This window comes from Candidatus Pelagibacter sp. HIMB1636 (genome assembly GCF_052047675.1).
In the GTDB taxonomy this organism is placed as follows: domain Bacteria; phylum Pseudomonadota; class Alphaproteobacteria; order Pelagibacterales; family Pelagibacteraceae; genus Pelagibacter.
Map to the genome: position 1 here is coordinate 1395001 of NZ_JBNAJP010000001.1, position 41164 is coordinate 1436164.

Here is a 41164-nt window from a genome sequence, read left to right on the forward strand (position 1 = left end):
CTTATCAATAGAAGAAAGATTTGTTAATAGCGAAAATATAAACGTTTTAATAAACAAACATTTTCCTAATAAAAATATTGATATTTTTTCAATAGATATAGATGGAATAGATTATTGGATTCTTAAGCAACTACCCGATAATATATCCAAAATTATAGTTGCAGAATACAATCCATATTTTGGTCCTGAACTAGAAATTACAGTGCCTTACTCAGAAAATTTTAACAGAACTAAGTACCATCCATCCAACTTATGCTGGGGCATGTCCTTAAGGGCTTTGATTAATTTAATGAAAGACAAAGGATTTAATTTTATTGGTTCAAATTCGTTACGTAATAATGCTTTTTTTGTAAAAAATGATTTTATAAATTTACTACCGTTAGATAGTATTAATACAAGTGATTTGGAAAATTTTACAAATGCACGATTTAGAGAAAACAAAAGTAAAACAAATAAATTAGGATTTAATAGTCCTGAAAAAAATCTTACTACAATTCAAGATTGTGAAGTTTTAAATTTAAAGGATGGCAAAATTTACAAGATTAAGGAGTTAATAGAAAAAATTTAATAAAAGTAAAATGAAAATTGCATGTATTCAGGTAAAATCTACTGACAGGTTGGATCAAAATATTAAAAAAATTATAAAATATATTTATATTTGTATAAAAAAAAGAGCTGACTTAATAATCACACCTGAGGCTACCACTTTTCTTTATGATGATAAAAGCACTTTGATAAAGAATAGTTATATTTTTGGAGAGGATGATTTTTTAAAAACTATAAGTAAAATTTCAAAAAAATATAATAAATGGATTTTGATAGGATCAATTTTTATTAAAGAAAAAAAAAAATTTAAGAATAGGTCAATACTATTTAATCCTAACGGAAAAGTAGAAACATATTATGACAAAATAAATTTATTTGATGCTAAATTAAATAAAAATAGTATTTTTAATGAGAGTAAATATTTTAAACCTGGAAAAAAATTAAAAATAGCAAATTTACCATGGGGTAAACTTGGAATGGCAATTTGTTTTGATTTAAGATTTCCTGAAATTTTTAGAGAATATTCAAAAAAAAATTGTTTTTTTATAAGTATACCCTCAGCTTTTACAAAATTAACTGGAAAAAGGCATTGGTTGAATTTGCTAAAAGCTAGAGCGATAGAAAATTTTTGTTATATTTTTGCACCTAATCAAACTGGAAAAAATACAAAAAAATGGGAAACATTTGGTCATTCTGTTATAATTTCTCCAGATGGAAAGATATTAAAGATAAATAAATTTAAAGAGGGGGCTATATTTGCAAAAATTGACCTGAATTTACCAAATAAATTAAGAAAGTCTATACCAAGTCTAAAAAAACGTCTAAATTAATTAAGCATTAATATTACATTGATATGATATATAAATCTGATCTCACTTCTTTTAAAATAAATAATAAAAAAAAAATAACTGAGGCATTAAAAAAACTTAATCTAATTAATCCACCTATATTATTTGTTGTGGATATAAAAGATAATTTTATCGGCACTGTTACGGATGGTGATATTAGAAGGCATTTTTTAAATGAAAATAATTTAAATAACAAAATTGAAAATATTGTTAACAAAAAACCATTTGTATGTAATTTTAAAGATAAAGATAAAAAAAAATACTATAGGAAAATACTATACTCAAAATATCTTAAAGGCATACCAATAATTAAATCAAAAAAATTATTTGCAGCTTTTTTTGCTTTAGAAGAAAAATTTTCATCTCCAATAGTAATAATGGCTGGTGGAAAGGGAAAAAGATTATTACCCCTCACAAAAAATATCCCCAAACCTTTGTTAAAAATAAACGGTAAACCAATCTTAGAATATATTGTTGACAATATTATTAAGGAAAATTTTTATAATATTTATGTTTCAATAAATTATAAAAGCAAAAAGATTAAAAATTTTTTTAAAATCAACAAGAATTTTGGATTAAATGTTAATTTTTTAGAGGAAAAAATCCCCCTAGGAACAGCTGGGTCGCTTTTTTTTCTCAAAAAAACAAAAATAGACGATAAATATATAATTGTAATAAATGGAGACGTAATTACAGACTTAAAATTAAATAAAATTTTATCATTTCATAAAGAAAATAATTTTGATGTCACCATGGGGTGCATGAATTATCAAACTCATATACCTTTTGGAGTAATTAAAAACAATAAAGGAAAATTTGATAGAATTGAGGAAAAACCATACATAAACAAGCTTGTTAATGCTGGTATTTATGTAATAAATAAATCCGTTGTTGAAAAAATAAAATCTTTAAAATTTACTACAATGCTAGATTTGATCGAAAAAATTAATAAAAAAAAAGTAGGTTTATTTCAATTATATGAAAATGAAGATTGGATTGATTTAGGCAATAAAGCAGATTTTTTAAAAATTAGAAAAAAATTAAATAATTAACCTTTTTATATTTTATGTTTAGAAAATATGATAAAATCATAAAAGATCACTACGATAAAGTAGCTTTGTTGCACAAAAAATCTTCTTCATCAACAATGCAAGACATTAAAATAAGAAGTTTAGAAACTGATTTTATTTTAAGTGAATTAAATAAATTAAAAAAAAAAAGAATTAAAATTTTGGATGTAGGTTGTGGTAATGGTTATTCTTTGAGTATTATTAGCAAAAAATTTAAAAAATTTGATTTATATGGATATGAACAAAATTTATCTTTGCTAAAGATTGCCTCTGATAGATTAAAAAATAAAGCTAAAATTTTTCATAAAGATATAAGAAGAATTGATAAAATTTCTGAAAAATTTGATCTAATAATATGTCAAAGGGTGATTATCAATATTTTAAATTCCAAAGACCAGAAAAAAGCTTTAAAAAATTTAATATGTTTAGTAAAAAAAAATGGAGTACTTTTGTTCATTGAAACATTTAAATCCTCTATTAAAAGTTTAAACAAAATAAGAAAGACTTTTAAACTCAAGCCAATAAGGCATGCTTATCACAATAAGCCTTTAAATGATAAATTTTTCAAAAATAAAAAATTAAGAGAATTTTATATTGATAAAAATCAGGAGCTTTCGTCTCATTACTTAATTGCGAGGGTTTTACATCCAATATATATCATTAATAATAAGATAAAGTTTCAACATAATTCTAATTTTGTTAATTTTTTTTCTAATGAATTGACTGGAAAAAGTGATTCTTATTCATATATCAAGTTATTAAAATTCAAAAAAATATTAGATTAAAGTATTAGCTTTGTAATTTTTTTTTGATTTTCTTCCAATTAAACTCAAATACTTAGATGCAGAAATTCCATTAGCAGGTCGTTTGCAGGTAATGTTTTCAAATGAAAATTTTTCATTTATCTTTATATTTTTTTTAGCAACAATTGATCTCCTAATAATTTTTTGATTTTTTAATTCAGATTTTGTAACTTTTTTTACATCACTTCCTAATTTAATTTCACTTTCTCTTATTAATTTAACCATTTTGATTAGCTCTTTAGGGTTCAATGATGCCTTATGGTCAGGTCCTTTCATTTTTTTGCTTAAAGTAAAATGTTTTTCAATAACCTTTGCTCCTAATGCTACTGTTAATGAAGGAGTAAAGTAATCATCACTATGGTCAGAGTATCCTATAGTACAATTAAATTTTCTTAACTTTTTTAATACATTTAAGTTTAGTTGATCAATTTTAGCTGGGTAATCAGAAGTACAGTGTAGTATTGATAAATTAGAGCTATTAAACTTGGTTTTTTTACTTGTTTTCAAAAATGATAAGGTTTTTTTTATTTCAGATAAGTTTGATGCCCCAGTAGATAAAATTAGTTGAATTTTATATTTTATAATTTCATTTAGAAGTTCAAAATTATTTATATCCCCAGAAGCAATTTTAATAATTTTTAATTTCAGTTGTTTAATTAAAAAAATTAAACTCTCTTTATCAAAAGGTGTTACAATAAAATCTAATTTTTTTTTTTCAGCATACTTTTTTAAGCTAAAAAATTTCTTTTTATCTAACGCAATTTTTTTTAGCATTGAAATTTGATCATTGTCTTTAAAATTTTTTTTCTGATATTCAGCCTGCTCCGTTCCTGGTAAGCAAATTCTGTCTGGATCAAAAATCTGAAATTTAACAGCGTTAACTTTTGCTCTTGCAGCAATATCTATTAGTTTAAATGCATTTTTTAAATCACCATTGTGATTAACACCAGCTTCTGCAATAATATATACACTTGTTTTTTTTAAAAAGGGGTTTCTTTTAAATTTAAACATTTAACCGTGAGGCATATAGCATTTTTTACACATTTCCATCTTATAGTAATTTCCAGAACTATGTAATTTTCTAATTTCGGAGTATTTTTCTCCAAGCCATATATCTTTTAAATTTTGCTCTCTCCAGTTTCCGACTATTACTTCATCCTTATCATCTACACAACAAATAGTTACATTACCATTATATTTTAAAAACATTCTTTGAAAAGGCTGTGCACAGTGAAAACCTTTTACTTCAGGAAAATACAAACTATTTTCAATATCCCTATCTACAAAATAACCCCAGCCTAAAGCATCAACATGATCAGACCACATAATTTTAAGAGCTTCAAATTGTTTTTGCCATTTTTCATCTTTATACATGACCATAGATAGTCTAAGTTGGCAACTTGGTCTTATTTCGTTTTTTAATAAAATAAAGTTGAAAACATTATCTATTACTCTTCCAATAGTTGTTCCTTTTCTTTGTATAGAAAATTCCTGAGGATCAACAGCATCAAAAGATACAAAAACATTATCTATACCAGCTTCAAGTAAATCTTTACTTTTTTCTTTTGTTAAAAGAGAGGCATTTGTATTAAACATCACATCAATTATACCTTTCTCCTTTGCATATTTTACTTGCCATATTAGCTCTTTATGCGCAAGAGGCTCTCCAAGATAATTTAATTTAATTGACTTACAATTATTTGCTGTTGCTTGATCTATTATATATTTATAGTCTTCTTTTGAAATGTAACCTAATTCGCTAAAACTTTCGTTTGCCAGATGAATTGTTCTAGGACACATTGGACAAAGTAGATTACATACGTTTGTGGTTTCTATATCTAAATGTAAAGGAAAATTTGTAGTTATTTTTTTTTCAGGTATTTCCTGCCACATTTCTCTATATTTTTTATATTCATCATTTTTTAGATCTTTCCATTTTGTGTTATATACTTCTTCATAGTAAGTAGCGTTACTATTGAACTTACTGTTATGAAGATTTGTATTTCTATTTTCTGGTCTAGAAAATCTACTGTTATTTTTTACTGACTCTTTAGCGTTTTCTGATTGTTTTTTATATGCTTTTGAGAATTCATTTTTCATTAATTAAATTTCCTAAAGACAGGTTTGACTTCTTTTCCCTTTAAATATTTTTTTGTTTTACCAAACAAGGCTTTTTTGTAAACAACTAAAGCTGCTTTACAAGCATTTACAGTATAATCTAATTCTATTTTTTTATGTGAAAAAGAAGGAGAAATATAAGGAATTAATATATTTTTTTTAAGCATTTCTTGTTGAAAGATTGTTCTTAACAATAAGTTGTCTTTAAAATTTTTATCTAAGGTTCTATAATTTAAACATATAGAAGGTCCTTCTACAAAGAAATATTTATCAATATTTAAATCTTTAGAAACTAGGTTAATTTTTTGCTTTAATACTTCTCCAAATTTCCATAAGTGTTTTACTACATTTTTTTTTTGGTAAAATTTTACTGTATTTACAAAAGCACCCAATGATGACATTTCAGCACCATGTGTAGTTGAAAGCAAAAAAGTTCGTTCTTGTTTTTTTGTTATTGAACCTAATTCCATCACTTTTCTTTTGCCAGTGAGTGCAGATAATGAAAATCCATTTGCCATCCCTTTACCAAAAGTAGACAAATCAGGTGTAACGTCAAAATAATCTTGTGCACCTTTGAGGCTCCATCTAAATCCAGTAATCATTTCATCTAAAATTAATAAAGATTTATACTTATCACATAGGGCTCGCACTGATTTTAAAAAGTTTTTTTTATTAAAATTACAAGATTTACAATTATTTTTAAAACTATATGACTGACAATTACTAAAACAAGGTGTTAAAGTCGTTGCTGGTTCAAGAATTACACCTGCAATATTATTTGGATATTTTTTAAATATTTTTATTAAACTAGATATATCGTTATATCGAAAAACCTTTGAAAATTTAGATGTTTTTTTTAAAACACCTCTTTTCACTTTTGTTGATCCTATAAACCAGTCATCAAATGAAAAAAAAGGCTGTTCTTTTGGAAAACAAATTATTTCTTTTTTTGTATAAGATCGTGCTAATTTTACAGCAGCTGTTGTTACACTTGATCCATGTTTAGCAAACTTTACCATTTCTGCACCAGGAATTAAATTCACAAAAGTTTTTGCTGCCTTTAGTTCTATCATTGATGGTTTAGAGAGATTATTTCCGTTTTTTATCTCTCTTATTGCACCATTATTAATATCTTTTGTGTTATATCCAATAGTGACTGATCTCAAGCCCATAGAGTAATCTAAATATTTTTTTCCATTAGCTCCAATTAGATATGCACCATTCCCACTAGTTGCTATTGCTGGTGCATTAGAGGGAAATTGATCTTTACCTCTTGAATAAGTATGAGAACCTCCTGGAATAAATTTTTCTAACTCTTTTTCGTAATTCATAAATTAAGAGTGCTTAGATTTTTTTTCAATTTTCTTTAGTAAGTTTAAAAGTTTTAAATCACTTTTAAAATTTGACGGAAAAGGTTTTTTATTTTTAGTTTTTATAGCTGTGATAAAATCGTTCATTTCATTAATATATGGTTGTTCAGGATAAGTGTAATTTTTCTCAATATTTAGTTTTTTTAATTTAAGTTGAACATTTTTTTTTACATTTTTAACTTTAAGCATGTCCTCTTCTTGATTGAATAAAAGTTTACCCTTTTCTCCAATAATATTTAAATTTCTAGTGGCTTTAGGTCTTGATAAAACTTCAATAGTTATTTGAGAAATAACTTTTTTTTGATGTAGTAGTGAAAAATTATATATATCATCTATATTGGCATCAATTTTGCTAATTTTAGATTTAAATGAACTCAATATTTTTTTTGGAAAACCAAAAATATCTGTTATCCAATTTAATTCAAAAGGCACTATTTCTCGACATCCACCAGTAGATCTTTTTGATACATAAAAGTTTTTTATATTTTCCCATGGATGCCAGTCAGGCAGATATTGGCCTGTATGATAGTTTATATAAAGAATTTTTCCCAGTAAATTGGATTTTATAATTTTTTTTATAGCAACAGGCATTTGATAATATCTCATTGTGCATGATGGGGCATAAACCAAAGATTTAGATTTTATTTTTTTTATTTCTTTATTAATTAGATTTTCGTTTACAATTGACGCTTCAATAAAACAATTTATTTTATTTTTAATTGCAGATTTAATATATTTAAAATGAAATGATGGATGAGTTGACACAATTAGTGCATCAAATTCATTTATTTTTACATTCTTTAAAGAAGCTAAAGTGGGAAGATTATATTTTTTTTCAAATTCAATTCTTCTAATTTTATTAGTGTCATATCCAAAAATATTTGAATATTTTAGAGCTAGTAAATTTCTTGCTCTACGTTTTCCCATAGAGCCTAGCCCTATAATTAAAAATTTCATTTTTTTATGTACTTAATGCTAGATGTTTCTCATATTCACTTACCACACTTGAATTTATATTCAATAGCTTTTTATTAAATTTTAAAAAATTAATCAGTTGGTCATCATTAAAATCTGTTTTATTTTTTAATTTATTAATTATTTTTTTAATTAATTTGTAATCTTCTTCGTAGTCCAAAGTAAGTCTTATTGGTTTATTAATTGATTTAATATTAAATTTAATTTTTTTTTTAATTATTTTTTTATTATTTAAGAAATAATGGCCCCATACTTCAGTGTTTCTTTTTTTTTTATTCCCAATAATATATTTTAGTGCTTTTGTCTTAATAAAATTACAAGAAATGCCAACATGTTTTGTATCAAAATATATAAAATCATATTTTTTTTTTTTAAATAATTTTATTTGTTTAATAATTAAATCTGTAAAAAATAATGGATCATCAGCATCAATAATTATCATTCCATCTAAATTAAACTTTATTGCTGCATTATAATATCTTTTAAGTTTATCATCTTTGTGCCCTTTAAAAAAATCTAAATTATATTTTTTTGCAATATTAATTAATTTTAAATCTCTTTGATCTTTAGAAGTAGCTAAGATTATTTTTGCATATTTGTTTAAGTTTTTTGCTCTAATAAGTAAATATTCAAATATAGAAAAACCTGAGACTTTTAAAAATAATTTTTTTTTAAGTCTTTTTGATTTGTCTCTTGCAGATATTAATATTCCAATTTTCAATACAAATTTCTCTCTAAAATTGGAAGATCCTCATTAATTTCTTTTTTGCATCTTTTCCCAAAGTAATTCTCAATCTTTAATGGGTCTATTCCAGTATCAGATCTTTTAAATGTTATATTTTTAGAGGATATTTTATCTCCTTTATTAATTTTTATTTTTGCAACAGATCTTTTTCTTGATACCTGTCTATACCTTAATTCTGATTTTGATAATCCACTAAAATTTTTTTTTCCAAGTGATTTAAATGATAATTTGATATTTCTTACCATCTTTTCAAAATTTTTAGGATCTAAAGCTGACTCAAAATCTTCAGATTTTTCTTTTCTATTTAGAGTAATATGTTTTTCTATTACATCCACACCTAGAGGAACTGCTAAAGATGGTAAGTAAATTGCAAACTCATTTCCACCATCAATATGGTCAGCTAAACCTATGCTGCATTTAAATTTTTTTTTTAATGTTTTTAGTTGATTTAAGTTTATTTCATCAACTGATGTTGGATAAACTTGAATTCCATGTAGTAAAGTAAATGTATTATTTTTTTTTCTTTTAAAAATATTTATAACATTTTTAATTTCGTTCAATGTTGCTCCACCAGTTCTAATTACTACTTTCTTTTTTGTTTCTGCAATTCCATTTATCATTAATTTTTCATTAAAACTTGCAGCAGATAATGCGTACATTTCTGGCTTTATATATTTTTTGGTAAAAGAAAGACTTTCTAAATCATTGGGCATAACACATAGTTTCATATTTATTTTTTTTGCTGTTTTTTTAAGCATTATCCAGTTTTTATTTGTGAGATTGATTTTGTCTAAGTATTTATAAATATCTAAATTTTCTTTTCCTTGAGAAACTTTTCCAGGACTGTTTTGGTAAAACTTAGACATATAGGTTTTAAGATTTGTAATATGAATTCCAAAATAATTTGCCCCAGAATTTTTTGCAGCCCTTAAAAGCTTTATTGCTTTAATAACCGACCCATCATGTGACCAAGCCATCTCAGCTATAATACTAATTTTTGTCATTTTGGATTTGTTTATCATATAATATTATCTTAACAAGTTATTAGTAGATTTATTCTAAAAGAATTAGTAAATTAAATTTTTCAAAAAACTGTGAAAAAAAAACCTTATAAAAAAAAAATTTGTATCATTTCTACCTCTAGAGCAGATTATGATTTGTTAAAACACTTTGTTAAACAATGTTTAAAATCGCCATATTACAAAACTTATTTCATTGTAACAGGCTCTCATCTAGAAAAAAAATCTTACTCTATAAGTAATATTATTAAAGACAAAATAGATATTTACAAAAAAGTAAAAATAAACCTTAGTTCTGATAACAATATATCTATCTCAAAATCTAATGCAGTATCTCATGTTAAATTTTCAAAAATATTTTCTAAATTGAGACCTGAATTTATTGTTTTGTTAGGGGATAGAATTGAAATTTTACCTATTGCTTATTCAGCATTTCTACAAAATATTAAAATAATACATTTTAATGGTGGAGAGTCTACCTTAGGTATATTAGATGATGGTGTAAGGAATGCTGTAACTTCTCTATCAAATTATCACTTTGTTGCTCATAAAAATTATAAAGATAAGATAATGCATATGGGAAAAGATTTGGCAAAAATTTTTACTGTTGGCAGTTTATCAATCGACAATTGTAAGAATTCAAAAATTTTTTTGAAAAGTAAAATAGAAAATAGATTTGGATTTAAATTTAAAAAAAAAAATTTTTTAGTAACCTATCATCCAAATAATCTTGAAAAAAAATTAAATATAAATGATCTAAATAATATGCTTAAATCCATAAAAAAAAATTTGTCCAAAGATAATTTGTTTATTTTTACAGGTGGTAACATAGATCCATTAGGAATAAAAAATTTAAAAATTATTAAAAAATTTATAAAAGAAAATTATCAAAACTGTATTTTTGTTGAAAATTTTGGAGGGGATTTTTATTTAAGCACACTAAATCATGTAGACTGTTTAATCGGAAATTCTTCTAGTGGTATACTTGAGGCCCCAAGTTATAAAAAACCAGTAGTAAATATAGGATCTAGGCAAGGTGGAAGAGTAAAGGCGAATAATGTTATTGATGTAAATGGGAGAGAGACTGAGATAAGTGCTGCAATTAAGAAGGCAATTTCAAAAAAATTCCAAAAAAAAATAAAAAACCTTAAAAGTCCATTTGACAAGGGTCTTACATCAATTAATGCAATCAAGATAATAAATAAATTTTAAATTTTTCATGAAAATAAAAATAGTTTATATTGGCACAGTAAAGTTCTCTGAAATATTACTAAAAGAAATAATAAAATATAGAAATTATATTGATATTTATATTATTTCGTCAAAAAAGAAAATAAACTCAGACCACGAGAACTTAAACAAAATAGCTAAAAGAAAAAAATTACCGATTCATTTAACAAGTGATATAAATTCTAATCAAACTTTAAAGAAAATAAAAAATTTTAAACCCGATTATATTTTTTGTTTTGGATGGTCAAGATTATTAAAAAAAAAAATTATCAAATGTGCAAATAAATATTGTATAGGTTATCATCCAGCTGAATTACCTAAAAATCGTGGGAGACACCCAATTATTTGGGCAATTTATCTAGGTCTTAAAAATACAGCCTCAACTTTTTTTAAACTTACTGAAAAAGTAGATGATGGAATTATAATTGATCAGAAAATTTTAAAAATTAAAAAAAAATCTAAATCACTAGAAATATACAAATCTTTAGCAAAAATTTCAAAAATACAAATAAAATCAATAATTTTTAAAATTATTAATAATAAAAAAATAAAATTTTATAAAAAAAAAAATCAAAATATATGGAGAAAAAGAGGATTTGTAGATGGGGTAGTCGACTGGAGAATGTCAGGTAGTAGTATTATAAGATTAAGCAATGCTTTGTCTTATCCATACCCAAATGCTTGCTTTAAATATAAGGCAAAATATATAACATTTGATAAAGCAAAAATATTAATGAAAAAGAAGAACAATATTGAACCAGGTAAAATTTTAAAAGTAGAAAAAAATTCTTTTCAAGTAACTTGTGATGATAGTATTGTTAAAATAATTAGAATAAAACCAAAAATAAACTTAAAAAAAAATTCATACCTATGAAATATTGTGTAGTTGCACCCCACCTAGATGATGAAACTTTTGGTTGTGGCGGCTTGTTGTTAGAATTAAAAAAAAGAAAAAAAAATACTTATCTTATTGTAGTTGGAAAGTGTGACGAAAATATATTAAAGAAAATTAAATTTTTCTACAACTTTAGAGAAATTATACTTTTAAATATTGAGCCAACAAAATTTAATAATATTGGGTCAAAAGAAATCTCATTAGTGAAAAAATTTATAAATAAAAACAGAATAACTCATTGTTTTATTCCTAATAAAAATGATATTCATTCAGATCATTATTTTTCCAACAAATTATGTTTAGCTAGTTTAAAATGGTTCAGAGCTCCATCAGTAAAAAATATCAGTGTATATGAAGTTCCTTCTGAAACTGGGGTAATAGATAATCATTTTTCACCTAATTTTTATGTTGATATAAAAAAACATATTAAAAAAAAACTTCAAATTTTAAAAATATTTAAGAGTGAAATTGAAAATTTTCCATTTCCAAGATCTTATGAAAATGTCATGGCGCTTTCTAAGTTTAGAGGCTCACAAAGTGGTTATTTGAATGCTGAAGCATTTAAAATTATATATAAGAGAGATCTTTAGGAATTTATAATTACAAATTCTTTGAGATATTAACACTTTTTTCTTTTAGATTAATTTTATTAAAATGTTTTGATAGTTGTTTTTTTATAGTAATAATTTTTTTATCAAATTTTAATTTTTTAAGTATATCTGCAATGATTTTAGATGTTTTTGGATTTAACAATAAAGTATTTTTATCTAAATTTTTTATATAATTCAATTCAGAATTAATATACAGAGTTTCTTCATTTTTTTGACCTGTGATTTTGCTCTTAAGTAATTTTATTTTAAATTTTTTAGTTAAAATATAATTTTTGTAGGATTTATTCTTTATTTTATAATAATTTAATATTTTTATTAATAACTCTTTTATCGATAATTGTCTGCCAAGTATTTTTCCGTTTGGTATTACTATCATACCATCAGCATCTTTTGTTAGTGATTTTAAACACAAACTAACTGCCTCATTGTGAGTAATAAAAAATCTTTTAATATTCAAAGGAATTCCAAAATTTTTGTTCAATTTTATTTTATCATCAATCATTTTTAAAATACTTCCATTTGAAAAACTTACATTTGCAAATCTTACTGTAGAAAAAAATACATTCCTTATACTTCGTTTTTTAATAAAAAGTTTTTGTTCCATTATTTTTTTGGAAACTCCCATTATGCTAGATGGATCGCAAGCTTTATCTGTAGATATAAAAAAAACCTTTTTTAAAAATTTTGAATAATTGAAGTTAAAACAATTATTACAATTTGTATTAAATAAATATTTTAATGTGTAAATGTTTTCTTCACTCCTAACATGTTTGATTGCTGCAAAATTAAGGAATATGTTAATTTTTTTGTCATTAAGGAATTTATTTAATTTAAATTCGTTAATGTCATTACATATATAATTAATATTTATATTTAGGTTTTCTGAAACAATATTCCTGTTTAATTCAACTAACTCATTTTCATTTTTATCGACTAAGTACAAATTTTTAATTTTATATTTTAAAATATTTAATACAAAGCAGGATCCTATGGACCCCGCCGCTCCAAAAACAAGCACATTTTGATTATTAAATATTTTTTTTAACTCTTTTTTTTGATTTAAGTTAAGAGAAAATCTATTATTTCTGGAGATAATTTTTTCTTCTAAATGAAGGTAATTTAACGTCATAATTTATTTAATTTATAATTTTAATTATCTTCGCAATATTCAAATTTAATGTTTTTTAGTATTAAAAAAGGTTTAAATTTTTTACTGTTATAAGTCGCTTTAATACGTCTAATTATTTCATTTTTTTTCATTCGTAGCTTAATTTCTGATAAATTATCAATCTCTTCTTTTGTATATAATTTTTTAGACCACTTTACTTTTAGTGGAAAAACTGATTTTTTTTTCTTAATATATTGTAGTAACTCTATGAATTGTTTTTGCATTTCCAAATAAGTTTGATTTTTTAAAGATTCAACATTGTATTTTTTGATCTTAAATTTTTTAACATTATATATACTACCATTGTCAATTTTTTCATTTATTTCGTGTGCAGTGCATCCATAATATGTTTCATTATTATAAATGGCAAAATTATAACCTCCTAGACCTCTATATTTTGGTGTACCTGGATGAAAATTAATATTGTGATATTTTGTATAACTTAAAAATTTTTTTTTCAAAATTTTTTTTGATAAAAATGAAAATATATAATCAAAAGAATGTTTTTTATTATAAAATTTATGTTCATAATCATATTTAACTACAGTGTGTTTAAACAGTTTTTTTGTTTCTTTTATTATAAATTTATTTAAATTTTTTTCTTTATTTAAAATTAATAAAATTTTCATAACTTTTTTTAATTGATTTTTCTATATATTCTATTTTTTTATAAGTAAGTTTAGCACTAGATGGAGAGCAAATTGAATAATTAAATAACTTGTAGCTATTAGTTATTTTATACCTCTCATACTTTTTATAAATTAACTGAGTTTCATTTGGTGGCCAAACTTTCCGGAATTGAATTTTTTTTATTTGACTTTTAATCAAATAGTCTAAAAATTTTTTATTAATATTTTTTTTTAATTGTAATATTATCATCCAATTATTGTTATTAGAGATCTTATCGCACTTTAGAACAGAAAAAATTTTAGAATTTTTAAAAATTGACAAATAATTTTCATAAACTCTTTTTTTAAGTTTTTTAATTTTTTTTAACTTTGCTATCTGAGACAAACCTAGCGCTGCGTTTAAATTTGGCATTTTATAATTGTACCCGATTTCATTATGTTTAAAAAAATCGTTATCTTTAGCTTGATTTATTAAATATCTACTTTTTTTGGCTAAAGTTTTGTTATTTGTTAAAATCATACCCCCAGCACCTGTAGTAATAATTTTGTTTCCATTAAAGGACAAAATACCAATACTACCTATAGTTCCAGTATGTTTATTATTTAAATACTTTTTCTTATAGTGAGTTCCAAGGCTTTCAGCTGCGTCTTCAAGAATTTCAATATTTTTTTTTTTGCATACAGAAATTAATTTTTTAATATTAGCTCCATTCCCCCATATATGAGCAACAATCAGAGCTTTAATAATCTTTTTTGTTTTTTTATTAACACATTTTCCATTTTTAATTTCTGTATTTTTTTCTAAAAATTGAATTGTTTTATCTTCATCAATGTTAAAAGAATCATCAACATCCATAAAAATTGGGTCAGCATCATTGTATTTAATAGCATTAATCGTAGCAATAAAAGTTATAGAAGGAGCGATCACTTCATGTTTTTTGTTTATACCTAAAACTTTTAAAGCTATGTGAAGAGCTGAGGTACCTGAGTTACAGGCAATACAAAATTTTGATTTTGTTAATTTTGATACATTTTTTTCGAATGAAGAAATTTGTTTTCCTGCAGTGGAAACCCAGCTAGTTTTAATTGGATTTTTTATACTGCTTAAATCTTTTTTATCAAAATATGGTTCTGATAATAATATTTTATCCATTTTATATTCTTAAATTATAAATATTTAACTCATTTCTTAATGATTAAATATTTACTATTTTTGATATTTAAATTTTTATCCTCAAAAAAATTTAATACAATTGATTTAATTTTACAGAATTTTGTCCACTGCAATACACTAGATCCAAATGAAGTTACAAAAAGATTACAAGTTGGTATAACTTTTATTAATGGCTCTTTTATTATCTTAATATTATATTTTTCTATTAAATTTCTATAATCTCTGATTTTTTGTTTTGGGTGCAAAGATACAAGTATATTATAGTTTTTATTGTTATTTATTGCATATTTAATCATTATCTCATTTCTACGCAAATCCTCTTTTTTAGAGGTCATATTATGTTCATACCAATTAGTCATTCCAATAATTAATAATTTTTTATTAAATTGTAATTTATATTTCGTGTATAGAACTTGTTTTTTTAATGTAATTTTTTTTTTATCAATTTTAAGAAATTTACTGACTAATTTTCTTTCATTAACATATCTTACATCCATTTTTTTATAATCCGAGGAGGCAGGCTTGAAAGGATTTTTTGGTAAAATATTTAACTTATCAAAGATTCTTGTAAGATTTTTTTCAAAAAAAGAAATATATTTTTTTGTTTTAGGAACCTTTCTACAAATATTTTTATATTTTTTTAAAAATTTTTTGTCATTTTTTATGATAAACTTTTTATTTTTTAATCTTTCATAAATAAAATATTTTTCGTTATTAAATTTATTATCTAAGTATAATATAATTTTTTTATTGTCATTTTTAAAGAACTTTAAAAAAATTAAATTTAGTGGACCAGACATATCATCTGTAGTTATATAAGTATCAAACTTAGATGATTTATAATAAATATAAGAAATAAATTTTATAAATTTAAAAAAAAAAATTAAGAATACTTTTTTATAGATTTTATCAGCAATTAAAATTTTTTTATGAAAAAATAAATATTCGTTTTCAAATCCCAAAATTTTGAAGCAATATTTTAAAGATAATTTTTTTGTATTTTTTTTGTATCCTATACAAGTATTTATGTCTTTGGATAACTCACTGCTTATAATGTTATTCCATTTTTGATAATTGAAATTTGTGTGAATTAGATTTTTCATCCAGGATATTTTTAAGATTAAGAAATATATTATTTATATATAAATATAATTATTTATAAATAAATATATTAATTATGAAAAAAATTTTAATTGTTTTAAGTAATGAAAATGTTGCTAACCAAATTATTTTATTTTGTAAATCAATAAAAACAAAATGTGAATTTGATGTGATTATTTATGAAAAGAATCAATCAAAATTAGAACTTTTAAATTTAAATAAATTAGCATGTTTGCTGAACCCAAATAAAATTATTTATATTAAAGCATTTCCAGAGGCATCCTATTTTTCTTTTCGATATAATTTCAGATTATTAGGATATAAAAAAAATAAATTTTATTATCAAAAATTAAAAAATATTTTAATCAAAAAAAAAATGAATGCTAGTAACTATAAAATGATACTTTTCTCAAATGAAACAATAAATTCGTATCTTCTTTTTAAAAATACTTCAAAAAAATATTTTTTTGCTCATGCTCCAAATGATATTTTATTAGTTAATAAAAAAAATCTTTGGAGTGAAATTAAAAATAAAATTGAATGTTTAATTAACAATAATATTATGTATAATTTTCAAAAAATAGAAAAAAATTTTAATTTTGTTTCAATTTTTTCAAATTATAGTAAACAAAAAAATATTAATGAAATATTAATTTCGCCCAGTAAATTTAAAATATTTTTTACTAGAAACTCAAAACTTTCTCACAAAATATCAAATAAAAAAATTATTCTAGTTGATTTCACTTTACCTTACAAACATTGGGATGATAAATATGATAATGAAACAATATCAAGATACTTAATTTACTTTTTTAATAATTGCTTGAATAAAATACTTATTGATAAAAAATATTTATATTTAATTAAGTTTAAAAATAGAATTCCAATTAATATCCAAAAAAAAATTTTAAAAAAAATAATTAAAAAATTTCCAAATTTTCAAATTCAAATATTAGATAATTCTATTAAAAAAAATATTACGATTGAGAAATTGATTATAAATTTAAAAATAATAAAATATTATACTTCATTTTCGACTTCTATGTTTTACTCGAAAATTTTAAATAAAAATCTAGAAATATTTGATTATACAAACGCAGTAATTGAATTTTGGGATAATAATTTGAATTTAATCAAAACTAGAGAAAATTTCGAGAATTTGAAACTTATAAGAAAAGAATATTTTAAATTTGCTAAAAATATTTAGGATCTACACTCTACGAATAAACACTCCCATTCTCTTCCTGGATTATCTTTTAGCAATCTATAATCTTGACCTTCCATTATTTTACATTTTTTGATATCTTTATAACCTATACTTTTTAATTGATGACTTATCATTTGAAAATCCCAAGTCGAAAGATGTCCCCAATTATGAGTTAGATTCCATATTGCATTACACCCATTACCATAATGCTGAAATCCCTTTAAATTTTGATTGTTATAATAAATAATATATCTTTCTAGATCAGGAACAATAATCCTGAAAACTGCTCCGTCTTTTAGTATTCTTTTAACATCTTTTAAAAAGTTAATTGCATCTGATGGATGTAAATGTTCAAGGACATTATCACAAAAAGCACCTTCGAAAGAATTATCTTTGAATGGAAATTTATAACGTAGATCGTGTCCAATATATTTTGCTTTCCAAAATCTTGTTGCATAAAAATCAATATTTTCAAAATTTTCATAAATTTGATTTCCACATCCAATATTAATTAAATTATATTTATTTATTCTTAATTTTGGACTTAATAATCTTCCAAAAAAACTTTTTACTTCAAATTTGATCAAATTTTTAAGGTTATTTTGATATTTTTTGTATCCAAATTTAGTGTTTGTTTCATCCATATTTTATTATACTCACACTTTTAAATCTTTAAATTAAATAAAAAAAATATTTCTTACCTATAAATAGTATTTAAAAAAGGTTCATGAAATTTTTGGTTTATTAAAAAATCATTTATTTCTTTATTTGAACTAATTTTACCCTCAAAAAAATGAATTATTAAATCATGTATAGAAAGCAAATTTATTTTTTGTTGTATATTAAAATTTTCTTGGTCACTCAACACTTTAGATAAAAATATGACAGGGTAAGCTTCTTTATTTTCATCATAACTTCTTTTCCTATCTGGACCAAATCTATACCAATGATCCGAACTTAAAATTATCATTGTTTCGGATTTATTTTTATCCTCAATATTTTGTTCTAAAGTATCGAATATATTTTTTATAACTAGGTCACTTATTTTTAGATTTAAAAAATATTTTTTTAAATGATCTTCCTCTTCTAAATTTAAATCATATTTTGACATTGCATATTGAGCAGGTAAATGAGGCAAGTAAAGATGCATAAATACAAAATTTAAATCTTTTTTGAGAATATCTTTTAAATCGTCATATGTAAAATTTTTATGTCCATCTATAGATTCAGAAAGATTTATATTTTTTTTTAATTTAGCATTAATTACTTTTTCAATATTAATTTTTTTCTTAGAGTCACTGAAAAAGTTTTTTGAATAGTTGGTAAAAGTAAATATTTTATTAATTAAAGAATATTCAAATATAATTCCTCTGTACCATTCGCTTAATTTTTCTTTACAATTTTTTTTTATTATTAAAATTGAGCAATAAGGAATCATAGAAGAAAAGATTTGATATTTAAGTGATAAATCATCTAATTTTTTAAAAATTGTATTTTCATATTTAAACAGATTTTTTTTATTATTACTGTCAACAATAAACATAAATTCATCATTTGAACCAACACCTTTTGGAACTACATTCATGAGAGTTGCTGGCATTGATACAATCGTATTCGGTCCTGGAGGTAAAGCATTAGATGATGATACGGAAGTTTTTGATACACTTTTAAGATTTTCTACTAAATTATTATCAAAAGCATAGTTATAATCATACTCATCAAATACTACCCATAAAATTTTTTTTTTATTTAATTTATTTTCAATAATTTTATTACTAAAATTATTATTAAAGTTTTTATAATTTTCAAAATATCTCGGTGAAAATTCATATACAAAGTAACTGAATACAACAATACCAGTAATTTTAATAAGTCTAAATAATTTTTCATTATGTTTCGAAAAAAAGTACACTAAAAATCCACATACTATGTATGGAAATATTCTTTCTATTATTAAATTTATGTATTCATTATTTATAAATTTTTTAAATGGTAACAAAAACAACTGTCCAAAAGTTGATTTGTTAGAAATTAAAAAATAACTGTTAATTGTTTCTTTTAATAACCAAATAAGAATTATAAATGCTAATAGTTTTTGAATAGTATTATATTTGTATGTAATATTTTTATTAATTAATTTTATAATATAGAAAAAAAAAAGTGAGAAAATTAAAAGGGAAGCTAGCTGAACCACAACAACTTCATAATTAATAAAAATACCTCTAGCTGAGTAAAAATAAAAATTCGATGTTATTAATGCTGATAACGAAAAGATAGATCTGAAGTTTATTTTTGAAAACACTATTTTATCTTATCTTCATCTTTATCTTTATCTTTATCTTTATCTAGTTTCTTTTTTTTAAATTTAGACAAAAAATTTTTTAAAATCCTAATTGGATACCCAAGATAAACAGCCACTACTGCAAAAAAAGCTAATATAGATTGAATTATAAATGCCCCAGTTCCTGGATCAAAGTAAGCAAATGCAGGGTTTGACGAAAAAGTTATAAAACTTAAAATTATAAAAAAAAAGAATTTAATCATATTCCTATAAAGCTTTTTAAGTAGTTAATAATTTATTTTATACACATATCAAGTATAGTATTTAATACCTAATTAAAATACATATAAATGCCTATTAAATTAAAAAATAAAGCTCAAAATTTAGATATATTAAAAAAAATATTTTTTCAAAGTAGGAACATTGTAATTCCTGATTATTTTTATTTTAAAGTTAAAGATTTCACATATAAAAAAGAAAAGTTATTAAATAAAATTTATAAAATTAATAGAGAAAAAGAAATCATTTGTAGATCATCTGCTTTAAATGAGGATCAATCCAATTATTCATTGGCTGGTAAATATGATTCAATAGTTTTAAAAAAAAATATCGAAAAAAATTTAATATTAAAAAAACTTAATTTATTTATAAAGCAATTTGAGAATAAAAAAGATTTAATCATCATACAAGAAAAAATTTCAAATGTAGATTACTCTGGAGTTTTATTTTCTGAGGATATAAATCATAATTCTCCATATTATCTAATTAATTATGATTCTACAGGTAAAACAAACCTCATCACATCAGGTGTTCAAAATCCAGAAGAAAAAAACTTGATTATTTATAAAAATAAAAATTATCCGAAAAATAAATTTTATGATTTAATTAAAGCAACAAAAATTTTAGAGAAAAAAGTTGGAAATAGTAGATTAGACGTAGAATTTGCAATTAAAAAAAATAAAACTTATTTATTTCAGCTGAGACCTTTGCATTCTAAAATAAATAATTCTAAAATAAAATATTCAGTTGAAGATTTTGATAGCTACTTATTAAATATAAAAAAAAAAATAATAAAACTGAAAACAAAAAATCCTATATTACAAGGTAAAACGACTTTCTTTAGTAATATGGCTGATTGGAATCCAGCAGAAATGATAGGTGATAAGCCAAAGCACTTAGCAGTTTCGTTGTATAAAGAATTAATAACTAATGAAGTTTGGGGTGAACAAAGAGAGCTTTACGGTTATCAAAATGTTTACCCAAATATTTTAATGTTTACTTTTGCAGGATCTCCGTACATAGATTTAAGAACAGATTTAAATAGTTTTCTACCCTATGGTTTAGATGAAAAAGAGAAAGAGATTATTATAAATAAATATTTAGACAATATTAAAAAAAAACCCACAATTCATGATAAAATAGAGTTTGAACTAATTGAAACATGTTATTCGTTTAATTCTAGAAAGAGATTATTATCACTATTTAAAAAACAATTAGCAAATAAGTATTTAAAAATAATTAAAAAACAAACAGTAAATATATTAAAAAAAAATTCTATAGAAAAAGAAATAGCAAAATTAAAAATTTTTGAAAATAATTTGAAGAGAATTTCACAAAAAAAAATTAGTGAAATTCAAAAAATTTTTTATTTAACAAAAATATTGAAAAAATTTGGCACCTTACCTTTTTCTGGAATAGCTAGATGTGCGTTTATTTCACAAAGAATTCTATTAGATTTAAAAGAGTTAAATTTAATAAGTGAGAATGAATTTAAAAATTTTTTTTCTTCTATAAAGTCTATCACAACTATATTTAACGACAAACTTAATAGTGTATTTAGAGGTAATATTACTAAGGGCGAGTTTATTAATAGCTATGGTCATTTGAGACCATCAACTTATGACATTAATTCATTAAATTATAATGAAGGATTTTCAAATTATTTCAAAGGTGATTTTAAATACAAGAAAGTAAAAAAATCAAAAATAAAATTTAATAATAACGTAAAATTGAATAAGTTATTTAGTAAAGATCTCAAAGTATCATTTAAGAAATTTAAAAAATTTGCTCAACAATCTATCTTCCAAAGAGAAAATTCTAAATTAATTTTTACAAAGGGTATAAATTTAATTTTTGAATGTTTGATTAGACTTGGAGATGAGGTAAAAATAAATAGAAAAGATTTAGCTTTTCTCGATTTTAACAAAATCTTAAACTACTACTCAAGTCTTGAAATTTTTAAATTACAGAAAACACTTAAAGAAGATATTGAAAAAAATAAATATGAATATGAGATAATGAAAAAAATAAAATTACCTGATATAATTATTGATGAGCAAGATATATATAAATTTCATGAAAATAAAAGTAAACCAAATTTTATTACTTTAAACAAGGTTATTGGTGAAATAATTGTACTTAAGAAAAACAATTTAGACAAAGTTAAAAATAAAATTTTAATTATTAAAAATGCTGACCCAGGTTATGATTTTATTTTTAACCATAATATCAAAGGCCTTATAACTCAATACGGTGGAGCTAATTCACATATGGCAATAAGATGTTTGGAGTATAATATCCCAGCTGCAATCGGGGTGGGAGGCAATATGTATGAAAATATTTTAAAGTCTAAAGAAGTTCTTATTAATTGTGAGAAGAAAGATATAAATGTTTTACGATGAAAAAAATAGTTATAACTCAAAGATTGGATAAAATTGGTCATAATAAAGAACTCAGAGATAATTTAGATGTCAGGTTTTATTCTTTTTTTAAAAAATGTGGTTTAACAATAATTCCCGTATCAAATAATTTAGAAAATTTTAACGTGTTCATGAAACTAATAAAACCCAATGGGATCATTTTATCTCCAGGAGGTGATTCTAAAAAAAAGGATATTAGATTTATTATAGAAAAGAAACTTCTTGAATATTCATTAAAAAAAAATATTCCAATTTTAGGGATTTGTAGAGGAGCTCAATTTATCAATAATTATTTTGGTGGTAAATTGTTAAAAATAAATAATCATGTGAAAAGAAATCACAGAATATATGGGAAAATATCAAATAACCAGATTTTAAAAGTTAACTCCTTTCATGATTTTGCAATTGATAAAAAAAAATTGCACAAAGATCTTGAAGTTTATGCCTACGCAAAAGATAAGTCAGTCGAATGTTTTAAACATAAATCAAAAAAAATTATGGGAATTATGTGGCATCCAGAAAGATATAAATCAATTAAAATGTTTGATAAAAAAATAATTAAAAATTTATTTTAATGGAATTAATTTTGTTAGCTGCAGGTAAGGGCTCAAGAATATTTAATAAAATTAATAAAAATAAATGTTTAATTAAAATTAAAAATCTTACATTAATTGAGAAAATAATCAGAGATTTTCAGTTTCATGAAAATAAAAACAAGAGTTTTGTAGTTGTTGGTTATAGAAAAGAAAATATTAAAAATGCACTAAAAAAATATCAAAATATATCTTTTATTAACAATAATCTCTATGCAACCAGAGAAATGCTTTATTCACTGAAACTTGGACTTATGAAAGCAAATTCAGATGTAATAATTAGTTATACTGATATTTTCTATTCAAAAAATTTATTTTCAAAATTAAGAAAAATAAAAAATAAAAATGAAATCGTTTTACCAATAAATAAAAACTGGAAAAAAACTTGGAGCAAAAGAAAAAAATCTATTTTCGATGATTGTGAAAGTTTAAAGTATGATAAAAATTATTACTTAATAGAAATTGGTAAAAATCTTAAATCATTGAAAGATGCTATGGGACAATTTATGGGAATTATATATATACCAAAGAATAAAATTTCTAAAATGCTAGACCTAATAAATAAATGTAACAAAAATAAGAAAATGCATACAACCAATTTCATAGATTATATAATAAAGAAAAATGAGAAAATTAAATGCTTACCCATTTATTCTAATTGGTATGAATTTGATGATTATGAAGATCTAAAATTTTTTTAAATATGCTGCTTTTAATTAAGAACTTTATTAAATATTTAAATATAAAAAATAAAGATGATCTAATATGTTTTTTTTCAGAGTCACTTTTTTATAAAAATTATTATATTGAGCTAGCAAATAAACTTAAAAATGAAAATAATATTTTAATCCTAACTTCAGATTTAGAAGAATATAAATCATTACAAAGTCAGTTTAGAGTTTTATTTATAGGAAATGGTTTTTTTAGATATCTAATTTTTAATATAATTAAATGTGACTTATTTTTTATGACCTTAACAGATATTGGAAATAATTTATTTAAATCTAAATTTTGTAAAAAATATATCTATTTATTTCATGCAATGGCAAGTACCCATAAAATTTATAAAAATAGTGCATTTGATAATTATGATGTAATTTTTACATTAGGAAATTTTCAAAATGATGAAATAAGGGAAAGGGAAAAGATTTTTAAGTTAAAAAAAAAAGAGCTTTATTGTGTTGGATATTTTTATTTAGATTTTCTTAAACAAAATGTAAATTTTACTTTATCAAACAATAAAACTATTTTATTTGCGCCATCATGGAATTATAATAAAAAAAATCTATTAAATGATCATGGAGCTGAGACTATAAGAGTATTAATAAATCAAGGATTAAAGGTAATCTTCAGACCTCACCCTGAAAGCTATAAATATAATAGAGCAGTTATAAATGAAATAGAAAATGAATTTTCTGGTAAAAATTTTTATCTAGATAGATCGTCTTCAAATATTAAAAGTATGCAGGAATCGGGAAGTCTTCTAACAGATAATTCTGCAATTTCTTTAGAGTTTACATTTACCTTTAATAGACCGAGTTTTTTTTTAGATTATTCTGACAAAATCCATAATAAAGATTTTTCTATGATGAAAAAACCTACAATAGAAAAAATTTTTCAAAAAGAATTGGGAATTACTTTCAAAATAGATGAAGTTGAAAAGATTAAAAAAAACATTGAAAATTTTTACAATCACAAAAATGATAATTCAATGAAAATAAAAAATTTTTTGAATAAATATTATGTGAATGTAGAAAAAACTGTTGATGAAGCTTATAAATTAATCAAAAATTTAAAAAAGAATAACTAATTTACTTACTTAGATTATGGTCAGAACTAAATTACATAATGTATATATAATAATGTATCATTATATAAAAGAAAAAAAAAATAATGATTTTCCAAATTTAAATTATTTGGAATTTAAGGAGTTCAGAAGACAAATAAATTTTTTTAAAAAAAAATTTAATATTTTAGATAACAACCAGTTTTGTGAGATATTATATTCAAAAAAAATACCAAAAAAAAAATCCGTTTTATTAACATTTGATGATGGATATTACGATCATTACAACTACGTATATCCAGAATTAGTTAGAAATAAAATTTCAGGTTTATTTTATCCAACAGTTGAAACTATAGAGAATAATGTTCTATTAGATGTAAATAAAATTCAACTTATTTTAGAAAAAGAAAAAAATAGAGATAAGTTATTGGAAAATATTTTTAAATTGATACATGATTTAAAAAATAAAAAAAAAATTATTTCAAACATTTCAAAAATAAAACTTGAAAGTAGATGGGATGATAAAAAAACAGTTTTGATAAAGAGATTATTGCAATATTATTTGCCAAAAAATATTAGAAATCTAATATTAGAAAAACTTTATAATGAAATCGTAAGTATTGATGAAGAAATATTATCTAAAACTTTTTATATAAATAAAAAACATATACAAGAAATGCATTCAAATGGAATGACTTTTGGTGGTCATGGACATAAGCATTTTTGGCTAGGTAAGCTTAATAGTGTTGATCAAGAAAAAGATATAAAAAAAACTATAAATTTTTTTAAAAAATTAAAAATTTATAATAATAATTTTTCTTTTTGTTATCCTTATGGATCCTTTAATAATCACACTATAAAGATCTTAAAAAAATTTAAAGTTAGTTTTGCATTAACTACGAATAAAAATTCACTTACAAAAAGAAATCTTAAAGAAAGATTTGTAATACCAAGATTTGATACAAATGACTTTAAATAATAAAATTAGATTTATTAAATCTAATGAAGCAAATTTGTTACAAGATTTTATAAAAAAGAATTATACTTCTAATCATATTTTATCATCAAATAAGAAGGTATTAAATTTTTATTATAACTTCCAAAATAAGAAAAAAATCAATTTCTTAGGTTATTTTAATAAAAATAAATTAAGCGCTTTGATGGGTCTAATTTCATCAAAAAATTGGGATCCATCAACTGATAGTATTATTTTTATTGCTTTAATTGTAAAGGCAAAATCCTTTAAAGAAGATATATCCTTTAAATTTATTTCTTATATATTTAACAAATTAAAACCTAAATTTTTAGGTTGCATTGGTTTTAATTCTAAAGTTTTTAAAATATTTAGCCAGATTGGTTTATGTGAAAGAATGGAGCATTATTATATTTTAAATAATAAAATTAAACCTAAAATTTCAAAAAATTTATTGATATCTCAATCAAAACCAATAGATAATGTTAAAATTAAAATAACAAGTTATTTAAAAGAAATTCCACAAAATAAAATTTTTCAATCTAAATCAAAAAATTATTTTAATAATAAATATTTTTTTAATCCATTTTATAGATATTATTTTTTAAATGTTTATAGAAATCAAAAATTAATTTTTTTTTTAGTGGTTAGAAAGATTAAAATTATTAAATATAATACTTTCATATTCAGAATTGTAGATATTTATGGACAAGATTTTGACGTAAATATTTCATACTTAATAGAAAAATTTTTATATAAGAATAAAGCCGAATATATTGATTTTATGAATTATGGAATTAAAAGTAGAACGTTAAAATTAATGGGTTTTCAAAAAAAAAAAAATTCACAACTAATACCAAACTATTTTGAACCATTTATAAGAAAAAATGAAAATCTTGATCTATGTGTTTTATTTAGTGACTCAAAAAATAAGAAAGTTATTATTAATAAAGGAGATGGAGATCAAGATAGACCTAATAAAATATGAAAAAAACTCTAATATCTTCTACCTCGTTTCTTAATGATTCAAATGATTGTTGGAAATATTTAAAAAAAAAATACAAATTAAATTTTTCTCCGTTTGGAAAAGTTTTTTATATAGATAAAAAATATTCTACTCAAATAAATCTTATTTTTTTACCTGATATTTTAGAATATTTTAATAATACAAACACAGTTTCAAAAGAACATAAAATAAAGATAAACTCATTTATAAAATTAATATTAAATTTAATTAAAAATAAAGAAACTAATTATATAGTTGGAATTTCAGATTTCTTGTTCGAAGATACTATACCTAATTTAAGAATTAAAAATACTAATTCAGATTTGAAAATTTATTTTTTAAATGAGTTATATAAACTCTCTAGAAATTTTAAAAATTTATTTATTTTTGATTTAGATAAAATATTTTCATATTCTGGACTAAAAAATTGTTTTAGTCACCGTAATTATTATTTAATGAATAGTAGGTTATCTTCTGATGGCTTAAATATATTATCAAAACATATAGATAAAATTATAATGAATATTAATTCAACTAATAAAAAAGTATTAATTCTTGATTGTGATAATACTATCTGGGGTGGTGTTTTAGGTGAAGATGGTTTTAGCAAAATTCAAATAGGACAAGATGGAGTAGGTAGAGCGTTCAGAGATTTTCAAAAGGTAATTAAATTAATTAAAAATAGGGGAATATTAATAGTTTTAGCAAGTAAAAATGAAAAAAAAGATGTTCTTGAGGTTTTAAAGAAACACAAAGGTATGATTTTAAGAGACGAAGATATTACTAGTTATAAAGTAAACTGGCATGAAAAATCAAAAAATATAAATGATTTATCTCAGGAATTAATGTTAGGTCTTGATAGTTTTGTGTTTTGGGATGATAATCCAATTGAGAGAGAAAAAGTTCGAAAAAAATTACCAAAAATTGACGTAATTGAACCAGAAGAGGATGTATCAGAATGGCCTAAGCAGTTAAGTGAATACATAGGTTTTTTAAAACATTCTAATGTAAAAGAAGATAATAAAAAAACACAACAGTACAAACAAAGAGATAATTTTTTAGAAAAAAAAAAATTATTTGACGATGAGATCAATTACTTAAAGAGTATAAATGTTAAACTAAAAATTGAAAAACTTAATGACTCAAATATTGATAGAGCAGTTCAGTTAACAAATAAAACAAATCAATTTAATTTAACTACCAAAAGATATAATCATTCTGATATTATTAATATTAGTAAGAATAGTGATGTTTTTTTAGCGAAATTAAAAGATATATATGGTGACCATGGAATTATATCTCTTATCATAGTTAAAAAGTTTAATAATTATGCTTATATTGATACTTTCTTGCTAAGTTGTAGGATATTGGGCAGGTATGTAGAGAACCATTTATTAAATTTTTTAAAAAAGTATTCAATTAAAAAAAAATTAAATGGATTACTTATTCAATTTATTAAAACTAAAAAAAATACTCCTGGTTTAAATTTTCTAAATTCAATAAAAACATTAAAAAAACTAAATAAAAAGGAAAAAGAAATGCTCGATAACAAAAAAAGTATTCTAAGTCTTAATAAATCTTCTTTTTATATTTTAAAAAACAAAAGTAAAATAATTAATTCTGAAATATATGATTAAAAAAAAATTAGAAAAAATCTTTAAAAAAAATTTTAAAAAAGCTAAGTTAAAAAAAAATTTTGATAAAATGACAATGCTAAATACCCCTGGTTGGGACTCAATTGGCCATGTAAATTTTTTATTGAACATTGAAAAAGAATTTAAAGTTAAATTTACTACTAATGATTTTTTCAAATTGAACGAAATTTCAAAAATAATAAAAAAATTAAAGAAATAAAATTTTTCTTTGAAAATTTTTATTTTTGTTTAAAAGTTTAGTAAAACTAGGTAATTTATTATTTATAATTGATAAATTATGTTTTGTATTAACTTCAGGTATTTTTAAAATATTAATTTTAATATTATCTTTTTTTAATTTTTTTAAATTTTTTTCTGCAATAAGCTTTGACTTAGAATAATGAGATTTAATCTTTTCAGAATATATTGAAGCTGGATAAAAAAATTTAATTATTTTCTTTGGATAAAATTTTAAAATTTTTAATGGTAAATCGTTATAAAAAAATTTAAATTTTTTAAAATTTTCTTGTGTATTATTTTTAATATTAATTCTTGGTGTAGCCATATAAAAAATTCTTATTATTGGAAATTTATTTAAAATTTTCTTTAGTTTCATTTCATCTTTTTCTACATTTATTTTAAATAATTTCGTATTTTTATTTTTAATTTTTATTTTATTCCTATAAAAAGTTGCTAAGATCTTTATTTTTTTGTTCAACTCAAAAATTTTTAAAAGTTCGTTGCCAATTCCGCTACTAGCACCAATGATCAATATCGGTTCGTTAATTTTTTTTATTTTATTTTTAAAAACTTTACTAATTTCTTCATTTTTTACTACGAGTCTTGGTCTTTCCAAGCTTAAAAAATTAATTTCGTAATTTTTATAAGTTAATTTATTTTCTATTATAGGAAATCTCTTATTTTTTTTCGATAGTATAAAAATCTCTCTATTAATATTTTTACTTTCGTAATTAAAATTTATATTAATACTATTTAATAAAGAATACTTACCAGGATAAATCATTCCTACATATCTTGATACAATATTAAGAATATCACATAAATTATCAAAATGGTTATTTTTACTGTTTGATGAATGTTTAATAATTTTTTTCTTAGAATAATTTAAAAATTTTCCTGCTGAGATATTTTTAGATTTTAGACTAAATTCAATAAGACCTGCGTTTTTTTGAAAAATAACATTTTTTCGTATATTTATATAAGTATTTTCATTATAGACGAAAAAATTTTTAAAATTAAAGTTTAAATTAAAATTTTTCTTATTTTTTAAAATTTTATTGATTTTTAAAAGTTTTAAAGACTTTATTATAATTAATGTTCCATGACAAATTTCTGATCCAAAAGATGAATTATATCCCACTAAACTATTTAGGTGAATACTGTTAAAATCACCACTTTTTTTAGCGTAATCTAAACCATCTTTTTTTGTTAATCTAAATTTCATGGTATTATTAATAAGTTAATTTTTTTAATTATTATAAAGTTTATTAAATTTAAATACTAAAAAAATTTTAAAAAAGTTAACTTATTTTATATGAATGTTTATAGTTTTTCTTGAAATCATTATTTTGCTATAAATATTATAGAAGTTTTTTTTATAATTTATAAACGTAATAATTAAATAATTTATGCATATAATTTAAGGATGAAATTTTTACAAAAACATTATAATTGTTATCGTTCTTATTATGATAATAAATTTAGTAGAAAAAAAAATTACTACACCTATTTTAGTTTTATGCTTCGATAGACCAGAATTTTTAAGCAAGTTATTTAAAATATTTAAAAAATGCGAGATTAGTAAAATTTATATTTCTCAAGATGGATATAAAGGAGATGACAAATTGTTAATTAAAAGGCATAAAAAAGTCAGAGAAATCATAAAGAAATTTAATTATGCTAACAAAATCAAAACCAATTTCTTTAATCAAAATCTTGGTAAACAAATTGCTCCACCAAAAGGCATAGACTGGTTCTTTAATCATGTTGATAAAGGCATTATTCTTGAAGATGACACCATACCAAGTAAAACATTCTTCAATTTTTGCGAAACATTACTTAAAATTCATAAAAAAGATAAAAATATTTTTCAGATTTGTGGTACTGGAACTTTATCTAATGAGTTTGGTAAAATTACTTATCAATCATCTTTACCTTGGATTCATGGATGGGCCACATGGAAGGATCGATGGAAAAATTATAATTATAAATTAAATAATGTTAAGAAATTAAAAAAAAATAAAAACTTTTCAAAAAATGTACCCACGTTCTTAGCTAAGCTTTATTGGCTAAGTTTATTTAAAGAATTTAATGAAGGTAAACACAAAACCTGGGATTATACAATCGCTTATGATTGCTTAACTAAAAATTTAAAATGTATTAAACCAAGTATAAATATGATTACAAATATTGGTTATAAAAACAAAAATCATCTTGCTAATCGAAAAAGATATGAAATGATGTCATTTCAACATTTAAAAAATAAAAAAAATGATTATATCAATGAGAAAACTAACGAAGCTTGGATATATTATAACTTATCAATAAGATATAGATTATCTCTTTTAATAAAATATATTTTTAAAATCATCTAAATTGAAAAAAAAATATAAAATCATCGCAGAATTAGGCTCAGTTCATGATGGTAATCTTAATTTAGCTAAAAAGTTAATAAAAAAAGCCTCAGAATCTGGTGCTGATATTGTAAAATTTCAAATGCATATTGCAGAAGAAGAAACCTTAGAGGACGCTCCATCACCAGATTATTTTAAAACCGAAACTAGATTTAATTATTTTAAAAGAACTGCATTTAATTTTAAAGAATGGATAGAGTTAAAAAAAATTTGTAAATACCATAAAGTGAAATTTTTGTGTTCCCCATTTAGTGAAAAAGCAGTAGATATTCTTGAGAGAATTAAAGTTGATAGTTATAAAGTACCATCTGGAGAACTTACAAATCTTCCACTTTTAGAGAAACTAAAAAAAACTAATAAACATATTTACTTATCTACAGGAATGAGTGATTGGAGAGAAATTACAGTTGCAACAAAATTATTAAAAAAAAATTATACATTATTGCAATGCTCATCAATATATCCATGCCCTTTAGAGCAGGTAGGTTTAAACGTTTTGTTTGAAATGCAAAGAAAATATGATTGTGATGTAGGTTTTTCTGATCATACATTGGGATTTTCAGCACCTTTTGCTGCTGCAGCTAATGGTGCATCTGTAATTGAAAAGCATTTTACTTTATCAAGAAATATGTATGGAAGTGATGCAAAAAATTCCATGGAACCAAAAGAATTTTCTTTTTTATCAAAAACAATAAAGGAAATTTGGAAAATTGTTAAAAATCCAGTAAATAAAAATAACATCAAAAAATATAAAAAAATGAAGATTATTTTTGAGAAAGGGATAGTCGCATCTTATGATCTCTCAAAAAATACGGTATTAACAAAAAAAAATATTAATTTCAAAAAACCAGCAGATGGAATAAGAGCTTTTGATTATAAAAAAATATTAGGAAAAAAATTAAAAAGAAATATTAAAGCTAATCATAAAATAAAACTTAAAGATCTTAAATGAAATTAAAAAAAATTTGTTTTGTAATATTTTCTTCAGCTAACTATAATAGTGTGAGGTCGGTAATAGCTGAATGTAAAAAAAGTAAAAGATTTAATTTACAAATTATTGTGGGTGCATCGGCAACACAAGATAAGTTTGGAGACGTGTATAATCGAATTTTAAGAGATGGATTTAAAGTTAATTTTAAAATTGAAAATCAATTTTCTAGCTCTGAATTAAAATCAATGGTCAAAACTACCGGGTTAGGTTTGATTGAGTTGTCTGAATGTTTTTCAAAATTAAAACCTGATATTGTTTTTACTGTTGGTGATAGACACGAAACTATATCAACAGCAATTGCAGCTAGCTATATGAATATACTAGTTGCACATACGATGGGTGGTGAGGTAACAGGGACTATTGATGAAAACGTCAGGCACGCAATTACAAAACTTTCCCATATACATTTTGTTTCAAATAAAGATTCTATGAACCGAGTCATAAAATTAGGAGAGCTTAAAAAGTATGTTTTTAATGTTGGTTGTCCAAGGAATGATTTAGTTAAAAAAATTATATCTAAAAAAAATTTTGTCAATGAATTTAAATTCATCTCTAAAAGTGGTGTTGGTGACATTGATTATATTAGTCAATTAGATGATTATTTTGTAATACTTTATCATCCTGTAACAACAGATATTGATGTAAATAAAATAGCTATGCAAAATATTTTAAAGGCAACACAAAAGTTTAATATAAAAAATATTATTATTTGGCCAAATTCTGATGCTGGATCAGATGAAATTTCAAAACAAATAAGGATTTTTAGAGAAAAAGGATTACTTAAAAATTTCAAAATATTAAAAAACTTACCGATAGAGTATTACATTCCACTTATAAAAAATAGCAAATGTCTTGTTGGAAATTCTTCTTCAGCAATTAGAGACGGTGCATTTATTGGTGTTCCAGCTGTTAATGTTGGTCAAAGACAAAATAATAGGCTTAGATCAAAAAATGTAATTCAATCTTCTAATGAATTGAAAGAAATACAAAAAAAAATTAAATTACAGTATGGAAAAAAATTTAAATCATCAAAATTATATGGATCAGGTAATACTGGTAAAAATGTTGTAAGAATATTGAAACAATTAAAAAAATTTAGTACTCAAAAAAATATTACCTACTAATGTTTCTTGCAATAATACCAGCTAGATCAGGTTCTAAAAGATTAAAGAATAAAAATTTATTACATATAAATAATAAACCATTAATTTATTACACTATTAAGGAGGCATTAAAATCAAAATTTATTTGTGAGACTATAGTTTTAACAGATAGCGAAGTAATTAAAAAAAAATCTTTAAAATTTGGAGCTAAAGTTCCATTTTTAAGACCAAAAAAAATTTCGTTAGATAAAACACCTATGTTGGAAACAGTTCAATATGCTTTAAATAAATTAAATATTTATAAAAATAAAAATTATCGATATATTGTTTTATTACAAGTAACATCACCTCTTAGGAATTATAAAGATATAGATGGTTGTTGTAAAAAAATTTTAAACAATCCAAAGGCAGACTCTCTTGTTACTACTTACGAAATTGAAGAATCTCATCATCCTTCAAAGATAATGTTTCAAAAAAAAAATAAATATTTAGAGAGATTAAAATTTATTAACCGTAAATCTTTTTTTGTTAGAAATGGTCCTGCAGTAGTTATTACCAAAAAATCAAAAACTAAAAAATATTTATTAGGTGGAAAGATAACAAACTATGTTATGCCGTATGAGAGATCAATTGATATTAATTTCAAAAAAGATTTAGAGATAGCTAGATCACTATTGAAATAATTATTGAATTTTATGGTACTTTTTATACCATTCAATTGTGTTATTAAACCCAATGTCAAAGTGAGTAAACTTTAATTTACCTAATGTTTGGATCAACTTGTTGTTTGATCCATAGGATTTTAGTATATCACCTTTTTGAAAAGCTCTTTTTAAAATTTTTGATTTTCCAACTTTATTTTTAAAAATTTTTACTAAGTATAATAAAGAAATAGGATTAGAACCACATATGTTAAAAATCTCATGACTTTTAGTTTTTTTTTGATTTACTGTTAATTTCAAAATAATTTCGATTACATCATCTATATATGTAAAATCTCTCATATGTTTTCCATAATTATTTAAATAAAAAATTTTGTTTTTGAAAAATGACTCAATTAACTTATTAATTACCAAATCAGGTCTTCCCCAGGGACCAAAGACAGTAAAAAACCTTAATCCAATTGTTTTGATTCCATAATACCTAGAATAAATTTGAGCCATTTCTTCATTTGTTTTTTTACTAAAACCATAAAAATTTTTTGGCTTTAGACCAAAATATTCCTTAACTGGGAATTTTTTACTATCACCATAAACAGAACTAGATGAAGCATAAAAAATTGTTTTAACCCCACTTATTCTTGATAGTTCTAATATATTGAAGAATCCCATACAGTTTGAATCCATGTATTTTTTTGGATTTTTTATCGAGAATTGCACACCTGCTTGAGCTGCAAAATTATATACTAAATCAATTTTATTTTTTAGAAAAATTTTTTTTAGTAAATTATAGTTTCTAATATCAATTTTTTTAAATTGAAAATTTTTATTTGCTCTTAGTAATTTAAGTCTATTTTTTTTAAGATTTACATCATAATAATCATCAATAGTGTCAAGCCCAATTACACATAAGTTTTTATCAGTAAGCAGTCTACGTGAAAGGCTGAAACCAATAAAACCACAACATCCTGTAATGATTATGTTTTTTTTTCTGTTCATTTTAAAATTAGTATATAAATCATTTTTATTGAAGTTGAAGAAAATTAATGAAAAAAATTGGAGTCCTACTTTCATCACCTAGAGAAGTGGGTGGCATATATCAATATTCCTTAAGTGTTATTGAGGCACTTGAGTTATTAAGTAAAAAAAAAAAATTTCACATAAAATATTACTATACTGATAAAATTTGGGAAAAAGAATTACCAACAAAGATTAAAAAAAAATTAATTTATAAAAGTTTATTTAAAAAAATTCTGAGAAAGGTTGTCTATAGTATTGCTCCAAAAAAATTACAATATTTTTTTCTTCAAGAATTTTTGCATGAAGAAGTAAAAATAATTAATGAAAGTGATTGTGATTTAATAATTTTTCCAAGTCAAAATATAACATCTTATCAAGTAAAAAAAAAAACTTTATCAACAATTCATGACTTGATGCATATTTATGAATCTAAGTTCTCAGAATATACCAGAGAAATAATTAAGCAAAGAAATCTACATTATAAAAGGATATGTAAATTTTGTGATGGGATACTTGTAGACTCATCAATGGGAAAAAAGCATGTAGAAGAATGTTATAATGTTGAAAGTAAAAAATTATATATTCTCCCATTTATTGCCCCAAGATATTTAAATAAGATAAAAAAAATAAATATTTTTAAAAAATTTAATTTAAATAAAAAATATTTATTTTATCCAGCTCAATTTTGGGAGCATAAAAATCATATCAATTTAATTAAAGGTTTTAAATATGTTTTAAAAAAAAATCCAAATGTTATGCTTGTTTTTTGTGGTTCAAAAAAAAATTATTATAAAGAAGTTTTAAATTATGTTTTTAAAAATAAACTTGAAAAAAAAATAATTTTTTTAGGAAGAGTATCAGATGATTTAATGTCTTCTCTATATACTAATTCTGTCGGAACAATTTATGCATCCTTATGTGGTCCAACCAACATACCACCTTTAGAGTCAATAAGTTTAGGAACACCATTAGCCTGTTCAAATGCCTATTCCATGAAAAAACAAATGGGAAATTCTGCAATATATTTTAATCCAAAAGATTATAAAAGTATTTCAAGAAAAATTAATTTATTATTAAATAGTAAAAAATTGAGAAAAAAACTTGTAACTAATGGAAAAAAAAAAATTGCTAAGTATAACATTTTACATTTTTCAAATTTATTAGAAAAACATATAAACAAAATTTTAATTTAAAAGCTAAAAAATTTATTTATTGTGTTTGCAACATATTTAATTTCTTCATGACTGATATCAGGACCAGAGGGAATATAAATTCCATTTTTTTCAAGATAATCAGAATTAGGAAATTTCTGTTTTTTATCAATTAAATTTATTTTTTTTAAAATTGGTTGTTTATGCATTCCAACAAAAAAATCTCTAGTCTCAATTTTTTTTGAATCAAGATATTTTACAAGTTTTTTCTTATTATTTTTTTTAACAATTATTCCATAAACCCAATAAATATTTTTAGCATATTCATTTTGGAATGGTAATATTTCTAAATTATTATTTGTTTCAAAGAATTTGTTATATGCTTTTCCTATTTCTCTTTTTCTTTTGATAATTTTTTTCAAGCCTTTAATTTGAGAGTATGCTACAGCAGCTTGTAGATTGCTAAGTCTAAAGTTATATCCTAACTCATTATGTTCAAATCTATTTTTTTTACCGAATGATAAATTTTTTAAATTATCAATTTTTTTTTTTGTCTTTAGACTGTTAGTAGTCACGATACCACCTTCTCCACATGAAATAAATTTATTTGAGTAAAAACTAAAAGTACTAATCTCCCCAAAAGATCCACAAGGCTTGTTTTTATAAGTTTGTCCATGCATTTCAGCAGCATCCTCAACTAATAATAAATTATATTTTTTTTTAATTTTCATAATTTTATCCATATCAGCTGGAAAACCATATGTGTGAACTACCAAAATTGCTTTTGTATTTTTATTAATTTTTTTTTCAATTTCACTTGGTGACATTGACCAATATTTTTTTTCAATATCTACAAAAACAGGTTTAAGCTTATTTCTAATTAATGCTAAAATAGGAGATATTATTGTAAAAGTTGGAACAATAACTTCAGAGCCAGCCTTAATCCCCAAAGATCTAACAGCAATCTCTAAAGCTGTTGTACCATTACTAACACATGAGCTATATTTTCTATTTGTTAAGCTATTAAATTTTTTTTCTAAATTAAAGTTGAATTTGCCATTAGATGAAAACCATTTTTTATTAACACACTCAATTAGGTTTTTTTTTTCTGTTCCAGAAAGTATTGGTTTAAAAACTGGTATCATTTTTTACCTGTTAGTCTATACTTTGATTTTTTAAAGTTATAGGGACCTTGCTTTATTTCCATCATTTCCACATCTTGTAATACCTTAAAACCATGTCCACCATTTAAAATATGAACAATATCGCCTTTATATAAAATTTTACTTTTAATTATTTTTTTTAGTTTTTTTATCTCAAAAAAATTTATTCTTATTTTTCCTTTTTTAATAAATAAAATTTCATTTGTGTCGTATATGATTTTTTTTTGCTTTGGGTGATAATGGGGAACAATAATGTGGTTTTTTTTATAGTTAATATATCCAGATTGCATAGAATTTTTTGGTTCTGTAAAGAAACTAATTCCTGATGCTTTAAATTTTGATCTAATAATTATAGCGAACAATTTTTTTTTATATAAGATTCTTTCAATCATAAATTTATAATTTTTGTATTTTTTGATCAAAAATTTTATACACTTTGTTGCATACGTTTAGTATTGTTTTATTATGAGAGATAATAATAATTGTTAATTTAGGTCTTAAATTAATTATATTATTAAGTAGCTTTTCTTCAGTCTTTTTGTCAAGCCCAGATGTTGCTTCATCTAATATTAATATTTGAGGTTTCTTAAATAGAGCCCTAGCAATACCTAGTCTTTGTATTTGTCCACCACTTAATTTTATACCATTTTCTCCAACCACCGAGTCCCATCCATGTTCTTTTTTATCTACATAATCCAATAAACATACATTTTTTAAATTATTAATCTTTTCATCAATATTTTTTTCATTTTGAAATTTATGAGCGTACAAAATATTGTTTTTGATAGTGTCATCCAGAAGATTTATTCTTTGAGGCACAATTGAAATTATTCTATGTATGTTTTTAATTTGATTATTTGTTAATTCAATTTCGTTTAATTTTGTTTTTCCCTTTTCAGGAGAAAGCAAACCACATAAAATGTCTATAAGCGTAGATTTACCTGAACCAGTCTCTCCAATGATTCCAATAACTTCATTTTCACAGATTTCTAAATTAACATCTTTGAATATTAAATTATTTTTATGTGAAAAAGATATATTTTCCAGTTTTAAAGTTTTAAACGGTTTAATTTTTTCATCTGTATAATTCAAGAATTTTTCTTTATCATTCAATATTATTACTAATTCATCTTTTATATTTCTTAAGGAACTGTGATTTCCTTTTATAGATGAATACGAATTTGCAACAGCTTGAAGTGCAGGAAGCAGCTTATATCCTGCAATTAAATAAATTCCTATCAAAGGTAGGTATATATTAAGTAAGTTATTACTTTTTAAAAAATAAATTAAAAATAACAGAAAAGTGAAAATTAATATTTCAATCAAAAACTTTGGCACGGATGATAAATATTGATTACTTGCAACCGAATATGCAATTTTTTCATTTGATTTCTCAAATAAATTTAAAAAAAATTTTCTAGCTTCAAACATAATAGTCTCTCTCATGTTTCCTAAGCTTTCAGAGATAATTTTATGTCTATAAAAATTGTTTTTACTTATTGTATTACTATTTATACTGAACCTAGTCTTATTTATTGTGAGAATAATAAAATAGCTTACCGTTAAGAAAAATAATACTAAAATTGAAGCAATAAAGTTGAAAAATAAAAGCCCTGAAAACACAAATATTAAAATAATTATTCTTGAATTTATTAGTAGTATTGGAATTAAAATACTATTAACAACTCGAGCATTCTCAAGTGTCATTTTAGAAATTATTTCTGAACTATTTTGGTTTAAATGGTAAGAGTAATCCTTATAAATTATATTACTAAATAATTTATTATTTAATTTAACACCTACCTCTTGACCAAAATTTAATGATTTTTTTGAAACAAAAATATTTAATAAATTAGAAATTATGAATAATAGTGTTATTGATACTATTAAAAACAAAAAAAATTGATCATCATTGATTTCACTAAAATAGCCATTTTGATATTTTTTTATCTCATTACTATCTAGCAGCAATAATATTAAAGGACCAAATGAAAAAATAGATAATAGCTGAATTAAGGAGTTGAATATAATCAAAATTTGAAGGTATATAATTTTTAACTTGAAGAATTTTAAAGAAAAATTAATTAATAATTTTAAATCTTTCAACATAAATAACTTATTATATATATAATGATATATACTTATTTATTAAATACATTATAAATTTTTTTTAAAAAATTTTAATTATGAAGAAAGCAAGCGCAAGTTTATGATTTCTAAAAATTCAAAAATATTTGTTGCAGGACACCGAGGTCTGGTCGGATCGGCAGTTCTAAGGAGGTTAAAAATCTATGGTTTCAAGAATATTTTGACAATAACTAAAAAAAAATTAGATTTAACAGATCAATCAAAAACTTTTAATTTTTTAAAAAAAAATAAGCCTAAAATAATCATTATTTGTTCAGCTAAAGTCGGCGGAATTTTAGCAAATGACACTTACAGAGGTGAGTTTATATATAATAATTTGCAGATTCAAAATAATTTAATCCATGGAGCATATTTAAATAAAATTAAAAATTTAATTTTTCTTGGGTCAAGCTGTGTTTATCCTCGTGATTGTAAACAACCAATAAAAGAGAAATATCTTTTATCGGGCCTATTAGAAAAAACTAATGAACCATATGCAGTAGCTAAAATTGCAGGTATTAAATTATGTGAAAGTTATAATTACCAATATGGGACAAACTATGTTTGTTTAATGCCATCAAACACATTTGGACCAAATGATAACTATGACCTTAAAACTTCTCATTTTATTCCAGCTTTAATAAGGAAAGCACATGAAATAAAAAGAAAAAAAAGTAAAATTTTAAATTTGTGGGGCTCTGGAAAAGTAAAAAGAGAAGTAATCTATGTAGATGATATTGCTGATGCATGTATTTATTTTATGAATAAAAAAACTCAACAAACTTTAATAAATATTGGGTACGGTAAAGATTATACTATAATAGATATCGCAAAAAAAATTCTTAAAGTTGTAGGTGTAAAAGCCCAAATCAAATTTGATAGAACCAAGCCTGATGGAACTCCTCAAAAATTGTTAGATATAAGTAAAGCTAAAAAATATGGCTGGAAGTATAAAACAAAATTAGATGAAGGCCTTATTAAAGCGTACAGATCTTATATTAATTCAAAGTGAAATTTTCTATAATAACTGTTGTAAAAAATAATAAATTTCAAATATTAAGAACTATTAATTCTGTAAAGAAACAACAGTACAAAAATTTTGAATTTATTATTATTGATGGAAAATCAAAAGATGGAACTACCGAAACTATTAAAAAAAAAAATAAATATTTTCCTAAATTAAATCATATAGTTAGGAAAGACAAAAATTTATATGATGGTTTGAATTTTGGTATTAAAATTGCTAAAGGAAAATATATAGTTATTCTACATTCAGGAGATATTTTTTTTTCCAAAGATACTTTGAAAGTTATCAATGAAAATATATCAAGCTATGATGCAATTTCAGGAAATGTATTATTTTCTAAACAGGGAAAGATTTCTAGATATTGGGATTATAGAATAGAAAAATTAAATAAATTTAATTCTTTTAAAGTTGCTCACACTGCTTTAGTTGTAAAAAAAAATGTTATTAAAAAATTAAAGTTTTATAATATTAAATATAATATATCCTCTGATACTGATTTCATTCTACGTATGTCTAAATTAAAAGGAATAAAATATAAAAAAATTGAAAAAAATTTCGTCTTAATGGAGACTGGTGGTTTAAGTAATTCTTATAAAAATTTATTATCAAAAATTTCACAAGATTTAAAAATATATTTTAAAAATTTTAAATTATTTTTTTTATTCATATATTTTTTTAAATTATTTTATAAATTGAATAGTTTAATTAAGTGGAAAATTTCAAAATAAATAAATGAATGTATTTCATATTTTATCACTAAAACGAAGAAAATTTTAATAGTTTAATAT

The 41164-nt window shown here is 22.4% G+C and carries 41 protein-coding genes (1 of these 41 cut by a window edge); 23 read left to right on the forward strand and 18 right to left on the reverse strand.

Going from position 1 to position 41164, the window contains the following annotated elements; all coding sequences use genetic code 11:
- The 4 genes in view from ACTTA6_RS07315 to ACTTA6_RS07330 are tightly spaced (at most 23 nt apart) and all read left to right on the forward strand, a layout consistent with a single transcriptional unit that may run on beyond the window.
- Nucleotides 1–568: the 3' portion of a hypothetical protein gene (locus ACTTA6_RS07315; RefSeq protein WP_440613447.1), read on the forward strand. 395 nt of this gene lie to the left of the window's left edge; only the last 568 of its 963 coding nucleotides appear in the window; the start codon falls outside the window, past its left edge; it ends in the stop codon at nt 566–568.
- A 10-nt stretch (nt 569–578) separates the two neighbouring features.
- Nucleotides 579–1376 (forward strand): nitrilase-related carbon-nitrogen hydrolase, encoded by a 798-nt coding sequence (locus tag ACTTA6_RS07320; RefSeq protein ID WP_440613446.1) that lies wholly within the window; start codon nt 579–581, stop codon nt 1374–1376.
- A 23-nt stretch (nt 1377–1399) separates the two neighbouring features.
- On the forward strand, nt 1400–2446 hold the full coding sequence (locus tag ACTTA6_RS07325) for a sugar phosphate nucleotidyltransferase (protein WP_440613445.1): 1047 nt from the start codon (nt 1400–1402) through the stop codon (nt 2444–2446).
- 14 nt (nt 2447–2460) lie between these two features.
- Nucleotides 2461–3249: a class I SAM-dependent methyltransferase gene (locus ACTTA6_RS07330; protein ID WP_440613444.1), complete on the forward strand. Its 789-nt coding sequence runs from the start codon at nt 2461–2463 to the stop codon at nt 3247–3249.
- Here the strand turns inward: ACTTA6_RS07330 and ACTTA6_RS07335 are convergent.
- Genes ACTTA6_RS07335 through ACTTA6_RS07360 form a run of 6 tightly spaced genes read right to left on the reverse strand, consistent with a single transcriptional unit; the run spans nt 3241 to nt 9479 of the window.
- Nucleotides 3241–4278 (reverse strand): N-acetylneuraminate synthase family protein, encoded by a 1038-nt coding sequence (locus ACTTA6_RS07335; RefSeq protein ID WP_440613443.1) that lies wholly within the window; start codon nt 4276–4278, stop codon nt 3241–3243. The genes ACTTA6_RS07330 and ACTTA6_RS07335 overlap by 9 nt on opposite strands.
- Nucleotides 4279–5367, reverse strand: a complete 1089-nt coding sequence (locus tag ACTTA6_RS07340; RefSeq protein ID WP_440613442.1) for a radical SAM/SPASM domain-containing protein — start codon at nt 5365–5367, stop codon at nt 4279–4281.
- Nucleotides 5367–6716 carry a glutamate-1-semialdehyde 2,1-aminomutase gene (locus ACTTA6_RS07345; protein WP_440613441.1) on the reverse strand — a complete coding sequence of 450 codons (1350 nt, stop codon included), beginning with the start codon at nt 6714–6716 and terminating at the stop codon, nt 5367–5369. The genes ACTTA6_RS07340 and ACTTA6_RS07345 overlap by 1 nt, the downstream gene beginning before the upstream one ends.
- Nucleotides 6717–6719: 3 nt before the next feature.
- Nucleotides 6720–7712, reverse strand: a complete 993-nt coding sequence (locus ACTTA6_RS07350; RefSeq protein ID WP_440613440.1) for a Gfo/Idh/MocA family protein — start codon at nt 7710–7712, stop codon at nt 6720–6722.
- 4 nt (nt 7713–7716) lie between these two features.
- Nucleotides 7717–8451 carry a cytidylyltransferase domain-containing protein gene (locus ACTTA6_RS07355; RefSeq protein ID WP_440613439.1) on the reverse strand — a complete coding sequence of 245 codons (735 nt, stop codon included), beginning with the start codon at nt 8449–8451 and terminating at the stop codon, nt 7717–7719.
- The gene (locus ACTTA6_RS07360) at nt 8448–9479 is read right to left on the reverse strand and encodes an N-acetylneuraminate synthase family protein (protein ID WP_440613438.1); all 1032 of its coding nucleotides are present in this window, start codon (nt 9477–9479) and stop codon (nt 8448–8450) included. The genes ACTTA6_RS07355 and ACTTA6_RS07360 overlap by 4 nt, the downstream gene beginning before the upstream one ends.
- A gap of 90 nt (nt 9480–9569) precedes the next feature.
- Between ACTTA6_RS07360 and neuC (ACTTA6_RS07365) the strand changes: the two genes are divergently transcribed.
- From neuC (ACTTA6_RS07365) to ACTTA6_RS07375, 3 genes are read left to right on the forward strand one after another with little or no spacing between them, the layout of a single operon-like run.
- Nucleotides 9570–10706, forward strand: coding sequence for a UDP-N-acetylglucosamine 2-epimerase (gene neuC, locus ACTTA6_RS07365; protein WP_440613437.1), 1137 nt, complete (start codon nt 9570–9572; stop codon nt 10704–10706).
- A 7-nt stretch (nt 10707–10713) separates the two neighbouring features.
- Nucleotides 10714–11598 carry a formyltransferase family protein gene (locus tag ACTTA6_RS07370; protein ID WP_440613436.1) on the forward strand — a complete coding sequence of 295 codons (885 nt, stop codon included), beginning with the start codon at nt 10714–10716 and terminating at the stop codon, nt 11596–11598.
- On the forward strand, nt 11595–12209 hold the full coding sequence (locus tag ACTTA6_RS07375; protein ID WP_440613435.1) for a PIG-L deacetylase family protein: 615 nt from the start codon (nt 11595–11597) through the stop codon (nt 12207–12209). Before ACTTA6_RS07370 ends, ACTTA6_RS07375 begins: the two co-directional genes overlap by 4 nt.
- 10 nt (nt 12210–12219) lie before the next feature.
- Here the strand turns inward: ACTTA6_RS07375 and ACTTA6_RS07380 are convergent, their stop codons facing one another.
- From ACTTA6_RS07380 to ACTTA6_RS07395, 4 genes are read right to left on the reverse strand one after another with little or no spacing between them, the layout of a single operon-like run.
- On the reverse strand, nt 12220–13359 hold the full coding sequence (locus tag ACTTA6_RS07380; protein ID WP_440613434.1) for a polysaccharide biosynthesis protein: 1140 nt from the start codon (nt 13357–13359) through the stop codon (nt 12220–12222).
- Nucleotides 13360–13379: 20 nt separating this feature from the next.
- Nucleotides 13380–14027, reverse strand: coding sequence for a formyltransferase family protein (locus ACTTA6_RS07385; RefSeq protein ID WP_440680396.1), 648 nt, complete (start codon nt 14025–14027; stop codon nt 13380–13382).
- Nucleotides 14002–15180 carry an aminotransferase class I/II-fold pyridoxal phosphate-dependent enzyme gene (locus ACTTA6_RS07390; RefSeq protein ID WP_440680397.1) on the reverse strand — a complete coding sequence of 393 codons (1179 nt, stop codon included), beginning with the start codon at nt 15178–15180 and terminating at the stop codon, nt 14002–14004. The genes ACTTA6_RS07385 and ACTTA6_RS07390 overlap by 26 nt, the downstream gene beginning before the upstream one ends.
- Before the next feature lie 29 nt (nt 15181–15209).
- Nucleotides 15210–16304 carry a hypothetical protein gene (locus tag ACTTA6_RS07395; protein ID WP_440680398.1) on the reverse strand — a complete coding sequence of 365 codons (1095 nt, stop codon included), beginning with the start codon at nt 16302–16304 and terminating at the stop codon, nt 15210–15212.
- Between the two features lie 74 nt (nt 16305–16378).
- On the opposite strand from ACTTA6_RS07395, the gene ACTTA6_RS07400 reads away from it, so the two are divergent.
- Nucleotides 16379–17509, forward strand: coding sequence for a hypothetical protein (locus tag ACTTA6_RS07400; RefSeq protein ID WP_440680399.1), 1131 nt, complete (start codon nt 16379–16381; stop codon nt 17507–17509).
- Here the strand turns inward: ACTTA6_RS07400 and ACTTA6_RS07405 are convergent.
- The 3 genes from ACTTA6_RS07405 to ACTTA6_RS07415 are packed head-to-tail and all read right to left on the reverse strand — an operon-like array spanning nt 17506 to nt 20053.
- The gene (locus tag ACTTA6_RS07405; RefSeq protein ID WP_440614709.1) at nt 17506–18153 is read right to left on the reverse strand and encodes a class I SAM-dependent methyltransferase; all 648 of its coding nucleotides are present in this window, start codon (nt 18151–18153) and stop codon (nt 17506–17508) included. The genes ACTTA6_RS07400 and ACTTA6_RS07405 overlap by 4 nt on opposite strands.
- Before the next feature lie 53 nt (nt 18154–18206).
- A complete protein-coding gene (locus ACTTA6_RS07410) occupies nt 18207–19811 on the reverse strand; it encodes a hypothetical protein (protein ID WP_440614710.1) in 1605 nt (534 codons plus the stop codon).
- The gene (locus tag ACTTA6_RS07415; protein WP_440614711.1) at nt 19811–20053 is read right to left on the reverse strand and encodes a hypothetical protein; all 243 of its coding nucleotides are present in this window, start codon (nt 20051–20053) and stop codon (nt 19811–19813) included. The genes ACTTA6_RS07410 and ACTTA6_RS07415 overlap by 1 nt, the downstream gene beginning before the upstream one ends.
- 87 nt (nt 20054–20140) lie before the next feature.
- On the opposite strand from ACTTA6_RS07415, the gene ACTTA6_RS07420 reads away from it, so the two are divergent.
- The 8 genes from ACTTA6_RS07420 to ACTTA6_RS07455 are packed head-to-tail and all read left to right on the forward strand — an operon-like array spanning nt 20141 to nt 28701.
- The gene (locus ACTTA6_RS07420; protein WP_440614712.1) at nt 20141–22471 is read left to right on the forward strand and encodes a PEP-utilizing enzyme; all 2331 of its coding nucleotides are present in this window, start codon (nt 20141–20143) and stop codon (nt 22469–22471) included.
- Nucleotides 22468–23064, forward strand: a complete 597-nt coding sequence (locus tag ACTTA6_RS07425) for a glutamine amidotransferase-related protein (protein ID WP_440614713.1) — start codon at nt 22468–22470, stop codon at nt 23062–23064. Before ACTTA6_RS07420 ends, ACTTA6_RS07425 begins: the two co-directional genes overlap by 4 nt.
- Entirely contained in the window at nt 23064–23783 is a 720-nt protein-coding gene (locus ACTTA6_RS07430) for an NTP transferase domain-containing protein (RefSeq protein WP_440614714.1), read from the forward strand. The genes ACTTA6_RS07425 and ACTTA6_RS07430 overlap by 1 nt, the downstream gene beginning before the upstream one ends.
- Nucleotides 23784–23785: 2 nt before the next feature.
- Complete coding sequence (locus ACTTA6_RS07435; RefSeq protein WP_440614715.1) at nt 23786–24892, forward strand: hypothetical protein; 1107 nt, start codon at nt 23786–23788, stop codon at nt 24890–24892.
- 52 nt (nt 24893–24944) lie between these two features.
- Nucleotides 24945–25847 (forward strand): polysaccharide deacetylase family protein, encoded by a 903-nt coding sequence (locus ACTTA6_RS07440; RefSeq protein ID WP_440680400.1) that lies wholly within the window; start codon nt 24945–24947, stop codon nt 25845–25847.
- Nucleotides 25834–26829, forward strand: coding sequence for a hypothetical protein (locus ACTTA6_RS07445; protein ID WP_440680401.1), 996 nt, complete (start codon nt 25834–25836; stop codon nt 26827–26829). Before ACTTA6_RS07440 ends, ACTTA6_RS07445 begins: the two co-directional genes overlap by 14 nt.
- Nucleotides 26826–28484, forward strand: a complete 1659-nt coding sequence (locus ACTTA6_RS07450) for an HAD-IIIC family phosphatase (RefSeq protein WP_440680402.1) — start codon at nt 26826–26828, stop codon at nt 28482–28484. The genes ACTTA6_RS07445 and ACTTA6_RS07450 overlap by 4 nt, the downstream gene beginning before the upstream one ends.
- Nucleotides 28477–28701 (forward strand): acyl carrier protein, encoded by a 225-nt coding sequence (locus ACTTA6_RS07455; protein WP_440680403.1) that lies wholly within the window; start codon nt 28477–28479, stop codon nt 28699–28701. The genes ACTTA6_RS07450 and ACTTA6_RS07455 overlap by 8 nt, the downstream gene beginning before the upstream one ends.
- Here the strand turns inward: ACTTA6_RS07455 and ACTTA6_RS07460 are convergent.
- Complete coding sequence (locus ACTTA6_RS07460) at nt 28690–29946, reverse strand: hypothetical protein (protein ID WP_440680404.1); 1257 nt, start codon at nt 29944–29946, stop codon at nt 28690–28692. The two genes, ACTTA6_RS07455 and ACTTA6_RS07460, sit on opposite strands and share 12 nt — an antisense overlap.
- 244 nt (nt 29947–30190) lie before the next feature.
- On the opposite strand from ACTTA6_RS07460, the gene ACTTA6_RS07465 reads away from it, so the two are divergent.
- Genes ACTTA6_RS07465 through ACTTA6_RS07480 form a run of 4 tightly spaced genes read left to right on the forward strand, consistent with a single transcriptional unit; the run spans nt 30191 to nt 33912 of the window.
- Nucleotides 30191–31096, forward strand: coding sequence for a hypothetical protein (locus ACTTA6_RS07465; RefSeq protein WP_440614707.1), 906 nt, complete (start codon nt 30191–30193; stop codon nt 31094–31096).
- A gap of 1 nt (nt 31097) precedes the next feature.
- Complete coding sequence (locus ACTTA6_RS07470) at nt 31098–32087, forward strand: N-acetylneuraminate synthase family protein (protein WP_440614706.1); 990 nt, start codon at nt 31098–31100, stop codon at nt 32085–32087.
- The gene (neuC, locus tag ACTTA6_RS07475) at nt 32084–33250 is read left to right on the forward strand and encodes a UDP-N-acetylglucosamine 2-epimerase (RefSeq protein WP_440614705.1); all 1167 of its coding nucleotides are present in this window, start codon (nt 32084–32086) and stop codon (nt 33248–33250) included. The genes ACTTA6_RS07470 and neuC (ACTTA6_RS07475) overlap by 4 nt, the downstream gene beginning before the upstream one ends.
- Nucleotides 33250–33912 carry an acylneuraminate cytidylyltransferase family protein gene (locus ACTTA6_RS07480; protein WP_440614704.1) on the forward strand — a complete coding sequence of 221 codons (663 nt, stop codon included), beginning with the start codon at nt 33250–33252 and terminating at the stop codon, nt 33910–33912. The genes neuC (ACTTA6_RS07475) and ACTTA6_RS07480 overlap by 1 nt, the downstream gene beginning before the upstream one ends.
- Here ACTTA6_RS07480 and ACTTA6_RS07485 read toward each other — a convergent pair whose 3' ends face one another.
- Complete coding sequence (locus tag ACTTA6_RS07485) at nt 33913–34887, reverse strand: NAD-dependent epimerase/dehydratase family protein (RefSeq protein WP_440614703.1); 975 nt, start codon at nt 34885–34887, stop codon at nt 33913–33915.
- A 47-nt stretch (nt 34888–34934) separates the two neighbouring features.
- Between ACTTA6_RS07485 and ACTTA6_RS07490 the strand changes: the two genes are divergently transcribed.
- Nucleotides 34935–36101, forward strand: a complete 1167-nt coding sequence (locus tag ACTTA6_RS07490) for a glycosyltransferase family 4 protein (protein WP_440614702.1) — start codon at nt 34935–34937, stop codon at nt 36099–36101.
- Here the strand turns inward: ACTTA6_RS07490 and ACTTA6_RS07495 are convergent.
- From ACTTA6_RS07495 to ACTTA6_RS07505, 3 genes are read right to left on the reverse strand one after another with little or no spacing between them, the layout of a single operon-like run.
- Nucleotides 36098–37204, reverse strand: a complete 1107-nt coding sequence (locus tag ACTTA6_RS07495) for a DegT/DnrJ/EryC1/StrS family aminotransferase (RefSeq protein ID WP_440614701.1) — start codon at nt 37202–37204, stop codon at nt 36098–36100. The genes ACTTA6_RS07490 and ACTTA6_RS07495 overlap by 4 nt on opposite strands.
- On the reverse strand, nt 37201–37614 hold the full coding sequence (locus ACTTA6_RS07500; RefSeq protein WP_440614700.1) for a hypothetical protein: 414 nt from the start codon (nt 37612–37614) through the stop codon (nt 37201–37203). The genes ACTTA6_RS07495 and ACTTA6_RS07500 overlap by 4 nt, the downstream gene beginning before the upstream one ends.
- Before the next feature lie 4 nt (nt 37615–37618).
- Complete coding sequence (locus tag ACTTA6_RS07505; protein ID WP_440614699.1) at nt 37619–39331, reverse strand: ATP-binding cassette domain-containing protein; 1713 nt, start codon at nt 39329–39331, stop codon at nt 37619–37621.
- A gap of 100 nt (nt 39332–39431) precedes the next feature.
- On the opposite strand from ACTTA6_RS07505, the gene ACTTA6_RS07510 reads away from it, so the two are divergent.
- Nucleotides 39432–40361 carry a GDP-L-fucose synthase family protein gene (locus tag ACTTA6_RS07510; RefSeq protein ID WP_440680405.1) on the forward strand — a complete coding sequence of 310 codons (930 nt, stop codon included), beginning with the start codon at nt 39432–39434 and terminating at the stop codon, nt 40359–40361.
- Entirely contained in the window at nt 40358–41104 is a 747-nt protein-coding gene (locus ACTTA6_RS07515) for a glycosyltransferase (RefSeq protein WP_440680406.1), read from the forward strand. The genes ACTTA6_RS07510 and ACTTA6_RS07515 overlap by 4 nt, the downstream gene beginning before the upstream one ends.
- Nucleotides 41105–41164 lie beyond the last annotated feature (60 nt).

What these genes read in the sequence shown, in the direction of transcription:
- ACTTA6_RS07380 (WP_440613434.1), bottom strand. Translation starts at nt 13,359, where the DNA reads ATGACGTTAAATTACCTTCATTTAGAAGAAAAAATTATCTCCAGAAAT.
- ACTTA6_RS07485 (WP_440614703.1), bottom strand. Translation starts at nt 34,887, where the DNA reads ATGAACAGAAAAAAAAACATAATCATTACAGGATGTTGTGGTTTTATT.
- ACTTA6_RS07390 (WP_440680397.1), bottom strand. Translation starts at nt 15,180, where the DNA reads ATGGATAAAATATTATTATCAGAACCATATTTTGATAAAAAAGATTTA.
- ACTTA6_RS07495 (WP_440614701.1), bottom strand. Translation starts at nt 37,204, where the DNA reads ATGATACCAGTTTTTAAACCAATACTTTCTGGAACAGAAAAAAAAAAC.
- ACTTA6_RS07425 (WP_440614713.1), top strand. Translation starts at nt 22,468, where the DNA reads ATGAAAAAAATAGTTATAACTCAAAGATTGGATAAAATTGGTCATAAT.
- ACTTA6_RS07405 (WP_440614709.1), bottom strand. Translation starts at nt 18,153, where the DNA reads ATGGATGAAACAAACACTAAATTTGGATACAAAAAATATCAAAATAAC.
- ACTTA6_RS07435 (WP_440614715.1), top strand. Translation starts at nt 23,786, where the DNA reads ATGCTGCTTTTAATTAAGAACTTTATTAAATATTTAAATATAAAAAAT.
- ACTTA6_RS07460 (WP_440680404.1), bottom strand. Translation starts at nt 29,946, where the DNA reads ATGAAATTTAGATTAACAAAAAAAGATGGTTTAGATTACGCTAAAAAA.
- ACTTA6_RS07450 (WP_440680402.1), top strand. Translation starts at nt 26,826, where the DNA reads ATGAAAAAAACTCTAATATCTTCTACCTCGTTTCTTAATGATTCAAAT.
- ACTTA6_RS07395 (WP_440680398.1), bottom strand. Translation starts at nt 16,304, where the DNA reads ATGAAAAATCTAATTCACACAAATTTCAATTATCAAAAATGGAATAAC.
- ACTTA6_RS07330 (WP_440613444.1), top strand. Translation starts at nt 2,461, where the DNA reads ATGTTTAGAAAATATGATAAAATCATAAAAGATCACTACGATAAAGTA.
- ACTTA6_RS07510 (WP_440680405.1), top strand. Translation starts at nt 39,432, where the DNA reads ATGATTTCTAAAAATTCAAAAATATTTGTTGCAGGACACCGAGGTCTG.
- ACTTA6_RS07445 (WP_440680401.1), top strand. Translation starts at nt 25,834, where the DNA reads ATGACTTTAAATAATAAAATTAGATTTATTAAATCTAATGAAGCAAAT.
- neuC (WP_440614705.1), top strand. Translation starts at nt 32,084, where the DNA reads ATGAAATTAAAAAAAATTTGTTTTGTAATATTTTCTTCAGCTAACTAT.
- ACTTA6_RS07375 (WP_440613435.1), top strand. Translation starts at nt 11,595, where the DNA reads ATGAAATATTGTGTAGTTGCACCCCACCTAGATGATGAAACTTTTGGT.
- ACTTA6_RS07345 (WP_440613441.1), bottom strand. Translation starts at nt 6,716, where the DNA reads ATGAATTACGAAAAAGAGTTAGAAAAATTTATTCCAGGAGGTTCTCAT.
- ACTTA6_RS07325 (WP_440613445.1), top strand. Translation starts at nt 1,400, where the DNA reads ATGATATATAAATCTGATCTCACTTCTTTTAAAATAAATAATAAAAAA.
- ACTTA6_RS07440 (WP_440680400.1), top strand. Translation starts at nt 24,945, where the DNA reads ATGTATCATTATATAAAAGAAAAAAAAAATAATGATTTTCCAAATTTA.
- ACTTA6_RS07385 (WP_440680396.1), bottom strand. Translation starts at nt 14,027, where the DNA reads ATGAAAATTTTATTAATTTTAAATAAAGAAAAAAATTTAAATAAATTT.
- ACTTA6_RS07420 (WP_440614712.1), top strand. Translation starts at nt 20,141, where the DNA reads ATGCCTATTAAATTAAAAAATAAAGCTCAAAATTTAGATATATTAAAA.
- ACTTA6_RS07430 (WP_440614714.1), top strand. Translation starts at nt 23,064, where the DNA reads ATGGAATTAATTTTGTTAGCTGCAGGTAAGGGCTCAAGAATATTTAAT.
- ACTTA6_RS07340 (WP_440613442.1), bottom strand. Translation starts at nt 5,367, where the DNA reads ATGAAAAATGAATTCTCAAAAGCATATAAAAAACAATCAGAAAACGCT.
- ACTTA6_RS07335 (WP_440613443.1), bottom strand. Translation starts at nt 4,278, where the DNA reads ATGTTTAAATTTAAAAGAAACCCCTTTTTAAAAAAAACAAGTGTATAT.
- ACTTA6_RS07350 (WP_440613440.1), bottom strand. Translation starts at nt 7,712, where the DNA reads ATGAAATTTTTAATTATAGGGCTAGGCTCTATGGGAAAACGTAGAGCA.
- ACTTA6_RS07360 (WP_440613438.1), bottom strand. Translation starts at nt 9,479, where the DNA reads ATGACAAAAATTAGTATTATAGCTGAGATGGCTTGGTCACATGATGGG.
- ACTTA6_RS07505 (WP_440614699.1), bottom strand. Translation starts at nt 39,331, where the DNA reads ATGTTGAAAGATTTAAAATTATTAATTAATTTTTCTTTAAAATTCTTC.
- ACTTA6_RS07500 (WP_440614700.1), bottom strand. Translation starts at nt 37,614, where the DNA reads ATGATTGAAAGAATCTTATATAAAAAAAAATTGTTCGCTATAATTATT.
- ACTTA6_RS07490 (WP_440614702.1), top strand. Translation starts at nt 34,935, where the DNA reads ATGAAAAAAATTGGAGTCCTACTTTCATCACCTAGAGAAGTGGGTGGC.
- ACTTA6_RS07400 (WP_440680399.1), top strand. Translation starts at nt 16,379, where the DNA reads ATGAAAAAAATTTTAATTGTTTTAAGTAATGAAAATGTTGCTAACCAA.
- ACTTA6_RS07455 (WP_440680403.1), top strand. Translation starts at nt 28,477, where the DNA reads ATGATTAAAAAAAAATTAGAAAAAATCTTTAAAAAAAATTTTAAAAAA.
- ACTTA6_RS07415 (WP_440614711.1), bottom strand. Translation starts at nt 20,053, where the DNA reads ATGATTAAATTCTTTTTTTTTATAATTTTAAGTTTTATAACTTTTTCG.
- ACTTA6_RS07480 (WP_440614704.1), top strand. Translation starts at nt 33,250, where the DNA reads ATGTTTCTTGCAATAATACCAGCTAGATCAGGTTCTAAAAGATTAAAG.
- ACTTA6_RS07465 (WP_440614707.1), top strand. Translation starts at nt 30,191, where the DNA reads ATGATAATAAATTTAGTAGAAAAAAAAATTACTACACCTATTTTAGTT.
- ACTTA6_RS07370 (WP_440613436.1), top strand. Translation starts at nt 10,714, where the DNA reads ATGAAAATAAAAATAGTTTATATTGGCACAGTAAAGTTCTCTGAAATA.
- ACTTA6_RS07320 (WP_440613446.1), top strand. Translation starts at nt 579, where the DNA reads ATGAAAATTGCATGTATTCAGGTAAAATCTACTGACAGGTTGGATCAA.